A 57,671-nucleotide genomic window follows, 5' to 3' on the forward strand; every position below is an offset into this window, starting at 1 on the left:
AACGGCGACAGCGTCACGGGCGTGACCCTGGCCAGCAGTGGGGCCGGCACGGCGGCGTCGGTGGGCAGTTACCTCGTTGTGGCCAATGGCGCCACGGGCACGGGGCTGAGCAACTACTCGGTGAGCTACGCCACCGGCACGCTGACGGTCAACCCGGCGGCGCTGACCATCACGGCCAGTGGGGTGAGCAAGACCTATGGCACCAGCGCCAACCTGACGGGCTACAGCAGCAGCGGGCTGGTCAACGGCGACAGCGTCACGGGCGTGACCCTGGCCAGCAGTGGGGCCGGCACGGCGGCGTCGGTGGGCAGTTACCTCGTTGTGGCCAATGGCGCCACGGGCACGGGGCTGAGCAACTACTCTGTGAGCTACGCCACGGGCACGCTGACGGTCAACCCGGCGGCGCTGACCATCACGGCCAGTGGGGTGAGCAAGACCTACGGCACCAGCGCCAACCTGACGGGCTACAGCAGCAGCGGGCTGGTCAACGGCGACAGCGTCACGGGCGTGACCCTGGCCAGCAGCGGGGCCGGCACGGCGGCGTCGGTGGGCAGTTACCTCGTTGTGGCCAATGGCGCCACGGGCACGGGGCTGAGCAACTACTCGGTGAGCTACGCCACCGGTACGCTGACGGTCAACCCGGCGGCGCTGACCATTACCGCCAACGACGCGACCAAGACGGCGGGCCTGGAGTTGATCCTGGCCGGCTATGGCATCAGCGGACTGCTGAACAGCGATAGCGTGACGCAGGTGGCGTTGAGCAGCCCGGGTGCCACGGCATCGGCGGCCCCTGGCAATTACACCATCACGCCCAGCGCGGCCGTTGGCACGGGGCTCAGCAACTATGACATCCGCTACCAGACCGGAGTGCTGAGCGTCACGGCCCCCGCCGTGCTGACCACCAGCACGTTGCAGCGTCAGGTGGTTGCCGCCGTGGTGCCGACCGCCAGCCTCGCGGCCGTTACCTCGGTTGTGGCCACCACCTCAAGCCTGGGAAGTACCGGGTCGCTGACCAGCGCCGCCACCAGTGTCGGGGCCACGACGACCAGCGTCAGCGCGTCCACCGGCACCACCACCGCCAGCACCACCACCGCAACGCAAAGCGCGTCGGGGCAAAGCGCGTCGGGCCAGAGCACGTCGGGCCAGAGCACGTCGGGAACGTCTTCAAGCGGATCGGGGTCGAGCGGAACGTCGTCCAGTGACAGCGGCTCCTCCTCGTCATCCGGCACCACCGTTTCCTCCAGCACCTCGTCGCGCAGCGGGGACGGGGGGAGCAACGGTGGCGGTCAGGCGCCGGCGCAGACCTTTGCGGTTTCTTCCTCCGGAGGCGAGGGTGGTGTCTATAATCAGCTGCAAATGACATCGGCACCCATTCAAGGCACGAAGCAGGATGAGCGGAAGCAATAACGGCGATTTTTCCATTCCCGTGGTGGAACGCAGCGGCGACGTGCTGATGGAGATCGGGCGCCGCGTTCCCGCCTTCGCCCAGGGCTTGCAATTGCAGTCGTCCGGGCGGACGGCGGAGGCGCGGCAGGTGTTCCTGCAACTGACGGAGCGCCCGGAACTCACCGCCCCCAGCCTGCACCAGCTGGGTGTCATGGCGGCTTACGAGGGCGACAACCTGCGGGCTGCCGGGCTGTTCGAGCATGCCCTGAAGATAGAACCGGGGGAGACGCTGTATTATTGCTCCCTGGGAACGGTGTTCGAGCGTATGGGTGATCTGCCCCGCGCGGCCGGCATCATGGTGAATCTGGCGGTGATGTTGCAGACGCGGGGACAGCATGCCGATGCCATTCCGCTTTACCGCCGTATCCTTGCCCTTTCCCCGCTGAACTATTCCGCCTGGGTCAACATGGGTACGGGCCTGGCCTGGATGGGGCAATCCCGCGAGGCCGTCGTGCCCCTGATCGTGGGCGTCATCCTGTTCGGTCGCGTCTTGCCGGAGGCACGGGACCTCGGGAAGCTCTTGATCGAGGAAATTGGCGACCGCTTGCCGGAGCTGACGGCCGCGCTGGCCACCCTGCCGGAGGGGATGCCCGATGGCCGGCTGGAGCGTCTTGAGGAAGTCCTGCAGACCCTGGACAAGGCCCTTCGTACCGCTGGTTTCATCGACGCCACGGTGATGGCGCTGGATGTCGCGTTGAAGCTGGCGCCTGGCAACGCGCTGGCCCGCTGGAACCATTCCCTGGCCTGCCTGGCCCGCGGCGACTTCGCCACCGGCTGGGCGGATTATGAGTGGCGCTGGGTGTGGGACCAGTTCCCCGAACCCCGGCGCATCCTGGCCGCCTCGCAGTGGCGCGGGGAAGAACTGGCGGGCAAGCGCATCTACGTCTGGGGAGAGCAGGGGTTCGGCGACATCCTGCAATTCGCCCCCCTCGCGCGCATCCTCATGGATCGCCATGCCCCGGCGGAGGTGGTGCTGGAGGTGTCATCCCCCCTGGTGGGCATCCTGGGTATCGCCCTGGCGCGGCTGGGCATCAGGGTCGTGTCGCGGCCCGACAACCCGCATCGGTTCGGGGTGGAAGAGGCGTTCGATTACCACATTCCGCTCCTGAGCCTACCCCACATGCTGTCGCTGCGTGTACCGGACCTGCCTTTGATGCCCGGCTGGCTGGTCCTGCCGGAGGAGCAGGTGGCGCGCGGCCGCGACCTGCTGCCGCCTCCCAGCGGCAAGCGTCGCATCGGTGTGGTGTGGGCCGGCCGGCCGCAGCATTCGGAGGATGCGCGCCGGTCCCTGCCTCTGGCCCACCTGGGCGCCGTGCTTGACGCCATCCCCGACGCCGAGTGGTTTTCCCTGCAAGTGGGCCCGCGCGCCGGGGATGCCCTGGCGTTCAAGGGCCGCCTGCACGACCTCAGCCCGCAGTTGAAGGACTTCATCGACACGGCCGCCATCATCGCCAACCTTGACCATGTGGTCGCGGTCGATACGGGCGTGGGCCACTTGGCGGGCTGCATGGGCAAGCCGGTGTCGCTGCTGCTGGCCCACTCCGTCGATTGGCGGTGGGGCATTGGCGACACCACATCCCCTTGGTATCCCAACCACCGCATTCATCGTCAGCCCGCCCTGGGCGACTGGCCCGGGGTCATCGCTTCCCTGCGGGCGGAACATGCACAGCCCGCGGCCGCGCCACAGGGCGCCGCCGCCGATGTCATCCCACCGGCGGAGCCCAAGCGCCGGGGCGCGTCCAGCCGCCGGGCGGCCGCGAAGGAAGTGGCCGAAAGCTGATCCCCGGCGTTTACGAAGTTACGACCTATCCGCCCGTTTTCGCTTGGCTTTAAGCTGCGTCCGGTCCCGATCACGGGGCTGGATTTGGCCAAGTGGACTCCAGGATGCGGACCGGGGCGATAGGCCGGCGGCTGGCCGGCGCGCTGTTTTTCTTGATGGGCACGGCGGGGTGGGCCGCCGCCTCCCCCTGGGGCGAGGTGGGCGACGCCCAACTGCGCGGCGATATCGAGGTGCTGGCGGCGGCCGGCCTGCTCGATGGCGTCACCACACCGTGGCCGTTGCCATGGACGGCCGTGGTCCCCGCCTTGCGGACGGCCGACCTGGACGCCCAGCCGGATGCGGTGCAGGCGGCGGCCCTGCGCGTCCTGGGCCGGGCCACGCGTGAGAACAGGCCGGGCTTCAGCACCAGCGCCAGCCTGGACCTGACCAACGCGCCGTCCCTGGTGCGCGGTTTCGACAGCTTGGGCCGGGGGCAGGGGCAAACGCAGGTGGCGCTGTCCTACAGTTCCGACACCGTGGCCGCCCGCCTGGCGGTGGGTAGCCTCACTCAAGACTTTCACAGCGGCGCCACCAAGCTGGTGCTGGACGACAGCTACATGGCGGTGAAGGCCGGTGACGCTCTGGTTTATGGCGGCTGGCTGACCCACTGGTGGGGTCCCGGCTGGATCTCCGCGCTGACCCTGTCCAACAACGCCCGCCCCATGCCGCAGCTGGGGATTCAACGCCTGGACACCTCACCCTCCACCTGGCCGGTGCTGGAATGGCTGGGGCCGTGGCAGGCGGAGTTCTTCCTGGGCCTGCTGGACGGCCCGCGCCTGCAGAAGAACACGGTGTTCGATGCCCTGCGCGTCACGGTCAATCCCGCGCCCGGGTTGGAGATTGGATTGGCCCGCACCGGGGAGATATGCGGCCAGGGCCATCCTTGCGATCCGGCCGAATATTTTCAGCTTAACAACTCGCCCACCGACGTCAACAAGACCAACGATGAAGGCGTGGTGGACATCAAGTACGGCCATGACCTGTGGGGTGTGCCAGCCCAGGTTTATGTTCAGCTGATGAACGAGGACACGTCGCCCATCACCCATTCCGGCACCAGCCATTTGTTCGGCGCCACCGCTTTCGTGCCGGTGGCTGGCCGTCCTTTCCGGATCACGGCGGAATACGCCGACAGCATTTCCACCACCAACATTTTCAGCTTCGCCAGCCGCATCTACGGTTTTTCCTACACCAATGGCGGCTATCCCGACGGCATGCGCTACCGGGGGCGCACCATCGGCTTCAGCCTGGACGACGACTCCCGCCTGCTGTCGCTGCAGGGCAGTTGGAGTGACGCCGACGGCCGGACCTATGAGATGACGCTGCACCACGCCGTCATCGGCACGGCGCAGTCGGCCGGCGCCAATATCGTCAGCCCGGTGCCCGTCAAGGTGAACATCCTGGAAGGACGGCTCAGCCTGCCGTTCCATCGCTTCACACTGGATCTGCGCGCCAGTGTCCAGGACGACCAGACCCGGCCGGATCACGGCTTCCTGCCCGCCGTGGAGGCGGCGGTGCGCATCGCGCTGTGACCAGAAAAATGGACGGCCGCAGGGAATAATTCCGCCCCGCCCATCCGTCATGGGGATGAGGGGCTGGTGGTTCGCCATGCCGGTCCCGCGTCAGCCTGCCGGAGGTGCCCATGCCGCCCATCGTCGCCTGTGCCAAAACCACCCCCCCGCGCGATCGCGTGCGGGATGTCGCCGCCGGCCTGTTCGCCGATCGGGGCCTGGATGGGTTCAAGATGCGGGACTTGGCGGCGCGCCTGGGCGTCAGCGTCATGACGCCCTATCGCTATTTCGAGAACAAGGAGGCCATCCTGGCCTGCGTGCGCGCGCACGGCTTCGCCTGCCTGGCTGACACGCTGGATGGGGTGGCGGGCGAGGGGGCGCTGGAGCAGCGCGTCGCGGCCCTGGCCGCCGCCTACGGCGCCTTCGCCCTCGCGGAACCGGCGCGCTATGGCCTCATGTTCGGGCCGGCACCCGCCCAGTCGCCGGGCGCTGTTGAGGTGCGACGCCAGGAAGCCCGGGTGGAGGCGGCCTTCACCGTCCACGCCCATGGACTGTCGGAGGCGGGCCTGAGGTGCGCCGAGCCCGCGACCCTAGGCCGCCTGCTATGGTCCACGCTGCACGGCGTCGCCGTTCTGCATTTGGGCGGCCAACTGCCGCAGGTGGACCTTGGGGGGGCGCTGCGTCATGCCGCCCGCGCGTTGACCATTGCCTGTGCCGGAGTTGCCGCGTGACCATGACGGCACCGCAGCCGTTGCGGATGGCCGAGCGCCCGCGGCGGGGCGCGGTCGAGGACGCGCCGCCGCCCCGCATCCGGCCCCGCCTGACGGTCAAGCGCATCCTGGACCTTGCGCTCAGCCTGGCGCTGCTGCTCGTCTGTCTGCCGCTGTTGGCCGTGATCGCGCTGTTGATCCGCCTGGACAGCCGGGGCCCCATCCTGTTTCGGCAACAGCGGATCGGCTTGGCGGGCCAGCCTTTCCACATCATCAAGTTCCGCACCATGCATGTGCTGGAAGACGGCGCCGATGTGGTGCAGGCGCGGGAGCGTGATCCGCGCGTGACCCGCGTGGGCGGATTGCTGCGGGTCAGCAGCCTGGATGAACTGCCCCAGTTGCTGAACGTCCTGTCAGGCGAAATGTCGTTGGTGGGCCCGCGGCCCCACGCCGCCGCCCATGACGACTATTATCGCGCCCGCATCCCCAATTACCTGTATCGCCACAACGTGCGTCCGGGCATTACCGGCTGGGCCCAGGTGAACGGGGCGCGGGGGGCCACACCACAAGTTGCCGACATGCAGGCGCGTGTCGACCTGGACGCCTGGTATGTCGACCACGCCAGCCTGGCCCTGGACCTGAAGATCCTGGCGCTCACCCCCCTGGTGGTGCTGAGCCGCCGCAAGGCCTGCTGAAGGGCCTCTCCATCCCCGAAAAAATCCTATTCTTAAGGATAATATGTGGGCAGGGGAATAAACCCTTAAGACCATTCGTCTTAGGGAAGAGAGGACAGCGCATCCACCAGGGAATTGGCCCTTGGGATGCCAGCTTGGACGGACGTAAGCTGATGCGGCACAGGCACGGGCCCCCCCTATGGTTCATCGATTCCGTGTCGGAGAACCCTAGGCCGTGACCCGACCCCAACAGTTCGCGAATGCCCTGGTCATGCAACTTCCGGCTTTAAGGCGATATGCCTTGGCGCTGGTGGGCAATGCCGCGCTTGCGGATGATCTGGTCCAGGATTGTGTTGAACGGGCGCTGCGCCAATCGGCGCAGCTGCGGGAGTTACCCCGCATTTCCGGTTGGCTGCGGCGCATCTTGCGGAACCTTTATACCGACGAGCTTCGCCGTGGAAACAGCCGGGGGGAGGAACAGGACATAACCGAACTGGCCGACCATGTGGAACTGAGCGCCCCGCCGACCGATGTCGGCGCCGCGAGGGACTTCGTGAAGGCGGTCAGCCGGCTGACGCCGGAGCATCGGGAAATCCTGCTGCTGTCCAGTGTTGAGGAACTGAACTATCGCGAGATCGCGGAGGAGCTCGACATTCCGGTGGGGACCGTGATGTCGCGCCTCGCGCGGGCCCGAGAGCGGTTACGGAGTGTAATGCAAGGCGAGGGCGCGGAAATCATCCCGCTGACCCCGAGCCCGCTGCCCCCAGGATCGAAAGACCGAAAGTGAGCGACCATACCCCCAACCATCCTCCCATCGCGGAGGTCGACCTGCACGCCTTTTTGGATGGCGAGCTGCCGGAAGACCGCGCCCGCGTTGTGGAGGCCGCGATCCTCGCGGACCCCGCCCTGGCGGACCGACTGGCCGCCTATGAGGCCGACAAGGCCATGATGAAGCGCCTGTACAGCCCGTTGATCGAGCGCCCGGTCCCCCAACACTTGATCGACCTGGCCCAATCCGCGGCCGAGGCACCAATGTACCGCCCCTGGGCCGACTGGCGCCGTCTGGGTGCCGTGGCGGCCGTTGTGCTGCTGCTGGTCGGCGGTGGCGCCTATCTGGCGGGGCGGCCGGCGGGCGACGTGGTGCAGATGGCGTTGGCGGCGCGGGACGTTCCGGCGTCGGTGCCCAGCGACCTCAGTCCTTACAACGCGGCCCTCAGCCGCATCGTCGCCCTCAACATCAAGGTGCCGGACCTGAGCCGGGCCGGTTACCGCCTGGCCGGCGTGAAGGTCGCGGACGGTGCTGCCACCGTGGCCTACCGGGATGCAGCCGACCGGCTGTTCACCATTTACCTGCGCCATTCCGACGGCACGGTCCGCTTTGACCAGTTCAAACGCGACAACCTGCGTGTCTGTGTCTGGCAGGATGACCAGTTGAGCATGGTCATGGCCGGCGAGATGTCGGCCGCGGTCATGCAAAAGCTGGCCAGCATGGCCTATGTCGGCCTGACGGCCTGACGGCTTGGTTTTAGCGGACGGAGCGGGCCGAGAGGCTTTCGGGGCTGAACAGGGTTGCGGGATGCGGGGCGGTCACGGTGTAGGGTGTCGCCTCGCCATTGAAGGCGAAGGTGTAGGCGTAGCCGCCCAGTTCGAAGTCATGGATGAATTGGCTGCCGATAACCACCGCCGGCACGTCGGGCATGAGGTACATGGTGGCTTGGCCGAATTTCCACAGCTTGCCCTGCTCGTCCCAGGAATCCCCGTAAACCGCCATCCAAGTGTCTTCGTCGAGGTAGAGCCGCCGATGCGGGACCACGTCATGCGCGCCAGCGGCCAGGGTGCCGTCGATTACCCAGACGCGGTGCAGCTCATAGCGCAGCGTGTCTGGGTTGGGGTGGCTGCGGCCCAGCACCTCCGCCACCGGCTTGGCGTACAGGCGGTTGTTGTTGTAGGGCACGAACATCTCGGCCTTGCCCACCAGCTTGAAGTCATAGTGGTCCAGGCCGCCGAAGAAGATGTAGTACTCGTCCTCGCTCATGTAGCCGGCGGCGTCGGTGTTCGGGACGTCGTAGGAAATGGCCGGTGCCTTGCGCACGCGATGTTCGCCCGGCAACAGCCGCCACGCGGCGAAGTCATGCCGCTTGATGTTGATGGGCTGCCAGTTGAGATAGCCTTCGCCCACCCGGGACGCGGGCGCGACCGCCATGTGCAGCGTCTTGAAGTAATAGCCGCCGTAACTGTCGGGCGTGGCATCGCGGTAGTAATAGGGGAAGTCGGCGATTTCCTTATACCCGCTGGCCTTTTCCGCCACCCCGTCCCCTGGCACCACATAAGTGCTGACCGTCACTTCCCGCGCCTGTCCCCAAAAGGCCAGAAGGTGGTTCCACATGGCCTGGAAGCCGTCCTTGGGCAGGGGGAAGGGAATGCCGCCCGCGGCACCCTCGACACCATAGGCGATCCCTTCCGGGGCCGGCCGCGCCCGCGTGGCATTGCGATAGATGTTGTCATAGACCCAGTCCGGCGCGGCCGCGGTGCGGTGGCTGGGATAGATGTCCATGCGATAATCGGGGTCACGCTCGAACAGGTGCTTGGCCCCCTCGGGCAGGCGGTCGGCATATTCCCTGAAATTCTTGGACGTGATGGAGAACAGCGGCTTTTCCCCGGCGAAGGGGTCAGGCCGCGGGCCCGTCAGCGGCGCGCCCGATCCCGCTGTCGCCAATCCGCCCGTCCAGGCGGGGATGCTGCCATCGGCATTGCCGGCGCGCTCCGCCCCCACCGGCGTCAGGCGCGATTTCAACTGCGCGGCCTCCTGTTCGGTCACCTGGGCATGCGGGCGGGTGGAAAAGCTGGTCAACGCCACGGTGGCCAACAACGCGGCGGACAGGACGGCGGTGGATCGCATGGGCTCGCGGACGGGGCGGGTTGGCTAGAGGGGCATCGCCCCGATGGGACGGACCGTCGGGATCATGGCTTGCCGCCCCCCTCGGACACAAGCGGCATGTGGCCACAGCCCATTTTATTGCAAGTATGCTAGCATCCTGCCCCCAAGCCCTTGATGGACCGGGAAAAAAGCCGATGGCATTCCGCCTTTCCGTCCCCCTTCGCAGATGCTGCCTTTCCGCATTCGGCCTGTGGGTGTCGGCTGCTTCGGGCGCCGAATTATATTCGGGCGGCGGAACGGACCTGCGTTGGGACAATACGGTGCGCTATACCCTGGCCAACCGCATCAGCCCCCGGCAGGATGCCCTGCTGACCAACCTGAACTGGGACGATGGCGACCGCAACTTCGCGCCCGGCCTCATCTCCAACCGGCTGGACCTGTTGTCGGCCCTGGACCTGGGCTGGGGCGAATGGGGGCTGCATGCCAGCGCCGCCGCCTGGTATGACACTGTCTATCAGGGCCGCACGGATGACGCGGATCCCCGCGCCATCAACGCCTCCTCCGCCACCCGGGGCCATTTCGCCCGCGCCGTCCGCGACCTTCAGGGCCAGCATCTGGAATTGCGCGAGGCATTCGCCCGTGGTGCCATCACCATCGCCGACATGCCCCTATCCCTGCGGGTCGGACGGCAAGCCCTGGCATGGGGGGAGAGCCTGTTTTATGACCCCAATTCCATCGCCGCCGCCATGGCGCCCGCCGACTACACCCGCCCCGTCGGCGGCCCCAGCGCCTACAGCAGTGACATCTATCGCCCCGTGGCCCAGGCGGTGGTGACACTCCAACCCCGGCCCGATATCTCCCTGTCGTTTTATGACCAGTTTGAATGGCGGCCGGCCCGTCAGGCGGGCAGCGGCAGCTATTTCAGCTATATGGATTATATGGGCGCCGGGGCCGACCGCCTTTACATCGACGGTCTGCGCTACGCCGCCCGCCAGGACGACCGCACGCCGACCGGCGGGCGGTTCGGTGTCGCCCTGCATGCCACCCTGGACGGGGTGGACTATGGCCTGTACGCCCTGCGGTACAGCGCAACGGAGCCGCAATACGAAGTGGCCCCGGACAGTGATAACCCTGTTCCGGGGGCGGACGGCTATTATCGCCTGATCTATCCCGGCGGCATTCAACTCTACGGCGCCAGTTTCGCGGCGATGGTCGGCGACAGCACGGTCACGGGCGAGGTTTCCGCCCGCCGCAACATGCCCCTGCTGCTGCCCTCGCTGACGGGAAGCGGGCCGGTGACGTCGCAATACACGGCCTTCGTCCGGGGGGATACCCTGCACGGCCAAGTGTCCCTCACCACGGCCCTGGGCCGCTCCACCCTTTGGGGTACCAGTTTATGGGACAGCGCCGAGGTGAACGCCGAGGCGGTGGTGGATGGCGTGCTGAACGTTCTGGGTGATTATGACGGCAGTCAGTGGCAGCACCCCGCGACCAAGGTGCGCGTTCTGTTCGAGCCGCATTATTTTCAGGTCCTTCCCAACCTGGACCTGACCCTGCCGCTGGGCGGCGGCTACAACGTCACCGGCCACAGCCTGAGCTATTACGCCCAGAACGCAGGGGCTGGTGACGTCACCGTCGGCATCGGCGCGACCTACCGCAGTGTATGGAAGGCCAGCCTGACCCTGACGCACTACATCGGTGCTGCCAGCCGGCAATTGCTGGCCGACCGCGATTTCGTGGCCTTGGGGTTGGAGCGCACGTTCTAAACCGGCCCGCGCCGCTCTTCTTATAATGAATTGGCCAGCAAGGACGTTTCACCGTCATGGATCAAGATCGCGCGGGTTGGGACCTGCTCCGTTCCTCCCGCGACTTCTTTGTGGATTTCCGCGCCCACGCCCGGGGCGATGGCCTGCGGGTCGCGGCCCTGATCGTCCTGGGCGCCGGGGTTGAGGGCGTCGGCCTGGTTCTGCTGGTGCCTTTACTGGGGCTGGTGATTGGGGATGCCCGTACCGGCTGGGCGGTGACGCTGGCCGCGCATCTGCCGTGGTCCTCCGCCGATGGCGGTCCGCTGGTCCGCCTGCTCTCCATGCTGGCCTGCTTCGCGGCCCTGGTCGTCTTGCGGGCGGTGGTGCTGTGGCACCGCGACGTGCTGCTGGCCAAGTTGCGCCTCGGTTTCGTCGAGGAGCTACGCGGCCGCCTGGTGGCCCGGCTGATCGCGGCCCCCTGGACCCGGCTGGCGACCTTGTCCCAGGCCAGGGTCAACCATTTGCTGGGCAGCGACATCATCCTGACCGGCGCCTGCGTCCATTTCATGCTGCAGGGGGCCGCATCGCTTTTTGTGCTGATGATGCAGTGGGGGCTGGCCTGCCTGTTTTCCCCGGCCTTGGCGGCGCTCACGGGGGTGTTGCTGGTGGGGGCGGGGGTGGCGCTGATGCCGCAATTGATCCGGTCGCGGCGGCTGGCGCGTGATGTCGCGGACGCCAACCTGCACCTGGCCACCAGCGGCGCCCAGTTCCTGGGTGGGCTCAAGCTGGCCCTCAGCCAGAATCTTCAGCACCGCTTCGCCACCGAATTCAATGACACCTTGCATCGCTTGCTGAATCAGCAGGTCGCCCTGGTCAAGGAACAGAGCAAGTCGCAGTTGGCCTTCACCACGCTCGCGTCCCTGGCGGGGGCCGCCGCCATCGTCATGGGTGTCTGGGCGTTGAGTGTGCCACCGGCCGTCCTGATCGTTTTCGTCCTGCTGCTGGCGCGGATGAGCGCGCCGGCAGCGCAGTTGCAACAGGGCGCGCAGCAGTTCGCCAACTTTCTTCCCTCCTATGAAAAGGTGCGGGCGCTGGGGGTGGAATTGGCGCAGGACGCGGTGGTGGCGGCCGATGGGGCGGATGCCCCCCATTTCTCGGCCCGTCCCCAGCCCATCCGTTTCCATCAGGTCGGCTATCGCCATCCCGGTAGCGGCCGGGGCGTATCCGGGCTGGACCTCACCCTGGAGGCCGGCAGCTTCGTGGGCATCGTGGGGGCCTCGGGCGCTGGCAAGACCACCTTCGCCGATCTGATCGTCGGGCTGACGGTTCCGGATACCGGCACCGTCATCGTGGGCGGCCAACGGTTGGAGGGGGCCCTACGGCGGCGCTGGGCGGCGGCCATCGCCTATGCCCCGCAGGAAACCTTCCTGTTCCATGACAGCATCCGGGCCAACCTGTCGTGGGCGCATCCCACGGCCACGGAGGCGGATATGCGATCAGCCCTGGCCTTGGCCGGTGCCACGGCCTTGGTCGACAGACTGCCGCAAGGGCTGGATACCGTTGTGGGGGCGGAAGGTGGCCTGCTGTCAGGCGGGGAGCGCCAGCGCCTGGCGCTGGCGCGCGCCCTGATGCGCCGGCCGCCGCTGCTGGTTCTGGACGAAAGCACCAGCGCCATCGACATCTCGGGGGAGCGGACCGTGCTGGCCAGCCTGGCGTCCTTGCCCTGGCGGCCCACCATCGTCCTGATCGCCCACCGGCGGGAGAGCTTGGCGTTGTGCGACCGCGTCCTGGAATTCGCCAATGGTCGCGTCGTCGCCGATGACCCTCACCCGTCGGCGCGTGCGATTGAGGCTGGACAAGCGCAGTCCTGATAGGAATATCCTGATGAAATAATTTCCGCATCAGAATGGTGTTTCATGGAGCTGCGCAACCTGCGCGTCTTCGTCGAGGTGGTCCGCCAAGGCGGATTCTCGAATGCCGCCAAAACCGTCTTCGCCACCCAGTCCACCGTCAGCAAGGCGGTGAAGCAGCTGGAGGAGGAGATAGGGGCGCCGCTTCTGGAGCGTTTGGGCCATCGCGTCCGGCTCACCGACCTGGGGGAGGCCGTCTACCCCCGCGCCGTCCGGCTGCTGGCCGACCGGGCCGATTTGCTGTCGGAACTTGATGAACTGCGCGGATTGAAGCGCGGCACCTTGCGGCTGGGGCTGCCGCCTGTCGCCAGCAGCAGCATCTTCGCGCCCTTGCTGGTGCGTTACCGGCGGCTTTATCCCGGCATCGATGTCCGCCTGATCGAGCATGGCGGGGACGAGCTTATGGAGCGCGTCCGGTCCGGCGACCTGGACCTGGCCGCCAGCCTGCGGCCGGAGACAGACGATTTGGAATGGCAGGACGTCAAACGGGAACCGCTGGTCGCGGTGCTGGCTGCGGACCACCCCCTGGCGCAGGCGAGTTCGACGGATATCGCCGCGCTCAGGGATGTGCCCTTCATCCTTTTCGCCGAAGGGTTCGCGATCAACCGGCTGATCGGGAACGCCTGCCGCCGGCGGGGCGTCGAGCCGGTTGTGGCCGCGCGCAGCAGTCAGGTGGATTTCCTCATGGAGTTGGCGGCGGCTGGGCTGGGCGTGGCCTTTCTACCCCGCGTGCTGGCCGAGCACAGGCCGCATACCCGCATCCGGGCCCTGCTGCTGACCGAGCCGGAGACGGAGTGGCGGCTGACCATGATTTGGCGACAGGGGGGATATTTGCCCCATGCGGCGCGGGCCTGGCTGGATATGGCGCGCCAACCCTCCGATTGACATTCCAAATCCGACTGGAAACCAGTCGAACGTTCCATTTCTATAATATCGGTTTCAGCCTTACCTCTATCGCTGTCCACCCCCGCCGCCTGGCGATCCCTGGAAGAGCGATATGATCATCTCCGCCCCGTCCGATTATCGTGAAGCCGCGCGCCGCCGTTTGCCGCGTTTCCTGTTCGATTACATTGATGGTGGCGCCGTCACCGAAAGCACCCTGAGGAACAATGCCGGGGCGCTGCAGACGATCGCGCTGCGCCAGCGCGTGCTTCAGGGTGTCGGCGCGCCGACCCTGGAAACCGACATATTGGGCAGCCCCTGGGCCATGCCGATCGCGTTGGCGCCCGTGGGCGCCACCGGCATGTACGCCAGGCGAGGCGAGGTGCAGGCCGCCCGCGCCGCCGCAGACGCTGGTATCCCTTACACGCTCTCCACTGTTTCCGTCTGCTCGATCGAAGAGGTCGCGCGGGGCGCCAAGGGCGAGTTGTGGTCCCAGCTCTATGTCCTGAAGGATCGGGGCTTCATGAACAACGCCCTGGAACGGGCCTGGGCGGCGGGTATGAAGACGCTGGTCTTCACGGTCGATATGCCGGTGCCCGGGTCACGCTACCGCGACCGGCACTCCGGCATGTCGGGCCCGGGCGCAACGGTAAGGCAATACCTGCAGGCCGTGACGCACCCTTCTTGGGCGCTTGATGTGGGGCTTGCCGGCCGGCCGCTGTCCTTCGGCAATATCGAAGCCTACACCGGCCGCAGGATGACGATGAACGACTACATGGGCTTCATCGGCAGCAACTTCGATCCGTCGATCGCCTGGCATGACCTGGAATGGATACGCGACAGCTGGAAGGGCAAGCTCATCATCAAGGGCTTGCTGGATCCCGAGGATGCGCGTGATGCCAAGCGGCTCGGCGCCGACGGGGTCATCGTATCCAACCATGGCGGACGTCAGCTTGACGGAGCCATCCCGACCGCCGCCGCCTTGCCCGGGGTGGTCGACGCAGTTGGCGACGACCTGACCGTGCTGGTCGATTCCGGCGTCCGGTCGGGGGTGGATGTCGTGCGCATGCTGGCGCTGGGCGCCAAGGGCGTGCTGCTGGGCCGCGCTTACGTCTACGCCCTGGCCGCCGGTGGGCAGCGGGCGGTCTCACACCTGCTCAACCTGTTCGCCGCCGACATGAAAGTCACCATGACGCTGATCGGGGCGAAAACACCGGCTGACATCACCCGGGACGCGCTTGATTGCGCGGCGAAGCACCTTTCCTCCCAGCAGCTGTAGCTAACGGCCGGACAGTTCATCCAGACGCGCCTGCCACGCGGCTTCGATGCGCAGGCGCATCTCATCCCACAGGCTGTGGGATTCACGGGTGGACCGCGTCCAGGCGCCCTTCAGCCGGTCGGTTTCGTTGAAGCGGTGGATCTTCCGCCGGGCTTCCAGCGCTTCCAACCCCCGGCCCAGGGGGCTGTCCAACAGCCATTCGCCCGCGCGCTTCAGCCCGTTGGCATAGGGGGGACAGTCCTGCCAGCCCGCCAGCGCGTCGACGGGGGGCGCGTCTACGGGCGGCGCGCCGACGGCGTTGGGCAGCCATTTAGCCGTCCACGCGTTGGCTTCGCGCACGGCATCATAGGTTTCGATGCCGTGCAGGGGGATCATCTGGCACAGTTCCTGGGCGTCGTAGAGGCTGCGGCGCGCCAGAGGCAGGGCAGCCATGGACAGGAAGGTGTTGGGACAGAACAGGCCCCGCGCCAGCTTGGCATCCAGCAACGCCAGCAGACGGCAGAGGGCGCGGGTGCGCCACATCGTGCCGGCATCGGTCACCAGCAGGAAATCAATGTCGCCATCGGGGGGGAAGTTGCCGGCGGCCAGCGATCCCGTCATCGCCACCATGCGCACGTTGGGCAGGCTGGCCAGGAAGCGGGCATAACGGCGCGCGGTGGGCCATTGGCGCCGGGACAGCTCCCGCCGGGCGCGCCGTATGGCGAACAGCTCCGGCCGGCCCCGCAGGGCGTGATAGGTGCCATCGCTTTCCAGGTGACGCCGCAAGGCGGGACCGTCCAGGGCCTGCTGCACATCGCCCGGTGTGCAGCGGATGCCGTGCAGGTAGCGATGGATTTCCGGCACGGTCACCGGAAAGTTGAAAATGTCGCGGTAAGCGATGGTGGAATAGATCGCCGTTTCCAGCGGGTTCATCGTACGCGCGATGGTCATGACTTTCGTTTTCCGCGCCCAGTGCGCCGGGCCCGCCGCGCCGCCTGGCGCCTGGTGGCCCTGAGGTTCTTCGTTCAGCATCGGGCCCCCTGCCTCCTATCCAGATGCCTGTTCCGCGTCGGCCCAGGCCATGCCAGCCGCCGCCGCTGTCGCCCGGGGGCGCAGGGTCATTTCCCAGGCGCGCTCGAACCCGGCGGGCGAGAGCGCGCGGGCGACGAAAGCCGCCCCCTTGAGCGCCGCGTCCGCCCACAGCTCGGCATAGGCCTCCGGTTGCGTCAGGTAAGGCCCCCATTGGTCCTCCGGCACCATCAGCGGATAGCCGGGGGGGCGTAATCCCTCCATGGCTGTACGGTTGCCCAGGACCGGGCAGCCCCAGGACCACGCCTCCGCCACCTTGGTCTTGATGCCGCCCGCCACCAGCGCCGGCACCAGGGCGATGCTGCCGGGCCGATAGACCTGGGCCAGATCGTCGGCATAGCCGTGCCAGTGCACCCCGGGCACATCGGCCAGCGGCCGCGTCTGCCGGCCGTGGATGTGCAGCGGCGTGGCCGGCGCCAGCCGCCGCCATTCCGCCAACAGGAAATCGATGGCGGTGCGGTTTTGCAGTTGCCGGTCGCTGCCGATAAAGACGAAGCGCAGGGCCTGGGCGGTTTCCCGGCCGCCCTGTGCGGGGATCTGGGCCCAGGGCCGGGCTTGGAGGGGCACACCGGGCGGGATGGCGCGCACCACCGGCGCCGACCGCGCTGTGCCAACGTCCACCGGCGCGCGCTGGCACAGCATCTGCCGCTCCACGGGCGACAGCAGCACCGTGACGCTGGACGCCCGCATCACCTCCCGCTCCGCCGCCGGCAGGGTGCCGGCCTCATAGGCGGTGACCATGCGGGCCAGCGGCCCCTCCGCCAAGCGGCGGGCCCAGCGGGGAAAATGCGGGCCGACGTGGCCGGTCAGCAAGGGCATGCGGTGATGGCGCAGATAGGTCATGCGCCGTGACATCAGGTCGTCGAAATCGGTGACGATGTGCAGGTCCGGCAGGGCCCGGCGCAGGGCACGCAGCAGGGTCTGGCACCGCACGGTGTCGAGATAGACGGCATCGAACGCCCCCCGCCGGATATGGGCCGCCATCCGTTCCACCTCCCGCGGGCCGGCATACAACAGGCATTGCAGGGGCCGGGGGCGGCCGGTCGCCAAGCCGGACAGCCATGCGCTGGCGGCACCCAGGCGGTCCACCGCCCCGCCTTGCAGCACCGACCGCAGGGTCAGCACCTCCACCGTGTGGCGGCGGCGCAGGGCGTCCAGAATATGGCCCATGATCGGGGTGCGGCCGTTGCGTTGCGCCAGGTCGCGGGTCGTCACGAAGGCGATGCGCAACGCGGGCGCGCTGGGAGGCGGCGGGCTGAAGAGGGTATCCATGGTCTACCTGGGTCGGGGGCGGAAGCGTGCCCCTGTACCCATGACGGATGGGGACCTGTCTCTATTCCCTGACCGGCGCCGAATGTTGCGGACCCAGGTGGTTCATGGCGCAGCAGATCGCCAGCGGGATCCACAACCCCGCGTCGACAAAGGTGTCCTGGTTCAGGAAGCTGAAGCCCAGCGCCGCGGCGCTGGCCAGGCGGAAATAACCATGGAAGGCGTCGTGCGGCGGACCGCGGAATAGTTGACGCCAAAAGAAGATGACGAACAGGACGAACCCCACCACCCCTGTTTCCGACAGCAGGCGCAGAAACAGGTTCTTGGCGTTGCCCTTTTCCGGGGAATTGGGGTCCAGCCAGCCGATACCCTCCTTGGCGCCCTGCGTGAACAGCTGGGTGCTGAAGGCCCAGTCAGGGGCGTATTCCCCGAAATAACGGTAGTTGTTGCCCAGGGAGACGCCCAAGACCGGATGGTCCAGCCAAGTCAGCGCGGACGCCTCCGCCGCCGCGAACCGGCCAGCCAGGGCCAGGGCGTCGGTGATCCCAGTGGCGAGATCGCCGCCCGCGATGCTGTTGAGGTCGGCGGACTGGGTCAGATAGGCGACGGGCCCCATGACATAGCTGGCGCCGGCCCCGGTGCCCAGCCCGCTCATCGCCGCCAGGGCGCCGCCGCCAGCCGCCAGCACGCCCAGGAAGGTCACCGCCGCCAGGATGCGCCCGCGCAGGGCGGCGAGAAAGACGCTGAGCCCCAGCATGGCGACGATGCAGGCCAGGCCGAAGCGGGAACCGGAGAACAGCAGGCCACCGATGGCGACGGCGAAGCCGGCACCCAGGCGCGGGGCATGGCCGGGCAGGGCGGGCAGTCCCACCCCTTCCTGGCGCGCCATGGCGCGGGCTATCAGGGCCGGGATCAGCAGCACGATGATCTGGGTGGCCAGCCACGATGGCTCGAACGTCATGCCCTGGGCCCGGCTGACCAGCCCGTCATAGCGCACCGCGATCAGGTCGGTGATGGCCTGGACAACGCGCAGCAACTCCCCATGCTCGGCCATGGCCACCACTTGCACCCCGGCGAAGGCGATGGACGCGGCCATGCCGATGAAGAGATAGCGCAGCGTCATTTGGATGTCGGCCGCCGTGCGGATGTGCAGGCGCGCGGTGACGTAGAAGGCCACGCCGACGCCCCAGGTCAGCAGCGCCCGGATGAAACTGTCCAGTGGTGTCTGGCCCTTGAAGGCATCGGGCGGCTGCACCATCACAACGCCCAGCCCGCTGACGATGATGTAGAGGGTGAACAGACCCAGGGCCGCGAAGCCATCGGCGGCCAGGCGGGGCCGCTGGCCCAGGACAAGCAGGCGGTAGGCGGCCAGGATCAGCAACAGGGCCGCCGGCACGATGGCCAGTGGCCGGGCCAGCGTGCCGTTGCCGAAGGGCAGCAGGGGCGTGGCCGAGACCGGCACGCACAGCAGCAGCGCCTGCCACAGCCGGCGCTCGATGGGGGCGATGGGATCGGGGGTCATGATGCCGCCAGGGCGGCCGGCGCCGCCGTCAAGGGCCGCAAGCGCAGCAGGTGGAAGAAGCCGACGGCGGCGCGCAGCGCGCCGGCCATCACCGAGGCGACGCAGGCGCCGGTCAGGCCGAACCGCCAGGTGAGCCAACTGCCCAGGGTCAGGCCGAACAGGGCCGGGTAGAGTTGCATGCGGAAAACGGCGCCGCTGGCGCGGTATCCCCGCAGCGTGGCGCCGCACAGCGTGGCCGCCAGATAACAGGCATAGGCCAGCGTCAGCAGGCGCAACTCGTCGGGATGGGCGGCATAGGCGCTGTCCCGTCCGTAGAAAATGCGGGCGGCCCAGTCGGGCGCCACGGCGATGGCCAGGAAAAGGGGACCGACCAGCCCGGCCGCCACCAGGCCCCGTCGTCCCACCAGGCGCAGCAGGTCCGGAAAACTCAGCCGGTCCCGGGCGCGGGCCACCTCCGGCACCAGCATGTTTTCCATGCCGAAGATCACGGGGCTGGCCACGGCCGCGACATTGGCCAGTGCCACCAGCGCGGCGGCGGCGGGCGCGTCGTCATGCCAGGCCAGCAGCCACAGGAACCATTGTGTGGACAGGGCGGCCAGCAGGTTGGCCCCCAGCACCGGCGCGCCCAGGCGCCAGTTACCCCGGGCCTCCTCTGGCAGGTCGCGGGCGGCGGCCACCCATCCGGTCCTTTGGCGCCCCGCCACCGGCAGGGTGGCCAGGGCCGACACGGCGGCGACCAGCAGGAAGACGCCACCGATGTCCAGGTGGGCGCGCAACGCCCACACCGCCGCCAGCGGCCCCAGATAGCGCAGGGCGTCCAGGGCGATCAGAACCCCATGCCGGCCATCGGCCAGCAAGCCGCGCCGCACCACCTCCTGCATCTGCCAGCAGACCAGCGCCGCCCCGGCGGCGGGCAGTAGGCCCGGATGGCCGATGCTGACCGTGGCCACCCCCAGCAGAGGCAGGAAGGCCAGGGCGCACAGCGGCGTCAGCATCAACGCCACAAGCAAGGGCCGCCCGCCCGGTGCTGGCTGTACCGACAGCGGGTAGGTCACCAGAGCCTGGTGCAGCGTGTTCAGCACCAGGATGAAGGACAGCGCCACGGAGTAGGCGCCATAGTCCGCCGCCGGTAACGCGCGGGCCAGCGTCACGTTCAGCGCGAAATTGCCAAAGCTGACGATGGCCTGATCGGCCAGCCCGCCGGCAAGTCCAAGCCCTGTCCTTCCCACTGTTGCACCCGATGCGCTGAAAACCTTCGAAGTGGGGGCAGAGTGGTCCGGGGATGCCCGTGCTGGAAAGCACTATATTTTTGCCCGTTTGGGGAATATCGGCCCGCCGCCATCCGTCGTTCTGCCAGTCTCAGACGATAGTGGGTGTGGATAGTGGGCGTGGATACTCCAGAGTTGGCGTGGGCCGGGCGCACCGTACCCCCATCCGAACCGGACATCGGTGCGGCCTGGGTGCCGTGCGGCCAGGGGGGCGATAACCTGGGCCTGTTCCTCGGCCGGTTGCGCCGCCATTGGATCTTGGCCGCCACCCTGTTCCTGCTCAGCGTGTCAACCGCCACGGCGCTGGCCTTCCTGTTGCCCTCCTACTGGCGGGTCGAGGTCATGGTGATGCCGGTGTCCAAGAGCGGCGCCGGCTTCGGCAACCTGGACCTGGGCAGTGCCTCGGGCATGCTGGGGGGACTGGGTGGCTTGGGCGGTGTCGCGGGCCTGTTGGGCAAGTCCTCCTCCAATGAGGATGAGGCCATGGCCGTCCTGGGCTCGCGTGAGCTGTTCGACACCTACGCCACCCAGCAGAACCTGTTGCCGGTGCTGTTCGCCAGCAAATGGGACGCGGACGCCAAGCGCTGGACCGTGCCGGCGGACGAGGTGCCGACCCTGCGGCGCGGCTTCAAGCTGTTCAACCGCAGCATCCGGGACATCGCGCTGGACCGGCGCAGCGGCATCGTAACCCTGGCCATCACCTGGAAGGACCGCGAACTGGCGGTGCGCTGGGCGCGTGACCTGGTCGCCCTGACCAATGCCCAGTTGCGGGACCGCGCGCTGGCCGACGCCAACCGCAACCTGGCCTATCTGCGCGGCGCCATGGCCAACGCCCAGAAGGAGGGCAACAGCAACGCCCTGAACGCCGCCCTGGTCAGCGCATATGAGCGCACGCTGCAGAACTATATGTACGCCAACGGGCAGACGGAATTCGCCTTCCGCATCATCGACCCCCCCACCGTGCCCGACGTGCGGGAGAGGGTCTGGCCCAACCGCCCCCTGTTCCTGGCGCTGGGCGTCATCCTCGGGGCCCTGCTGGCTGCCGCCGCCGTACACCTGCGCGGCCGGGCCTTGGATGCCTCCATGGCGGAGCGCCGCTGACAAATGCGCGCGTCCAAGATCGCCATCCTGGTGCCCAGCTACAACGGCGGCGCCCTGCTGGCCGAGACGGTGGCCTCCGTCGCGGCGGCCGGCCTGCCGCCGGACAGTTATGAGATCGTGGTGCGCGACAACGCCTCCACCGACGGCAGCGCCGACGCCCTGCCGCCCCGCGACGCGCAGGGCGCCGCCATCACGCTCTGCCGCAACGCCCATAACCTGGGCCGCGTCGCCAACTGGAACCGCGCCATCGAGGCGGCGGAGGAGATGGGCTTCGGCTTCGCCCTGTTCCTGATGGTGGGCGACCTGGTGCACGGCAGGGGCCTGATCGCGTTGCGCGATCGCATGGTGGCCGCCGGCGCCTGCCTGGGAATCGCCAGCTATGAGATTGTGGATGAGGCGCTGCGGCCCCAGCGCGTGGCCCGTCGCATCCTGTGGCGGGGGGCCGCTGGGCTGTCGGCGCGGGACTTCCTGACCCAATCCCTGGCCACCGGGGCCATGCTCTACGGCCCGCTGGGCGCCAACCTTTATTGGTTGGGCGGCGGGCGGGGGCATCTGCGCTTCGATCCCAATGATGAAAGCCACACCGACCAATTGGCCACCGCCGTCTTCACCCGCGTAGCCGGTGGCGGCGCGGGGGGAGTGGTCACCTATCTGGACCGGCCCATTTCTCGCTGGCGGGCGCGGCCCGGCCGTTTCCACAGCGGGATGGACCCGCGCGGGCGGCTGGCCAGCGATGTGCGGGTCATGGAGCGCGCCTGCCAGGCCGCCGGCGTGCCGGTCGATCATCCCCGCATCCGCGCCAGCCTGCTGCTGCGCGCGGTCTGGCTGACCCGGGGCGACCTGCGCGCCGCGTGGGCCTGGTCCGGCGCCCTGGTGCCGGCGGCGCCGTCCTGGACCTGGTTATTCCGCCTGTTGTTCCGGCAGGCGCTGCACAAGACACCCTGGCTGGTAAAGGCCTGACACGATGACGAAAAGAAATGGGGCGACGATGAGGTCTGGCCGCACATGGGCGCACCGCGCGCTGCTGCTGGCGGCGCTGGCGTCCGGCGTGACGCCGGGCCTGGCGCAGGCTCAGGGCCTGGCGCAATTGCTGGGCGGTGGCAATGGCAACGACCTGACGGGCGACCTGCTGCGCACGGTGCAGCAGCGCCTGACCGGCCAGTCCACCGTGCCGTCCCTGCAACCCGACGTGCAGATGCAGAATCCCCCTGGTTATGGTCCCCAGGGGCCGGGCGCCCAGATCTACGGCCCGCCGTCGGCCATCGAGCGGCTGATGAGCGCCCGGGCGGGACAGCCCATACGCCAATACGGCTATGAGGTCTTCGGCCGGGGCGGACCGGTGGTCGTCCGGCAGAGCGGCGCCCTGCAGGACAGCTACGTCCTGGGGGAGGGGGATGAGATCGTCCTGACCCTGCGCGGCCAGCAGAACGCCAGTTATCGCACGCGGGTGGATCGGGATGGCCGGGTGGTCTTCCCGGGCCTGCCGCCCATCGCCGGGGCGGGCCGCCCCTTCGGCGCCTTCCGTGAAGATTTGGAGGATGCCGCCAGCCGCGCCCTGACCGGAACCGAGGTGCTGGTTTCCGTGGGCGCGGTACGCCAGATCGCGGTGCGCGTGGCGGGCGAGGTCAACGCGCCGGGCCTGTTCACCCTGTCGGGCCTGGCAACCGCCATGGACGCGCTCAGCCTGGCGGGCGGTGTCAAGAACACCGGGTCCCTGCGGGACGTGCAGGTGGTGCGCGGCGGCCGCAGCTTCCGTCTGGACCTCTACACCCTGCTGATGGGCGACGCCTCCGGCCACGATATCCCGCTGGCGGAGGGGGACCGCATCGTCGTGCCCTTGCAGACCAGCGCTGTGGCCATCGTCGGCCAGGTGAAGCGGCCGGCCATTTATGAACTGCCGGCCGGTCAGCAGGCCACCCCGCTGACCACGCTGATGGCCATGGCCGGCGGGACCGAGGTACGGGGCAGCTATCGCTATTCCATCCTGCGCACGCGGGAGGATGGCAAGCGGGAGATGGTCCAGGTGGGGGCCGGCGGCACCGCCACCGTGCGGGACGGCGATGTTGTCTTCGTGGCCCCCACCGCCGACGTCTCCCTGGCCAAGGTGGAACTGCGCGGCGCCACCACGCTGAACGGCAGTTATCCTTTGGAAACCGTGCGCTCCCTGCGCGGCCTTCTCGGCTCCAGCGACATGTTCACGCCAACGGTGGGGCGGCCTCTGCCCTATCTGCTGGCCGACGCGGTCATCCGCCTGGATCCGGCGACCCTGCAGCGCACGGTCATCCCGTTCGCCGTCTCCGACGTTCTGGAAGGCAAGGCCGATGTGGCCCTGCAATCCAATGACGTCGTCTACATCACCAACGTGGCGGAAATGCGCTACATCGCCCGCAAGGCCGGTGAGCAGCAGCGCAACCCGACGCGCAAGGTGAACGACCACCCCGATCCGGTGGCCCCGCCGCCGGCGCCCGACGCCACGGCCATGGCCTTGCAGGCGCAGATGGCCGCCCTGCCACCCGGCGCCGCGGCGGATCCGCGCCTGGCGCAGCTGGCCGCCCTTCAAGGCATGCAGTTGCCGGCCGGGCAGGGCATGCCGTCCGGCGGCGTGCTGGGCCAGGGCGCGCCAGCCCTGGCGGGCACCAACCCCGCTTATGCCGCCTTCGCCGCCGCACAGATGGGCCAGCAGGCGCAATCCGCCCAGGACCAGGGCCCGCCCCGGCCGGAGGAGGAGCGGCTGAATCCCGGCATCGTGGCACCGCCCGAAGTCATCACCAGCCAGGACGGCACCACCACCCGTGCGGACGATGACGAGGAGCAGTCCGGTGCGCTGCCCGTCACCGGCACCGGCGCGCTGAGCCCCAGCCAACTGGGTGCCGCCCAGGCGCTGGCCCAACGGCCGAAGCGGCCGCCGCTGCGCCTGTTCGTGGGCCTGGACGATGACGCCCGCCGTCTGCTGGTCGGCACGCTGGCCAACTATCACGTCACGGTGGTGGGCGAGGTCAACAGCCCAGGCGACTTCCTGGTCATGCCCGGCGCCACGCTGGACAAGCTGGTGCAAGCGTCGGGCGGCCTGACGCCCAAGGTGGATCTGCATGCCTTCGAGGTGACGTCGGCGGAGATCGACAACGCCTCCGGCCTATCGCGTACCGTGCGGCACACCTATGGCCTGCCGGTGGCGCAGTTCGCGCAAGTGGCGCTGAAGCCGTTCGACCGCGTGCGCTTCAACCCGGTCTTCTCCGACCGCGACACCGGGGATGTGACCCTGGCGGGTGAGGTCAAGTTCCCTGGCGGGTATGAGATCCTGCGGGGTGAGCATCTGTCGTCCGTGCTGGCGCGGGCCGGGGGCTTCACCGACGCCGCCTACCCGGCGGGCGTCGTCTTCCTGCGCCAGTCGGTGGCGGAATCCCAGCGCGACACCTTGCAGAAGGAGGCGGACGCCCTGGAACGCCAGATCGTGTCCATCGTCGGCAACACCAGCAGCAAGGTGCAGGTCACGGATGGGGAGATCGCCTACGTCACCCAGATGATCAACCGGCTGCGCCAGGGCACCGGACCCGCCAGCGGCCGGGTGTCGGTGCATGTCGACCCGCGCGAGATCGCGGCCCATCCGGAACTGGACATCGTCATGGAACCGGGCGACCAACTGGTGGTGCCGCGCCAGCCCAGCGCCGTGGTGGTGTCGGGTGAGGTCATGGCGCCCGGCGGCATCCAGTTCCGCACCGACCGCAGCGTGGACGATTACATCGCCATGGCCGGCGGCATGACGGAAATCGCCGACGACGACCATGTCTTCGTGGTGCAGCCCGATGGTTCCGCCGTGCAGGTGAACGGCGGGGGCTGGCTGTCCGCCGCGCCCAAGCTGGCGCCCGGGTCCGTCATCGTCGTGCCGCGCAAGCTGCGCCACTTCACCTGGGACAGCATCCTGATGGACATCGTCCAGGTAACCAGCCAGTTGGCCATCACTGGCGCCTCGCTGGCCGTGATTTCCCGGTAAGCCGATAGGGAATAAAGGGCCCCCGGTTTCCGTCCTTGGTTAGAGGGACGGGCCGGGGGCCCGTTTCCATTCTTCCTCCGCGATGGGATGGCGGATGCTTCGCATATTCGTCGGCAGTGTCTATTTCCTGCGCCTGGACCCGGTACGCTGGGCGGAACATCAACCGTTCCCCCCCCTGGGTACCCTCTATGCCGCCGGCACGCTTCAGGCGGCCGGGCATGAGGTGCACTTCTTCGATGCCATGATCGCCGACAGCGTGGCGGAATGGTCGGCGCGGGTGGCCGAGGTGCGGCCGGACATCGCCGTCCTTTACGACGACAATTTCAATTACCTGTCCAAGATGTGCCTGTCGGCCATGCGGCTGGCGGCACTGGACATGATCGCGGCGGCCAAATCCGCTGGCGCCAAGGTCGCCATTTGCAGCGCCGACGCCGCCGACCACCCCGACCTTTACCTCGACGCCGGCGCCAGCGCCGTCATCGTGGGCGAAGGGGAGGCGACGCTGGCCGAACTGACGGCCGCCTGGCGCGCCGGCGTCGATGACTTGTCCGCCATCAAAGGTCTGGCGTGGCGTCGTGCCGGGGATACGATGCGCAATCCCAAGAGGGAGGTACTGCGTGATCTGGACGCCCTGCCCACGCCCGCTTGGGAATTGGTGGACATGGCGGCGTACCGCCAGATCTGGCACCGGCACCATGGCTTTTTCGCGTTGAACCTGGTCACGTCGCGCGGCTGCCCGTATGCGTGCAATTGGTGCGCGAAGCCCATCTGGGGTCAGGGCTACGCCGTGCGTGGCGCCCGCCCGGTGGCGGAGGAACTGGCTCGCCTGGTCCGTCTGGCGGCCCCCGACTACATCTGGTTCATGGATGACATCATGGGGTTGAAGCCCCGCTGGTGGGGGGAGTTCGCGGACGCCATCGAGGAACTGGGCGTCAAGGTGCCCTTCAAGTGCCTCAGCCGCGCCGACCTGGTGCTGCGCGATGGGGCGGTCGACGATCTGAGGCGCGCGGGCTGCGACGTCGTCTGGCTGGGGGCGGAGTCCGGCAGCCAGAAGATCCTGGACGCCATGGACAAGGACCTGTCGACCGGGGAAATCGCGGCGGCGACCGCCCGCCTCAAGGCGGCCGGCATACGTGTCGGCCATTTCCTCCAGTTCGGCTATCCTGGCGAAGGCATGGCGGAGATCGGGCAGACCCTGGCCATGCTGCGGACCACCCGGCCGGATGAGATCGGCATTTCCGTGTCCTACCCCCTGCCGGGGACGGTGTTTCACGACCGGGTGCGGAACCAACTGCGGGAAAAGCGGCATTGGGACGTGTCGTCCGACATGGCCATGCTGTACCGCGGCCCCTACACCACGGCGTTTTACCGGCACCTGCACACCTATGTGCATCGGGATTTCCGGCTGCGCCGCACGCTGGCGCACCTGCGGGACGTTTTGGCGGGTAGGACAGCGAAGGGCGGCCACCTGCGCGCGCTGGCCTTTGTCGCCTATTGCGGCATCGCCATCCCGTTGTCCTGGGCGCGCCTGCACCTGTTGCGCCTCATGCCCCATCCCGTCACGGCACGCAGGGCGGCGCCGTGACCGACATCCTGCTGACCCACGGCTATTTCCTGATGGAGGATCCGGCGGAACGGGCGGTGATGAAGCCCTATCCGCCGCTGGGACTGCTTTACATCTCCTCCCACCTCAAGGCCCAGGGCTTCGCGGTGGAGGTGATGGACAGCACCTTCATGGACATGGCCACGGCCATGGCCACCCTCGCGGCGAAGCGGCCCCCGGTGGTGGGCATCTATGTCAACCTCATGACGCGGGGCAACGCCCTGCGCCTGGCGACGGCGGCCAAGGCGGCGGGCGCCACGGTCATCTTCGGCGGGCCGGAGCCGGCGAACTACGCCGAGGAATATCTGGCGCGCGGCGGCGACATCGTCGTGTCGGGGGAGGGCGAGCTGACCCTGGCGGAGCTGATCCCCCATCTGGCCCGCCACGGCCTGACGGGCCTGGACCAAATCCACGGCATCGCCTATCGCGGGAAGGATGGCGGGGTGCGTCGCACGCCGGCGCGCAAGCAGATCGCCGACCTCGATGCCCAGCCCTTCCCCGACCGGGGCGCCATCGACCTGGAACGCTATCTGCAGACTTGGAAGACGCATCACGGCGTCCGTTCCGTCTCCCTCATCGTGGCGCGGGGTTGCCCCTATACCTGCAACTGGTGCAGCCATTCCGTCTTCGGCCACAGCCACCGCCGCCGGTCACCGCAGAACGTGGCCGATGAGATCGAATTCATCCGCGACACCTACGCGCCCGACCAGCTGTGGTTTGCCGACGACGTGTTCACCATCAATCAGAAATGGCTGGAACAATTCGCCGCCGAAATGAAGCGCCGGGGCCTGCGCTACCCGTTCGAGACGATCACGCGGGAGGACAGGCTGAACGGGCGGGTGGCCGACCTGCTGGCCGAATTGGGCTGCTACCGCATCTGGATCGGCGCCGAAAGCGGGTCGCAGCGCATCCTGGACGCCATGCAGCGCCGCACCAACGCCGTGCGTATGCGCGAGATGATCGCCCTGGTGCAAAGCCGGGGCATCCGCGCCGGCACCTTCATCATGCTGGGCTATGATGGCGAGACGTGGCAGGACATTGATGAGACGGCCCGCCATCTGCGCCTGTCCGCCCCCGACGACGTGCTGACCACCATCAGCTATCCCATCAAGGGGACGCCCTATTACGACAAGGTTGCCGACCGCATCGCGGGCGGCGGCGCCTGGCATGAAAGCAGCGACCGGGCCCTGACGGTGGTCGGCCGCAGGTCACGCCGCTTCTACCGCCACGCCCAGCATTGGCTGGCGGCGGAAAGCCGGCTGGGCCGGCTGGAGGCGGCGCCGCGCCCCGACCTGCTGCGCCAGGCGCGGGCGCGCGCCTCCTCCCTGGTCAGCCGGCTCGCCATGTACGCGACCCGGCATGAGGTGGAACATGGCTGATGCGCTTGCCCAAGCGGCGGCCTTCGACCGCTTCGCCGACGATTACGACACCGGCTTCGCCCACAGCATTCCCGGCCGCTGGCTGCGCCACGCGGTGTGGCGGCGGGTGGCCCCCCATGTGCGGCGGGGGATGCGCGCCCTGGACCTGGGCTGCGGCACGGGGGAGGACGCGCTGTGGCTGGCCCATGCCGGCGCGCGGGTGACAGCCGCCGACGGCTCCCCCGCCATGCTGCGGGTCACCGCCGACAAGGCCGCGCGCTTCGGCATGGGCGACCGGGTCGACACCCGCATCGTCGACCTGAATGCGCCAGGCGATCTGGGCGGCCCGCACGACGTGGTGCTGTCCAACTTCGGCGCCCTGAACTGCGCCATGGATTTGGCGCCCCTGGTCCGGGCCCTGGATCGCGCCGTGGCGCCGGGGGGCGTGGTGGCCCTGGTGGTCATGGGGCGTCTTTGCGCCTGGGAAACGCTGTGGTACGGCCCGCGGCTGCGGCGCACAGCGGTGCGGCGCTGGTCCGGCCGGTCCACCGCCGACATCGGCGGCACGACCATCCCCATCCGCTACTGGACGCCGGGGGGCATCGCCCGCGCCTTCGCCCCGTCCTTCCAGGTCCTGTCCGTGCATCCAGTGGGCCTGTTCCTGCCGCCGTCCGACCTGTTCGCGCGACTGGAACGCCATCCGCGCCGCCTGACCCGTCTGATGCGGTGGGAAAGGCGGGCGGCCGATTGGTCCGGCCTGGCCGGTCTGGCCGATCATCATCTGACCCTCCTGCGGCACATCTAAGGGAAGCGCCCGCGCCATGATCCTGTTCTACAATCCGGTCAGTTCCCCCTCGCGGAAGCCGGTCATGCCCTTGGCGCTGCTGGCCGTGGGCGCGATGCTGGAGGGGTGGGAGGACTACCGCATCATCGACGGCAACTTGGTGCCGCAGGGGCTGGCCGCCCTGCGCCAGGCCATCGTGGAGACCGGGGCCGATATCCTGTGCCTGACGGTGATGCCGGGACCGCAGTTGACCGACGCCGTACCCATCTGCAAGGCGCTGAAGGTCGAATTCCCCCGTCTCATTATCGTTTGGGGCGGCTATTTCCCCACCCTGCACGGCCAGATCCTGATGCGGGAGCCGTATGTCGACTATCTGTTCCGCGGCCATTGCGAGTTGGCCTTCGGCGACTTCGTGCGCAAGATCCGGGCGGGGGAGGATGTCACCGGACTGCCCGGCCTGGGCTGGCGCGACACGGAAGGTGCGGTTCACCTGAACCCGAAGCCGCCGGTGCCCGATATCAACGCCCTGCCGGATTTTCCCTATCACCGCGTGGACATGGACGTTTACGCCCGGCCATCCTTCCTCGGCTCGCGCACCATGGCCCACCACGCCAGCTATGGCTGCCCCTTCCAGTGCAATTTCTGCGCGGTGGTGCACAAGGTGAACGGCCGCTATTCCGCCCAGACGGCGGAACGCGCCGCCGCGGTGGTGGAGCGGCTGGTGCGCGACCACGGCGCCACGGCGGTGGAGTTCTACGACAACAATTTCTTCGTCAACGAGGCCCGCTGCGCCGAGTTCGCGGAGCGCATCACGCCGCTGGGTATCGGCTGGTGGGGTTTCGGCCGTGCCGACACCATGCTGAAGTTCAGTGACGACACCTGGACCAAGTTGAGCCGCAGCGGCCTGAAGATGGTGTTCATGGGGGCGGAGTCCGGCGACGCCGCGATGCTGGAGCGCATGAACAAGGGCGGCAAGCAGGATGGCAACACCATCCTGGCGGTGGCGGAGAAGATGCGCCGCTTTGGCGTGGTGCCGGAGATGTCCTTCATCATCGGCAATCCGCCCGATCCGGAAAAGGATGCGGAAAATACCATCCAATTCATACGGATGCTGAAGAACGTTAATCCAGCGACTGAGATCGTCATCTACATCTACAGCCCAGTGCCGGTGGAAGGCGCCATGTCGCAGGAGGCGGAGGCCGCTGGCTTCGAATACCCCAAGGACGTCACGACCTGGACGGAGGCGAAGTGGGAGAGGTTCGCCCAGCATCTGTCGTCCGACCTGCCGTGGATGAACGACCGGATCCGCCGCAAGATCGCCAATTTCCAGCGGGTGCTTCACGCCCGATACCCCACCATCACCGACACCCGCCTGGGCGGCATCGGCCGCGTCGCCCTGCGCGTCCTGGCGTCCTGGCGCTATAGGGCGCAATTCTATGATTTCCCGGTGGAACTGCGCCTGCTGAACAAGCTGTTCCCCCACCGGCGCCCCGAAATCCAGGGGTTCTGAGCCATGGGCGATTTCGCCATAGCGCGCGCCTGGCGGGGCCGGCGCCTGTCGCGGGTGCCCGTGGTCACCCTGATGCCGCACAGCCGCTGCAACTGCCGCTGCGTCATGTGCGATATCTGGAAGGCCAATCGCAATGGCAGCAGCCTGGACCCGGCGACGGTGGACCGGCTGGTCGCGGACCTCCAGTCCCTGGGCGTGCGCTGGGTGGTGCTGTCGGGTGGGGAGGCCTTGCTGCACCCCAATCTTTGGGCCCTGTGCGCCGCGCTCAAGACGCTGCCGCTCAAGATCACCCTGCTCAGCAGCGGCCTGCTGCTGGAACGGCATGCCGCCGCCATCGTGACCTGGTGCGATGAGGTCATCGTCTCCCTGGACGGGCCCGAGGCGACGCACAACCGCATCCGTGGCATCAAGGATGCGTATGCGTCGCTGGCCGCCGGCGTCGACGCCCTGCGCCAGCAGCGGGCGAGTTATCCGGTGGCGGGGCGCTGTGTGGTCCAGCGGGGCAATTTCCTGGACCTGCCGGCCACGGTCGATGCCGCCAAGGCGCTGGGCCTGGACAGCATCTCTTTCCTGGGGGCCGATCTCAGTTCCACCGCCTTCAACCGTCCGCAGGGCTGGGAAGGCCCCCGGGTGGAGGATGTGGGGCTGGACGCGGACCAGTGCGACGCCCTCGACGCCATCCTGGGCGCGCTGGCCGCCAACCATGCCGGCGACTTCGCCAGCCGCTTCATCCAGGAAAGCCCCGCCCGGCTCAGCCGCATCGTCGCGCACTACCGCGCCGCGCTGGGCCTGGCGCCTCCCCCGCCGGTGCGCTGCAACGCGCCCTGGATCTCCACGGTGGTGGAGGCCAACGGAACCGTGCGCCCCTGCTTTTTCCACGAGCCCATCGGCACGCTTGGCAGCGATGGGACCCTGCCGGAAATCCTGAATGGCCCGGCCGCTCGGGCCTTTCGCGCCGGCCTCGACATGCACAGCGACCCGACCTGCCGGCGTTGCGTCTGCAGCCTCAAGCTATGAGCCCCGTCATGTCCCATCCCCGGCCGGCCCCGCCGCCCCCGCCCGTCGCCCCCGCCACCCGTCTGTTGTGGGCGCCCTGGATGGCGGCCAAGCGCGCCGTGCTGCGCCGGCGCCTGCGCCGCCCGGTGTTCGAGACCATCCGGGGGCGGTCCTTCGCCGTCTGGCCCGGCGTGTTCAACCCCGTGGTCTTCCGCACCGGACGCTTCCTGGCGGAGTTCATCGCCACCAGCCCGCTGCTGGAACCGCTGGGCGCCGGGGCGACGGCGCTGGACGTGGGCACCGGCTGCGGCGTGCTGGGCATCTTCGCCGCCACGCGCGGCTATCAGGTGACGGCGGTGGACGTGGTGCCGGAGGCGGTGGCCTGCGCCCGCGCCAACGCCCTGCTGAACACTCTGGCGGTCGATGTCCAGCAGGGGGACCTGTTCGCGCCAGTGGCCGGCCGCACCTTCGACCTGGTGCTGTTCTCCCTGCCGAAGTTCCGGGGCACGCCCGCCACCACCTTCGAGCGCTCCTGGCGCAGCCCGGACGTCATCGACCGGCTGGCCGCCGGCCTGCCCGGCATGCTGAAGCCCGGCGGCAAGGCCTATTTCGTGCTGACAAGCCATGGTGACTGTGCCGGCATGCTGGACGGCCTGGCCCAGGCGGGCCTGGCGGTTGAGCGGGTGCTGTGGCGGCATTTCGGCGTCGAAACGCTGGCGATCTATTCCGCCACCGCGCCGAACCGGTCCAGCAGCGCGGCCGTGTCCAGCTGAGGCCTAAGTGCCGCCAGCATCTCCGCCACCGCCAGATCCACATGCTTGATACGGCCGCCCACGGTCAGGCGGCCGTAGCCGGATGGGGCGCCTAAGTCCCCGTCCACCAGCACCGGCCGGCCGGCCCGGACCACCAGCAGGATGTCCGCCGGCGTCAGGGCGAAAAAGGCGTCCCAGCGATCGACCGCGCGCCGCCGGGCGATAACCAAGTCGTTCGGGGCGGCGTGCCGCCAGAAGCGCGCCGCCGCGCCCGTCAGGCCGTCGAACAGCGCCGCGTCGGGTATCCGGCCCCGGGCCTGGCGCAGATGGTCCCACAGTGTGCCGGGCGCGGAGATGGTGGCGTCGGTGCCGAACAGCACCGGGGTATGGCGCAGGGCCGCCGTCACATCGGCCGTCCGGCCGAACAGGAACAGGTTGCTGGCGGGGCACCAGATCAATGAGGCCAGCCGCCGGAAATCCTCTCCCGCCAGGCTGACCCCATGCACGCCGGCGACCCGCCGCCGGAACAGGTTTTCCCTCAGGAAGTCCAGCGCCCGGCGGCGGCTGTCCGCCGTCACCCCCTCCGCCAGATGCAGCACCGCCGGCCCCAGGCCCCCCAGCCAGCGCCAGGGGCTGGCCAGCTCCGGCGAGTGCAGGTCCTGATAGGGGGCCAGCACGCCGATAGGCCCGTCGCCTGGGGCACCGCCATGGTCCACCACCGCCGTTACCCCCCACAGCAGATTTTTCAACAGGCCGACCTGCCGGCGCAAGGCGGCGGGGATGGCCTCGATGCGACGGACCAGGGCGCGATCCGCCTGCACATCCCGGCTCCACCCCAGGAAGTCGTCGTAGGGCGGTGCGCCGGTGGGGGGATAGCAGTTGAAGACCAGATGGTCGTGGGAGTTGATCAGCCCGGGAAAGGCGATGCACTCTCCCCAAAGCGCCCAATGGGAGGCCGTCAGTTCGGTCAGCAGCGGTGGGGCGGGGGCGGGCCCGATCCAGAGGGGGGCTGTCACGCCGGCCCCTGGGTGGTATGGGTGGGTGTGCCATGGGCCAGTCTGTACGCCAGCAGCCCCAGGGCCTCATGCGCCGCCAGGTCAAGGTGGGCCAGATTGGCGGCTAGCGACAGGTGATGCTGCCGCCCCTGGGCCGCCGTCTGGTAGTTCGATGGCCAGGGCGTCACCTGCCAGCCGGCGCGCGCGGCCGACAGCATGGCGCGGGGCATATGGTAGGCCGACGCCACCAGCACCCAGCGCTGCCCGGCCTGAGGCTGCGCAACATCCTTGGCGAACAATAGATTCTCCAGGGTGGTGCGCGACCGTCCCTCATAACTGACCCGGGCGTCGTCCAGACCCAGGTCGGCGAAGACGTGCCGGGCCACCACCGCGTCCGCCACGCCGATGCCGCCGATGTCGCCGGCCCCGCCGCTGAAGATGACGCGCGCCTCCGGATGGCGGCGCGCCAACGCCGCCGCCGCCAGCAGGGTGCCCCCGTCGGGCCCCACGCCAGGCACGCCCCGGCTACGCAACGCTTCGCCATTCAGGCCTTCGCCCAGGACCAGGATGCCGTCTATGGCCTCGGGTTCCGTCGTGGGCCGGGAATACTGGTTCTCGATGGGCCGCAACGCCCAGTCGCCCACCGGCAGGATGAGCAGGATCAGCAGCGACAGGGCGCCGGCCACGGCCGGCAACAGGGCCGCCGCATGGCGCCGGGCTGCCAGCCAGACGGTGGCGACCGCCGTCCAGACCAGTAGATGGCTGGGCGCCACCAGATACCAGCCCACCTTGGAAACAATGAAGAACTCCAACGGCGTCACCATGGCGCCGCCCGAAGCAAGGCATTAAAAAACATATTGGACCAGCAGACCGATGGTCTGGACGGTATAGTTCTCCGGAATGACGCCCAGATAGGTGTTGTTGTTGATCGCGCCGGCCGCCAGCCCGGTGTAATGGAAGTCCACCAACCGCTCATAATTGAAGCGATAGTAGAGGCGATAGGACAGCGCCTCCGACATCTGCCACCGCACGTCCGTCTGGACGGCGTGGCTGTCATAGGTGATGGCGGGGAAGCGGCTGCCGGCCTGCGCCGGTGACAGCACGCCGAAAAAGGCGCCTGTTCCGGCGTAGGCGTAATCCAGGGCCGTGCTGGCGCGGGTGAAGGTGTAATCCGCGTTCACCGAGACGACACCCCAGCTGTGGTGCGCGTTCAGGCCAGCCGTGTAATTGTCGGACCCCACTGTCTCCGTCCAGGCGTTGGCCAGGGGATAGCCCGCCGCACCGGCGCTGCCGCTGGTGCCGGCACCGGTGGCGGCGATGTTGGCCACACCGCGGTCCTGGTTCTGATAGGTGAAGTAGCCCGTCAGGGTGGTCGCCGCCGACATCTGGTAGGTATAGGCGGTGGTGATGTCGAAGGCGTGGGTGGACCGCAGGCCATAGGCGGCGTCGTAATCGTCCACCTTCAGGCCGCCGGTCAGTTGCAGGTCGCTGCGCGGGGACAGGATATAGTTGGCCTGGCCGCGCAGCACATGCTCCGTCCGGTTGGCGATGTCGAACTTGCGCAAGTCGGCCAGCGCGAAGGCCGGATCGCCCGACGGTGTGGCCGGGATATAGCCGGGCAGGGCCGCGGAATAATACGGCGTATAGGGATTGGACTGGTAATCGCTGCCGATGCGCCGCGCGAACTCGTACGACAGGCGGGCGGTGCCCCACTCATACCCGGTGGTGCTCAACTGGGCCCGGGCGATGTTGTCGTGGGCGTCCGTGATCTCACGCACGGTATGGTCGATGGTGTCGTTCTCGTAACTGAGATCCAGCTTCCAATGCGTGTCCAGGCGATAGGCCGCCTTGGCCGTCACCTGCAGATTGTTGTTGGCGAACGGCATGTTGCGGATCTGGACCAGGCTGCCGGGGGTCTTCACCTGGTAGACGCCGCTCAAGGTCGGCACGAAGGGTGCCAGGCCGCCATCGATGGCGATGTAGCCGTACTGCCCCGTCTGGGGGTTGAAGGCGACGTAATTGGTGCGGTTGGACTCATCCCGGTCGCGCACCTCCAGCGTCAGGCCCAGGTCGGGGTTGACGGTGTAGTGGTACTGCGCCACCGCGTTCAGGATGTTGATGGCGGCGTTGGCCGTCGGCTGGCTGAGGGCCGAGGCGCTGTTCCATTGGCTCAAATTGATGGTGTCGGCGCCGCTGGTGATCACGGCGCTGCCGGTGGTCGGCGCCTGCAGGGCGTCGTCCTGGCGCATCAGGCTGTAGGACAGGCTGGCGGTGAAGCGCGACGAGGGCGACAACTGCATCGCCAGGTCGCCCTTCACGGTATGATAGTCGTTGTTGGGCGCCAGGCTCAGGCGCCCCATCTGGGGGATGTAGGCGCCGGGGGCGGTGTTGGAGGTCAGGCCCGGATTCTGCCAGGTCAGGTCCAGGATGTCGTTGCGGAAGAACGAGCCGGCATAGGCCAGGTTCGCCTGGAACCTCTCCTCCCGGTATCGCACCCCTCCCGTGACGTCGACCGTCTGATAGTGGATGGGCTGGATCAGCTGGGTGGCGCCGTTCTGGAACGGGATGCCGAACGTGGCGCTGATGGGCTGGGTGCCGTTGCGCCGCTCGTCCGAGATTTTCAGGAACAGCTCGGTATGCTCATCCGCCGTGTAGGTCAGCGAGCTGCCGGCCTTTTCGCGCAGGATGCGCAGGGTGCTGGGGCCCACCGCCGCCGCCACGGCGTTGACCTGCGCCGGGGTGGACGCGCCCGGCGTCAGGCCGCCGCGCAGGGTCAGGTTGCCGGTGCCCGCCCCATCCCACAGCGACTTGGCCACCGTGGAGAAGGTGTGCGGAATGCTGTCGAAATAGGCCTGCAGGTCATAGACGCCGTAGCGGCCGACATCCACCTGGAAATACTGGTCGGTGCGGCCGACGTTCTGGCCGAAGGCGGAGACATGCAGGGCCGTCTTGCGGTCCTCCGCCTCGAACCCCAGGCTGGTGACGGTGAAGCCGTTCTTCCAGTCGCCATACCGATTCAGCGAGGCCGACCGGCTGTCCTGGCCGAAGGTGCCCATGATGCCGGCCTCGAACCAGCCCAGAGTCCACCAATCGGGGTTGCTCTGGCTCTGCGTCATTTCCGGCGTGTGGTAGGGCACGGGGTACATCAGGCCCGTGGGCGTGCGAGTCACGTCGTCGATGACCGACAGGCCGTCATCGTCCCGGGCCCGGTTCATGATCTGGCCGGTGGGATTCAGGACGTTGCCCGGCCCGCCATAGCCGGTGGTGCCGCTGTCGGCCCGGGCCACCGTCGCCGCGATGGGGGCGCTGGCCATTTCCAGGAGGGCGGCCGTGACCAGATAGCGCGTCGGCAGCCGCGGGGTGGACTTTTTCTGACGCTGTCTCATCGTTCGAACCGTGCGCCGGAGGGACTGTTGGACCCGTGGATGTTCACGTGGCAGGTTTGGCAGCTGGTGGCGATCAGGCGGGGGTCGGGCCCCGGCCCGCGCGCCATGTTGCCCGCCGTCAGCAGGCCGGAAGGGTGGCCGAACTGCGAGTGGCACTGCTGGCACAGCACCGGACGCGGCGCGGTCAGCAGGCTTTCGAAGTTGGAGCCGTGCGGCGAATGGCAGTTGAGGCAGCTTTCACGCACCGGCGCGTGTTCGAACAGGAAGGGCCCGCGCTTGTCGGCATGGCAGGTGAAGCAAACCTCGTTCACGCTGTCGGCCTTCAGCAGGGGGGCGGTGGTCGACCCATGCGGGTTGTGGCAGTCGGTGCAACTCAGCTTGCCTTCCAGCAGGGGCATGTGCGACCGGCGCGCGAACTCCGCATGCTGGGCCTTGTGGCACTGGAAGCAGGTCTCGTTGATGCTTTCCCGGGCCGTCAGACCGCGCGCGCCGAAGGTGGTCATGGGGTTGTGGCAGTCGGCGCAGCCCAGCTGATTGCTGTCGTGGACGCTGTCATGCCAGAAAATGCGCTGACCGCCGGCGTGGCAGCCCAGGCATTGGCCGTTCTGCTCCGCGATGGGCGTTTTGCTTTTCTTGGAAAAGCTGATGATGGTGGTGAGGTCGGACGGGTCCTCCACATGCGCCGAACCCGGGCCGTGGCAGGCCTCGCAGTTCTGCGCCTGAAGCTCCGTGCGCGGGTTCTGCTGGAAGACCTTGGCGTGGACGGTATGCGCCCAGTTGGTCGCCTCCTGCTGGTGGCAGCTCTCGCAGGTCTCGCGCCCGACATAGGTGCGCTGGGGCTTGTCGGCGACCTTTGCTGCGACGGGGGCGGCGGCTGGTTCGGCCTTCGCCGCTTCAGGCTTGGGCGTTTCCGCCGCGTAGCTGGCCAGGCGGGTCCATTTGGCGGCGGTGGGCGCAGACGTGTCCGTGACGCTGACGGTTGAGGCAGCCGGGGCGGGGGTGGTGAATTGCGCCGCCTTCAGGCTGGGGTAATGGCCTTGCGGCAGGTCGCCGCCGGCAATGCCGCTGGTCGAGGTCGCATCCATGGCGGCGACGCCGGTGTGCAGGGTGGCGATGTCGCTGTCGATGCGTTGCAGGGCATCGGCGTCGACATGGCCGGCGTGGATGCGGGCCATCTCCGCCCGGAGGGCGGCCTGGTCCGGCGCCAGGGCGGGCGTTTCCGCGCGGGCGGGCGCGGCGCCGGACCCGGCCACGGCCAGCAGAAGGCTGAGGAAAAGGGCGCGCATCATTGCGGCGCCAGGGATTTGAGGTAGGCGACCACGTCCTGGCGCTGCTGCTCATCGGCCAGGCTGAAGGGCATCTTGTTGGAAATCGAGGGATCGCCGACGAAGTCGCCCAGGTATTTGTGCGGGTTGACCAGATAGGCGACGATGGCGTCTTCCGTCCACACCAGCCCCTTGGCCGCCGCCTGCTTCACGGCGGGGGAATAGCTGTAGCCGGCGATGCTGCCGGCGGGGCGGCCGACGACGCCATACAGGCTGGGCCCCACCTTGTTCACGCCCTGCTCCGCCGCGTGGCAGGCCGCGCATTTCTTGAACACCGCGGCGCCGGCCGTGGGATCACCCGCGGCATGCGCGGCCGCAGGTAATCCCGCCAGCATCAGCACGGCGGCAAACAGGTTTCGTTTCGGCGTCATAGGTCGGCTCCCCTCAATCCCTGTCCCCTCAGACGGGTGGGAGCGGCGGGATATTCCCCGGACCAGGGGAAAAAAACGCCGGGAGCCGACTTTTTTTAGCGATCCCTGAAGGACGGGACCGCGGGAATGCCGATAAGGCCGGTCAGGGTGTCTTCTTCACCGCGCCGGTCACCGGCGTCCAGGAGGGGGGATCGCTGGCGGGGAAGGAGTCCGCGCTGGCGTCCTCCACCACGTCCCGGTCCGGCTGGTAGGGCAGCGGCGTGTTCGCCTTGTCGATCAGCGCCGCTTGCCCCGCCGCCATGGCGGACGGAACCACCGGGCCCGGCGTCGTCACCACCGTCTGGTGCCCGCGGATGCGGGGATCCTCTTGCCGGGCGGGTGCCATAGTGGGCCCGCTCAGCACCTGGCGCATCTGGTGGGTCTGGGGGCGGGGCAGGGGGCGGGCCCTGGGTTCCGGCTCGCTGATGTCATAGGGAAGGTTGTGGCGCTCGGCATAGGCCACGGCCTCCTCCAGCGTGTCGAAGGCCAGCAGGACGTCCTGCTGCGGGTCGCCGCCGCCCGCCCAGCCGGTGACGCTGTCGATCTCGTGGGTGGGCTTGGCCTCATAGGTCAACAGCCAGGCCGCCTTGCGGCCGGGGGCGTTCTGCATCGTCGCGGGCGAGGGCTTGCGGATATAGGCGCGTAGGGGAACGGGAATGCCGACGGGATCGCCGGGGGTCAACAGGGGCTTGGTCATGGGATCGGGTCTCCAACAGGGGAACCCTGCCACAAGCGGCAAAATCCCCGCTCGTTCCGGCCTGGCGCGGTGGAACCTATTCCGCGCCGGCGGATTAAACACCACTTGGCAGCTTGGCGGAGGGGGCATGGGAAACCGATATGATGCCGATGTCAGCCGGCGCGGGGTGTTGCTCGGCGCGGTGGCATCCGTTGCCTTGACGACGGGCGCGCATGGCGGCCAGGCTCTATCCACCGGCGGCGATGGCGCCGCCGCTACCAGCAGCGGTCCGGTGCCCGTGATGACTCCTGTGACGTCGCCCGTAAAAGGCAAAGTCTCCTTCACCGTGAACGGCAAGGCCGAGACGCTGGAGGTCGATACCCGCACGACCCTGCTGGACGCCCTGCGCGAGCATCTGCGCCTGACAGGCACCAAGAAGGGATGCGATCATGGCCAGTGCGGCGCCTGCACCGTTATCGTCGACGGGCGGCGCATCAATTCCTGTCTCACCCTGGCGGTCATGCACGAGGGTGGCAGCGTCACGACGGTGGAGGGGCTGGGCACGCCGGCCCGGCTGCACCCCATGCAGGCCGCTTTCGTGAAACATGATGGGTATCAGTGCGGCTACTGCACCCCCGGTCAAATCTGTTCAGCCGTCGCCGTGCTTGAGGAGATCAAGGCCGGCATCCCCAGCCATGTCACCGGCGACCTGACGGCGGCGCCACAGATGAGCGCCACCGAAATGCGGGAGCGGATGAGCGGCAACCTCTGCCGTTGTGGTGCCTATTCCAACATCCTGGACGCCATGGCCGAGGTGGCGGGCCTACAGACCGCGGGAGGCCCGGCATGAGGCCCTTCACCTATGAGCGGGCCGCGTCCCCGGCCGATGCCGCGGCCAAGGCGGCCAGCATCCCCGGCGCCCACTTCATCGCCGGCGGCACCAACCTGCTGGACCTGATGAAGCTGCAGATCGAGACGCCAGCACATCTGATCGATGTGAACGGTCTAGGCCTGGACACGATCGAAGAGACGCCGGACGGCGGCCTGCGTATCGGCGCCCTGGTGCGCAACACCGACTTGGCCGCCGATGCACGGGTGCGCCGCCATTACGGGGTGCTCAGCCGCGCCCTGGTGGCCGGCGCGTCTGGGCAATTGCGCAATGTCGCCACCACGGCCGGCAACCTGCTGCAGCGGACCCGCTGCCCCTATTTCTATGACCCCAACCAGCCGTGCAACAAGCGCCAGCCCGGCAGCGGCTGCTCCGCCATCGGCGGCGTCACGCGAAGCCTGGGCGTCATCGGCACCAGCAACGCCTGTATCGCCACCCATCCCAGCGACATGGCGGTGGCCATGCGCGTGCTGGACGCGACGGTCGAAACCGTCCGCCCGGACGGCGGCAGCCGCGCCATCCCCATCGCCGACCTTCACCGGCTGCCCGGCGACGCCCCGCATGTGGAAACCGTGCTGGAGCGGGGGGAACTGATCACCGCCGTGACGCTGCCCCGGCCGGTGGGCGGGGCGCAGCTGTACCACAAGGTGCGGGACCGGGCCTCCTACGCCTTCGCCCTGGTGTCCGTCGCCGCCATCGTGCAACCCGATGGCGGCGACGGGGGCGGAAATGGGATCGCCTGGGGTCGGGTGGCGCTGGGCGGGGTGGCGCCCAAGCCCTGGCGGGTGGAGGCGGCGGAAGCGCACCTGAAGCAGGGGGCCAAGCAGACGACCGCCCTGCTGTTGGCCGGTGCGCGGCCGACACCGGACAACGCATTCAAGATCAAGTTGGCGGAGCGCACGCTGGCCGCCGTGCTGAGAGAGGCGAGGGCCTGAGCCATGAAGTTCGACACCCCCGCCGGCACCAATCCCATCGACCAACTGACCGTGGTGGGCAAACCCACCGACCGCATCGACGGCCCGCTGAAGACCACGGGCACCGCCCCCTACGCTTACGAACGACATGACGTCGTGGCGGGCCAGGCCTATGGCCACGTCCTGGGGGCCGCCATCGCCAAGGGCCGCATCACCCGCATGGACATGGCCGACGCCCAGGCCGCCCCCGGCGTCATCACCATCGTGACGGCGGAAACCGCCGGCCCGCTGGGCAAGGGCAAATGGAACACCGCCAAGCTGCTGGGCGGTCCGGACATCCAGCATTACCATCAGGCCGTGGCCCTGGTCGTGGCCGAAACGTTCGAGCAGGCGCGCGACGCCGCCAGCCTGATCAAGGTGGACTACCAGGCGGAACCGGGCGCCTATGACCTGGCCGCCGCCCGGGAGGGGGCCACCGAGGCGAAGGGGGAACCGGACACCGGCGCCGGCGACTTCCACAGCGCCTTCGCCGCCGCCCCGGTGCAACTGGACGCGACCTACACCACGCCCGATCAAAGTCACGCGATGATGGAGCCGCACGCCAGCATCGCCGCCTGGAACGGCGACAAGCTGACGCTGTGGACCGCCAACCAGATGATCCGATGGGGCGTCAAGGACGTCGCGCAAACCCTTAACATTCCAGAGGAAAATATCCGCCTGATCTCGCCCTACATCGGCGGCGGTTTCGGGGGAAAGCTGTTCGTGCGCAGTGACGCGCTGCTGGCCGCGTTGGGGGCCAAGGCGGCGGGGCGGCCGGTGAAGGTGGCCTTGCACCGTCCCTTGATCGTCAACAACACCACGCATCGTCCGGCCACCATCCAGCGCATCCGCATCGGCGCCACCAAGGACGGCAAGATCACCGCCATCGGCCACGAAAGCTGGTCCGGCGACCTGCCCGATGGTAAGCCGGAGACGGCGGTGCAGCAGACCCGCCTGTTGTATGCTGGCGCCAACCGCCTGACCGCCATGCGCCTGGCCGTGCTGGACCTGCCGGAGGGCAACGCCATGCGGGCGCCGGGGGAGGCGCCGGGCCTGATGGCGCTGGAGATCGCCATGGATGAGATGGCGGAAAAGCTGGGCATGGACCCCATCCAGTTCCGCATCCTGAACGACACGCAGGTGGACCCGGAAAAGCCGGGGCGTCCGTTCTCGCAACGCCAGTTGATCGCCTGCCTGCAGCAGGGGGCGGAGCGGTTCGGCTGGGCCCGCCGCAAGCCGACGCCAGCCAGCGTGCGCGAGGGCCGTTGGCTGGTGGGCATGGGGGTGGCAGCCGGCTTTCGCAACAACCTGGTCACCAAGTCAGCCGCCCGCGTGCGCCTGGATGGCCAGGGTGTGGTGACGGTTGAAACCGACATGACCGACATCGGCACCGGCACCTACACCATCATCGCCCAGACGGCGGCGGAAACCATGGGCGTGCCACTGGACAAGGTCGTCGTGCGCCTGGGCGACAGCAGATTCCCCGTGTCCTGTGGGTCGGGTGGGCAATGGGGCGCCAACAACGCCACGGCCGGCGTCTATGCCGCCTGTATGACGCTGCGGCAGGCCGTGGCGCAAAAGCTGGGCTTCAACGCGACGGAGCCGCGCTTCGCCGATGGCCAGGTGTCCTCCGGGGGCCATGCGGTGCCCCTGGCCCTGGCGGCCAAGGATGGCGAGATGGCGGCGGAGGACGGCATCGAATACGCCGATCTGCACAAGCGCTACCAACAATCCACCTTCGCCGGCCATTTCGTGGAAGTGGGTGTGGACGCCGCCACGGGTGAGGTCCGCCTGCGCCGCATGCTGGCAGTGTGCGCCGCCGGCCGCATTCTGAACCCGAAGTCGGCGCGCAGCCAGGTCATCGGCGCCATGACGATGGGGGCGGGGGCGGCCCTGATGGAGGAGTTGGCGGTGGACAAGCGCCGCGGCTTTTTCGTCAACCACGACCTGGCGGGATATGAGGTGCCGGCGCATGCCGACATCCCGCATCAGGAGGTGATCTTCCTGGATGAGGTGGACCCGATTTCCTCCCCCATGAAGGCCAAGGGGGTGGGGGAGTTGGGCATCTGTGGGGTGGGGGCGGCCGTGGCCAACGCCATCTACAACGCCACCGGCGTTCGCGTGCGCGACTACCCCATCACCCTGGACAAGCTGCTGGATCACCTGCCGGAAATCGCCTAGCGACACAGCCCGCCATTGCCTTCCCCCCGTGCCGCCCCGTACAAGGCCCTGGTAACGCGACCGCAAAGATGGGTGAGGACGATGCGGCCAGGTCTGCTTTTCTCGGCGTTGACGGTGATGATGATGGCCGGCGCGGCCGTGGCACAGGACGCGCCCAGCCCCATCGTCCTGAACCAGACGGGCCTGGAAAGCGCCGGTCCCAAACTGGCCATCCTGGCCGACCCCGCGACCACGCCCTTGGACTGGCGCCTGACCGATGCCCAGGGACGCACTGTGGCGACGGGCAAGACCCAGCCGTTCGGCGATGACGCCGCGTCGGGCCAGCATGTGCACCAGATCGACTTTTCCAACGTCCGCCAAGCCGGCCAGGGATACCGGCTGACGGTGGGCGACAAGGCCAGCCGGCCCTTCTCCCTGACGGCGACGCCTGATGGCCGCTTGCTGCGGGCCAGCCTATCCTTCTTTTACCAGCAGCGCAGTGGCGTGCCCATTGAGGCGGCGCTGGTGGAGCGGCCGGATCTGGCGCGGCCAGCAGGGCATCGGCCGGACAAGGCCACCTGCTTCAACCTAGCCGATCCCAAGGGCCAGGTCTGGCCCGGCTGTGACTATACCCTGGACGCCAGTGGCGGCTGGTACGACGCCGGCGACCAGGGCAAGTACGTGGTGAACGGCGGCATCTCCGTCTGGACGCTGGTGAACGCCTATGAGCGCGCCCAGGTGTTGAAGCGCCCCCGCGCCCTGGCGGAGGTGGCGGACGGCACCCTGGCGGTGCCGGAGCGGGGCAACGGCGTGCCCGATCTTCTGGACGAGGCCCGGTTCGAACTGGAATTCCTGCTGGCCATGCAGGTGCCGGAGGGCAAGAGCCTGGAGGTGCCGCTGGGTGACCAGAAGGACAACGCCGGGCATTACGTCCTGAGCCGCATCGACGCGGGCGGTCTGGTCCACCAGAAAATCGCGGATGCCCATTGGACGGGCCTGCCCACCGCGCCGGCGGACGACCACGTCACCCGCTATCTCTACTATCCCACCACGGCGGCCAGCCTGAACCTGGCCGCCGTCGCGGCCCAGGCGGCGCGGGTGTGGAAGGACGTTGATGCGGCGTTCGCCCAGCGCTGCCTGGACGCCGCCCGCCGTGCCTTCGCCGCCGCGCAGCGCCATCCCGACATCCTGGCCCAGGTGGCATTCGACGGCAGCGGCGGCTATGGCGATACCCACCTGGCGGATGAGGTCTATTGGGCGGCGGCGGAGTTGTACGCCACGACGGGTGAGCCCGCCTATCTGGCGGTACTGCGCGCGTCGCCGTACTTCACGGGGGCGGAGGGCACTGGCGATCTTAGCTGGGGCTCCGTGGCCACGGCGGGCGCCTTGACCTTGGCCCTGGCGCCCAGCCACCTGGACGACGTGGATCGGCGGCGGGTGCGGGCGCAGGTGACGGCCCTGGCCGATGGCTATGTGGCGGATGAGGGCAAGACGGGCTACCGGCTGCCCTTCGCCTCGGCGGCCTATCCCTGGGGGTCCAACGGCGCCATTCTCAGCCGCGCCATGGTCTTGGGCGCGGCCTATGACCTGACGGGCAAGGCCGCCTACCGGACGGCGGTGGTGGATGCCGCCGACTATGTGCTAGGCCGAAATCCCCTGGACCGTTCCTACGTCACGGGTTTTGGCGCCCGGCCCATGCAAAACCCCCATCACCGTTTCTGGGCGCATCAGGCGGACGCGCGCTATCCGTCGCCGCCGTCGGGCGTCCTTTCGGGTGGACCGAATTCGTCGGCCATGGACGACCCGGTGGCCAAGACCATGAAGGGCAATTGCGCGCCCCAGACATGCTGGGCCGACGACTATCGCGCCTATACCATGAACGAGGTCACCATCAACTGGAACGCGCCGCTGGCCTGGGTGGCGCTGTGGCTGGACGACACGGCGCCGTAAGCGGGGGGCCGCGCGTCATGGCGCAGGCCCCCACATTTCTTAAACAGCGGGCTCGTTACCGAAGGCCGCGACTTCGGCCACCAGGCCGGTCACGGCCAACGCCACCAGCTCCCCACCTTTTTCCGGGGTGGCCAGGGCAGGGTCGGAGCCCATGCGGCCGTCGGGATGGCGGGCGCGGAAATCCAGCGCCTCGCGGATGGGGCCGGAGCCGGCGATCTTGGGCGCGTAATCGGCGGTCTTGATGGCGTCGGGATAGGCCCACTGTGTCACCGCGATTTCCGACGGGGTGGCATGGCTGCCGTGGCCCGTGGGGAACTGCTTCTGGGCCAGGGCGTTCACGCCGGGCAGGTCCCACCAGTTGCGCAGCTTGCAGGCGAAGCCGGCGCGCCGCTTGGCGAAGCTGGCCTCGGCATAGAGTTCGGAGAACGCCGCCTCGATGGTGGCGACATTGCCGCCATGGCCGTTCAGGAAGTAGATCTTCTCAAAGCCGTGCACGGCCAATGAGCGCACCCAATCGCCAATCGCCGCCATGAAGGTGGAGGGGCGCAGGCTGATGGTGCCGGGGAAACCCAGGTGATGCTGGGCCATGCCGATGTTGAAGGTCGGGCCGACCAGGATGTCGGCGCCGCCCTTGTGCGCCTCATGCGCGATGATTTCCGGACAGAGCCAATCCGTTCCCAACAGGCCGGTCGGGCCATGCTGCTCATTCGAGCCGATGGGGATGACGATGGTCTTGGAGCGTTGCAGGAAGCGCTCGACCTCGGACCAGGTGGATAGATGCAGCAGCATGGACTCGTTCCTCAGGCAGGCTGTTTGGCCGCCACCATAGGAGCGCGCGCCGCCAAAGGCATCCCAAAAGCGAGGGGCGGAACCGTGACGGCATCTGGACGGTTGGCTGAGAACGGGAGGAGGGGCGCCATCGCCCCACGGGTGTTCGCTTGACGGATCGTGACCATGCGACGGGCGGCCAAAATAGCGGGTTGGACCCTGGGCGTTCTGGCGGTGCCGCTGGTGCTGACCGCGACCGGCGTTTATCTCTTCGTCACCTCCGATTACGTCCGCGCTCAGTTGGAGAACCGGGCCACGGCCTTCTCGGGGCGGGAAACCCGGATCGGGAAGGTGTCGGTCCGCTGGGGCTGGGTGACCCATGTGCTGCTGGACGATGTCCAGGTGTCCAACACCGACTGGGGGCAGGCGCCACACCTGTTCACGGCGAAACAGATCGAGCTGGATATCGCGCTGCGCCCCCTGCTGCTGCACGGCAATCTGGTGTTCCCCACGCTGATCCTGCGCCAGCCCGTGGTGGCGCTGGAAAAGAACGAGCAGGAGCAATGGAATTGGAGCACCGGTGAAAGCCCCGTGGCCACCGGCGCCCTGAACCAGCTGAAACCGGAGCACCGGGGTGAGGTGCCGCTGATCGGCCGGTTGGAGATCGATGACGGTCGCGTCAGCTACCGCGACGCCAAGCGCAAGCTGGCGCTGGACGGGAAGGTGCAGACGGCGACCGGCCAGGCGCCGGCGGAACCGACGGCGGACCTGGATCTCAAGGGCAGTATCGGGAACCAACCGCTGACCGTCCATTTCGTGGGCGGATCGGTATTGATGCTGCGTGACACGAACGAGCCCTATCCAGTTGATTTAAAGGTGAATTACGGCGCAACCGCGGTGGCGGTGACGGGCACGTTGCAGGACCCCTTCCAGTTCACCGGCTCCAACGTGCGGGTGGCCCTGTCCGGCCCGGACCTGGCGGATATCTTCCCCCTGCTGGGCATTCCCGGGCCGCCCACGCCCCCCTATCGCCTGGCCGGCAAGCTGACGCACGAACCGGGCGTGTGGCGGGTGGTGGATTTGGCCTGGCACGCGGGGGACAGCGATCTGGCGGGCGACATCGCCATCGACCATCACGCCAAACCGTCGGTACTGACGGCGCATCTCACTTCCGACCACCTGGCCTTCGCCGACTTGGCGCCCCTGGTCGGCGCCACCCCGGGATCGAAGGGCAACGTCTCCGCCGACCAGAAAAAGACCCAGGCCGCGCTGGAGGCCAAGGGGGATCTGTTTCCCGACGTGCCGCTCAGAATGGAAAAGCTGCGGGCCATGACCATGGACGTCACCCTGGACGCCAAAAGGGTAGTGGCGCCCGACTATCTGCCGGTGCAGACCCTGTCCTTCCGCGTCCGCGTCCAGGATGGCCAGGCAACGGTGAACCCGCTGCGCATGGGGGTGGCCGGCGGCACGCTGGCCGGTGAGATGGCGCTGGACGTCCGGGGGGACAATCCCCAGGCCCGCGCCGCCCTGACGTATCAGGATGTGGACCTGAAGGCGTTCTTCCGCGGCTCGGATTATTTTGACACGACCAAGGGCAAGCTCCGGGGCCGGGTGCGCCTGGTGGGCAACGGGCATTCCCTGGCGGAGGTCATGGGCACGGCCACCGGGGACGTGGTGGTCACCATGTCCGGCGGCACCATCAGTTCCCTGATGGTCAGCCTGGCGGGCCTGCAGATCGCCGACGCCCTGGTGCTGTACATCACCGGCGATGATCAGATTCCCATCCGCTGCGCCCTGGGGCGGCTTAATTTCAACCATGGCCTGGTGGTCTTCGACCGCACGCTGATGGACACCCGCAAGTCGGTGGTCCATGTCAACGGCGAGGTGCGCCTCAAGACCCAGGAGGTCGACACCGAGGTCACGGCCGACACCAAGAAGTTCGACCTGCTGGACCTGCGCGCCCCCGTGGTGGTCAGGGGCAAGATCCGATCACCCCGCATCAGCATCGGCCGGCTCATCCCCATTCCGCTGCCCGACTTCGGCGGCGCCGACGATATCGATTGCGACGGCATGACCCGGCAACTGCTGGCCTCCGACTATCCTTGAGCATCGCCCAGCGTGACGCGCATGGCGCAGCCCGGCTGACCATCTTCCACCGCCAGGCGGAAGCCGTGCAGTTGCACCACCGCCGCCACTAGGCTGAGGCCCAGGCCATTGCCGGGGGTATGGCGGGCGTGGTCGCCCCGGGTGAAGCGGCGGAACATCATGTCCCGCTGCGCCGGCGTGATACCGGGGCCGGTGTCGCGGACGATCATTTCCGGCGCCTGTCCCGCCTCTTGGCGCAAGGCCAGGGTGACAGTGCCGCCGCTGGGCGTGAACTTGATGGCGTTGTCCAGCAGGTTGCCCAGCGCCTCGAACAGCAGATCGGCATCACCGATGATGGGGGCGGTGGGGCGGATGTCGGTGGTGAAGGTCAGATCCTTGGCCGCCGCCAGCGGCTCATACAGGTCGGCGGCGGCCAGGGCCAGGGGGCCCGGGTCCACGGGGGCGAAGGCGGCGCGGCGGCGCCCGTCCTCCACCTCCGCGATGCGCAGCAGGGCGCGGAAAGTCGCCAGGATCTGGTCAGCGTCGCCGATGGCGTCCTCCATGGCCGCGCGGTGGGCCTCGATGTCGCCGCCGCGGCGCAGCGCCCCCTCCAACCGCGTGCGCAGCCGGGTGAGGGGGGTGCGCAGGTCGTGGGCGATGTTGTCGCCCGCCACCTTCATGTCGCCGATCAACCCTTCAATCTTGGCCAGCATGGCGTTGACGATGGCCGCCAGCTTATCGAAGTCGTCCCCCGATCCGCGCACGGGCAGGCGTTGCGACAGGTCACCCGCCATGATGGTCGCGCTGGCGCGGTGTATGGCCTCGATCCGCCGCAAGGTGCCGACGCTGAGCGCCACGCCGCCCGCCAGGGCCAGGATGACGCCGCCCACCAGGCCGGCCGCCATGGCGCGCAGGATCAGCTCCCGCACCTCATGCACCTCGTTGGTCCGCACCGTCAGCACCAGGATGCGGCCATCCGCCAGGCGTCGCGCCAGGCCACGGGCCGCGTGGTGGCGTTCGGGCGTGGGGGCCGGCCCCTGGGGCAGGGCGTGAATGCCGCCGTCCAGGGCCTGAAGTTCCTTTGGTACGCTTGCCAGGTCGCCCGCCAGGTGTCGGCCGTCGGGTGCCAGCAGCGCCGCCCGCCAATGCCCGCGGCGGTCGCTGTCCACCAGGCTGTCGATATGCGTGGCCTGCTCAGGTACGGAGGCGCGCAGGAACTCCGCCGCCTCGCGTACCAGGGTTTCATCCAGCCGTCGGGTCAGGAACACACCCGCGCGCCAGTAGACGACGCCCAGCGCCAACAGCACGACCGTGACCGTCAGCGCCCCGAACAGCACGGTCATGCGGAAGGCCGTGGTGCGGGGCAGGTCGGCGAGGCGAAAGCGGTCAGTCCGGGGCATGCAGCCGCCAGCCCCCGCCGCGCACGGTACGGATCATCGCTTCCTCATTGTCCGCGTCCACCTTGCGGCGCAGGCGGCCGACATGGACGTCGATGACGTTGGTGCCCGGGGCGAAGCCATACTCCCAGACCGCCTGGAACAGCATGGAGCGCGTCAGGGTCTGTTCCGCGTTGCGCACGAAATACTCCAGCAACTGGAATTCCCGCGGCGTCAGGTCCAGCTCACGCGCCCCCCGGGTGGCCCGGCGCCCCACCAGGTCCATCACCAAGGGGCCGACCTGCAGCAGGGTGCCCGCCGGCTTGTCCGCCCGGCGGCGGGCCAGGGCCATGACCCGGGCGACCAGCTCCGCCAGGGCGAAGGGCTTGGTCAGGTAATCGTCGCCGCCCGCGCGCAGGCCGCGCACCTTGTCATCCACCCCATCCAGGGCGCTGACCACCAGGACCGGGGTCGTCACCCCTTCGCGGCGTAGTTCCGCGAGCAGCGCCAGGCCGTCCAGGCCCGGCAGCAGCCTGTCCAGGGTGATGGCGTCGTAAAGCCCGGCCCGCGCCTCCGCCAGGCCGGCGGGGCCGTCGGCGCACAGGGTGACGGCATAGCCCTCCGCCGTCAGCGCGTCGACAATCTCGCGCGCCGTCCGCGCTTCGTCCTCGATCACCAATATCCTGGCCATGGCGGGCAGATCTCCGGGATTCCGCCGCGCACCATACCGGGGCCGCCGGCGCAAGGCACCTGGCCTGAAAGAACCCACCTCAAAAAATCGCTTCACCGCCGCTGTGCCGGGACTGCGGGGACGGTGGGCCCTGTGGTATTGTGCATGCGCCACTCCGCCATCGTGTCCCCCATGGGCATCATCAGGGGCAGCACTTGAGCCACCTCAAGGCGTGCCAGGCCCGCGGTCGGTTACGATTATTCGTTCGTCTCGCCCGCCGCACCGGGGCCGGAACCTCCGCTTCCCCCGTGCCCGGGATCGCAACAGAGGGGAGGACGCCATGCCTGACGCCGCCAAAACACCGTTTCCGCCCATGGATTGGGCCACGAACGCCCCGCTCGGCACCTTGCTGTCGGAAAACGCCGCCTGGATGGACGATATCCACCATGTCTATGGCCGCGTGACCCACGGCAGCCTGGCCTTTTTCCAGGAACTCGCCCGCTTCTGGGAACAGCGGATGCATGAGGATCGCGAGGCCTGCGCCGAGTTTCTGACCTGCCGGACGCCGCAGGACCTGCAGACTGTCGGCCAGCGCTTCGCCCTGAAGGCCAGCCAGGACTATGCCGAGGGTATCAGCCGCCTGCTGCAGGTCAGCATCGGCGCCCTGGGGGATGTCCCGGCCAGCAAGGGCACGGCTGACGGTGGGGCCGTCGCCAGCGCCGGCCGCCCGCGGCGCGTTGCTTGAGGGTCATGCAATAGTCCCGTGCGTCGACGCCGCGTTCAAACCGGGCGCCAAGCCCGCTATGGTCGGGCGATGAACCACTGGGCGGTCCGGCAGGACCGCCCCTCATCGCCGGGACGTGCCGCATGCGCCAGTATGACGACCTTCATTCCTACGAGCCGTCGAAGGGCCATGGGCTGCCACACGACCCGTTGAACGCCATCGTGGGGCCGCGCCCCATCGGCTGGATCTCCAGCAAGGGGCGGGACGGCAGCGTCAACCTGGCGCCCTACAGCTTTTTCAACCTTTTCAACTATCGCCCGCCCATCATCGGCTTTTGCAGCACCAGCGCGAAGGACAGCCTGCGCAACGCGCAGGAAACCGGCGTCTTCGTCTGGAACCTGGCGACCCACGACCTGGCCACCCAGATGAACGCCACCAGCGCGCCCCTGCCGTATGGCGTGAACGAGTTCCAGGCCGCTGGCCTGACGCAGGTGCCGGGAACGCTGATCGACGTGCCGCGCGTCGGGGAAAGCCCGGTGCATTTCGAATGCCGGGTGACGGATATCCACCGGCTGCGCCGCCACGACGGCACGGCGGTCGATTCCTGGCTGGTGATGGGGGAAGCGGTGGTGATCCACATCGCCCGGTCGCTGCTGGTGGACGGCGTTTTCGATACCTTTGGCGCCGGCATCATCCTGCGCGGCGGCGGCCCCTCCGCCTATGCCGCCATCACCCCCGACAGCCGTTTCGATATGGACCGGCCGGGTGCCGGCGGCGGCCGCTGACCCTTTGGGCGCCACCAAGCGGATGTTGAGAACTATTCAATTACGGCGGTATAGCCCGGCATGCTACCGCGGAAGGGCATCAACCCGCCTTGTCATGACGGGCGAAGCGGTGTCCTATGCCCCCTGTTGGTGGTTCGCCGAAACATTGGGCTGGCAACATCGTCGCCGATGGCTAAGGTGACCCGTCCGCCCGCGCTCGTGATTTGAGGCCCCATGTCCAGTTCCACCGCCCTGCCGCCCACCGATGACGACACCACGCTGGTGGATGGCCTGCGCCATGCCATGCGCCGACTGGCGGCATCGGTTTCCGTGGTTACACTGCGGGATGCGCAAGGAGCGGCGGGGGCCACGGTCAGCGCCCTGTGCTCCCTGAGCTTCGACCCGCCCTCGGTCCTGATCGCGCTGAACCAGTCGGGCAGCATGCACGACCGCATTCTGGCGGTGGACACCTACGCCATCAACATCCTCTATGCCGACCAGGAGGATGTCTCCAGGACCTTCGGTGCCCCCAACCGCACAGCCGATTGCTTCAAGCCGGGCGCATGGGAGGACATCATGGGCGCCCCCTGCCTGATCGGCGCGCAATCCACCCTGGTCTGCCGCCGGGCCGCGGAACTGCCCCATGGCAGTCATCGCGTCATCGTGGGGGAGGTGCTGTGGACCCGCAGCCGGGCGGAGGTCAATCCGCTGCTCTACGCCGACGGCGGCTACCGCGAGCTAAGCGCCCTGTAATTCCTTATTTTCAAAGAAATCCCCGGGCGGCATCGACCACCCGGGGATTTTTTACTGCCAAAACTCAAGTTGGGACGGGTGCGCCAGGGGCGGGCTACCCCTCGAAAACCCGTCCAGGGGAAGGATGCCGGCCGCCGATCAGAACTTGGCGCGGGCGCCGAAGATCACCTGCGCACCGGGGTAGTAGATGCTGTAGGGCGAGTTGGAGTGGCCGAACTGGGTCACCAGCGGTTCGTTGGTGATGTTCAGGGCGTCCACCGTCAGGCGGATGCTGTCGTTCAGCCAGGGCAACTGATAGCCCAGTGACAGGTCCAGCTGACCGCGTGCCTCGGCGATCAGGGCCTCATTGATGTTGTTCTGCGGGGCGTTCGCGGCGGTGGACTGGTCGTTCCAGACATAGTTCACGCTGACCGACACGCCATGGCCTTCATAATAGGCTTGCAGGTTGTAGCTGTAGGGCGCGATGCCGGTGGCGAACAGCCCGCTGTCGGAGCTTTGCTCGATATGCGTGCCGTTGGCCGAGAAGCCCAGGCCCTCGACGATGAAGTCCAGGGGCTGCACCCAGGTCAGCTCGATGCCCTGCAGCAGCAGCTTGCTGAGGTTCACCGGCTGGGTCAGGGTGACGGTGGCCACGTTCGGGCCGCCGCGCAGCATCAGCGCCTGCTGCTGGCTGGTCTGCAGGTCGCTGAAGTTGATGCCCAAGGCGGTGAAGGGCACGGTCTTCTGCGTGGTGACGGTGAAACCGTCGATGTCCTTGCGGAACAGGGCGGCGCCGATATAGCCCAGGCCGCCGGTGTACCACTCGCCGCCGATATCGATGTTGTTGGAGGTATAGGGCTTCAGGTTCGGGTTGCCGGCGCTGGCCACCTGCGCCGAGATGTCGGAGAAGGTGGTGCCGGGCAGCAACTGGCTGGCGTCGGCGCGGGTCATGCTGCGTGAGGCGGACGCGCGCAGCTTGATATCGTCCGTCAGGCTGTAGACCACGTTGGCCGAGGGCAGCACGTCGCTATACCCGGTGCTCAGCGTCTGGTCGACCAGCGCGCCGGACGCGGTCACCAGCGGGCTGGTCACCGTCTGGTCGGTGTGGAAGTAGCGCAGGCCCATGTTGATGGCCACCTCGTGGCCCAGCAGGGTATCCCTGGCATTGCCCTCGGCATAGCCGCCGAAGGTCTTTTCCGAGATGTTGCCGACCGATCCGCCGGTCACGGCGCTACGGGTCTGCGGCGCCGTGTCCTTGTAATACTCATAGTTGGTGGCCTTCTCCAGCGCCGACAGGTTGGTCATGATCCACTGGGTGTAGCCGACGTTGCCACCCGCCAGCTTGCCGAAATCGCTGATGTTCATGGGCAGCAGGTACTGGCCGATCTGGGAATTGGGCACCAGGCCGGAATTGCCGTCGCAGGTGGCGCCGCAGACGGCGGTCTGGAAGGCCGTGCTGTTGTCATAGGCGCGGATGATGCGGCTGGCCATGTCATAGGCACCGCCCACCTTGATGTTAGCGGTGTCGTCGCCGTACTGGGTGTCGATGTGGGCGCCCCGGGTCGTGGTCTCGCGGTACACGTTCTGCACGTTCACGCGGTACCACTTCCAGCCCAGGTTGGGGTCGTTCAGGTCGCGGTTGGGCACGATGATGGGCTGGCCGTTGGCGCCATTGGCCTGGTAGCTGACCGTCAGGCCCGACTGGGCCGGCGTCTGCACGTCGAACTGCGGCTGTTCACGGAAGAAGGTGCTGTGGCCGTAGTTGACCTGGGCGTCGACCTTGAAGTCCTTGGACGGCTTCCAGGTCAGGGTGGGGTTGATGTTGTAGAACTCGGTATGCTGGTTGAAGATGTCGTTTTCCAGGAAGAAGCTGGAATTGGCGAAGGTGCCTTGGGTCACGACATTGTTGCTGTCGACGGTCAGGCTGAAGGGAACCATGCCGCCGGTGGAGGTGGGGCTGGTTCCGGGGCCGGAGTTGCGGACGTACCAATTCATGTTCAGGCGCTGGTAGTCGCGGTCGGACTGGGCCCACAGGCCGTCGATGGCGAAGTGCCATTCGTCGCTGGGCCGGTATTCCAGGGACAGCAGGCTGGAAACGCGCGAGCGGTCGCCGAAGGTGTAGCTGTTGCGGCCCAAGCGCGGGATCTGCGCGCTGCCCAGCTGCGGCAGGGTCAGGCCGGAGGTCTGGGCCAGGTTCACCGGCTGGCCGGCGGTCAGGCCCGCCACGTTGCGGGGGGCCGTGCTGGCGTAGACGAAGCCGTTGCCGCTGCCGACGTCGCCGCTGCCGGCCGGAAGGTTGCCGTCAGTCCAGCCGATGGTCTCGAAGCCATCGATGCGGGTGGTGGTCTTCACCCCCGACACGCCGACCAGGATGCCGAAGGGCCCCCAGGTGTGGCTGGCCACCAGGGCCCCACGCGGGCTCACCTGGTCATCGGCGTTGGTGTATTGGCCTTGGCCGATCAGGGTGACGTGGGTGCCTTCATTGTCGAAGGGGCGGGCGCTGTGCAGGTTCACCGTGCCGGCGATGCCGCCTTCCAGGGTGGAGGAGACCGGCGTCTTCTCAACGTCCAGACGGGTGAACAGCTCCGACGGGAAGAGGTCCAGGTCGACCTCACGGTTGGCATTGCCGCCGTTGGTGCCGCCGTCCGATGCCACCGCGACCTGGGTGTTGTTCAACAGCACCTTGGAGAAACTGGGCCCCAGGCCGCGGATGGAGACCTGCACGCCTTCGCCGTTGATGTCGCGGTTCAGCTTCACGCCGGGGATGCGGTTCAGGGTTTCGGCCAGGTTGGTGGCCGGCAGCTTGCCGATATCCTCGGCGAAGATGCTGTCGCCGAAGGCGACGGAGTTGCGTTTCTGTTCCGTGGCGTCCAACAGGCTGCGCCGGATGCCGGTGACGGTGATCTCGTCCAGCGTGGCATCGTCGCCGGGCGACGTGGCCCCGGTGGATGCTGCCGCGGGGGATGCTGTCTGGGCGATGGCCTGCGGCGAGAGCATGCCCAGCAGGGCGGAGCCGGCCAGGGCGGTGGTGGTCAGTAATGCCGTCCAGTTCTTCGAATATGCCATGTTTTTCCTCCCTGGCCGCCCACGGCCCCTTTCCGGGTTCAGGCGGGTTGTTTGTTAAGGCTCTGGTTTCGCGCGGATGCGGATCAGCGGTAGCGGTAGAACGTCACCCTCTGGATCTGGAATTGGTCCGGGGGCAGGCGGATGTGCCGCCCCTGATGGGTTTGGTCGCCGTTCAGCACGCGGCCCGGAATCCAGCGGCCCTGGGCGTCGAAGGTGCCCTCGACCGCCTTGTCGATGCCGGCCAGCGCGGCGCCGTCCCCCTTGGCGCCGGGCTCCCCGGCCACGGTGACGATCAAGCCGCGGCCGGCGATCAGGTATTCCTCGGGGGCCGTCTGGATGATCAGGCCGCCGTGGCTGGCGATGTCCTGCTCCGCCTTGGGCGTCCAACTGTCGATGAAACTGACGGTGAAGCGATAGTCGCCCAGCGACCGGGTGACGGGGGCGTCCAGCACCGTGCCGTCCTCCAGCACCCGGGGCTTGAAGCCCGCCACACGGCCCAGCCCCTGGGCCTTTAGGATGGCAGGGGTCAACTGGCGCAGCAGGCCATAGGCCTCCGTGACGGCGGCTTGGCTCTTAAGATCCGCGTTCTCGATGGAGAAAGGGCTGAAGCCGAAGGCGTCCAGGTTGCCGATGGCATAGAAGGCATTGGCCGGCACCTCGGGCGCCGTCACGTTGTTGGCCTCGGGAATGAACAGCGGGTTGTCCGCGCGGCTGTAGCGACCGGCCAGGTCGTTGAAATTGGGGAAATAGATGTCCGGCGCTATCAGGTCCAGGCTGGGGGCGCCAATCTTCCACACGTCGATCAGATGGGGCACGGGGCCCCCGCTGGGATACTCGCCCGGCGCCTTGCCAGCGCGGTTAAGCGCCACATTGACATACATGGGCACGGGGTAGGCGGCCTTGCCGGCCCGGGTGATGGCGTCGGCGTACCGGGCATAATGCCAGGCGGTGAACACCTCCTGACCCGCGTCGGCGGCGCCGAAAACCTCGGCCCAGGTGCCGGCGGCCCTGGCACCGTGGGCCTGCCACAGGGCGCGCAACTCCGGCTCCACCGCCGTGCCCTCGCGCAGGGGGCGCAGCAAGGCGTCCGGCACGGGCTGGACCCAGGCGGCCTGGGCGGCATCACCCCATTCCCGCGCCACAGGCAGCATCCCGATCTCGTTTTCCACCTGCACCATCAGCACGGTGCCCTTGGCATCCACCGCCTTGAGATGGCTCATCAGCGCGGCGAACGCCTTGGCGTCAGCCTCCCGCACGGCGAGGGAAAAGGCGGAGAGGATTTCCACGCTGGTGCCATTGGCAGCGCGCACGCGCGGGAACCGCGCCTGGTCCCGCTTCACCCAGCCCGGCACATAGGTGGACATGCTGTTCTTCCAGGCGCCGAACCACAGCAGGACCAGGTGCATGTCCTGGGCGCGGGCATCGGCCAGCAGGCCGTCGACGCCGGCGAAATCGAAGGAACCTTCCTTGTCCTCGATCAGCTCCCAATAAACCGGGGCCAGCACCGTGTTCAGGTTCATGGCCTTCAGCTTGGGCCAATACTTGGCCATGTAGGGTCGGCTGGACGCGCTGGAATTGCCCAACTCACCGCCCAGCACCAGGAAAGGCTTGCCGTCCACCGACAAGTGAGCGGCCGTGCCTTGGCGTTCCAGCGTCGCGGGGGCCGCCCCCGCAGCCAGGGGAGAGGCGGCCAAGACCGCCAGAGCGGCCAGGCCGGCGGCCAATTTCATCCGCCGGGGGCAAGTGTGCCAGCCGGTGGCCGAATGCAGGCGTCCCATTTGCTCCCCTCCCTTGCAGCGGCGCGTTCGTGGCGCCTTGATGGTAGCGTTACCATTTTCCCAAAAGCGCAATATTGTCAAGATTTTTATTTCAATAAACAACGCATAATTCAAGATTATATTTTAAAAATAAACGGTTTATCGCCAAAGTATCGAAGCAATGGCGCTTAAACCGTCATATTTTAAAGTATTCGTCCTGTCTCCTTCAGGATGGGGCGCCTCCGCCAGTGGCGTCCGGCATGGCCGGACGCAGGTTGGGGCTCAGGGCCTGGATCGCCAGCAAAGCCAATGGATAGGCCAGCGCCGCCGTCAAGAACACGGGGCCGTAACTGCCGGTCCCCTGCAGTATCCAGCCCGTGAACTTGGCCATCAGCATGCCGCCTACCGCGCCCGCCGTTCCACCCAGTCCCACCACCGTGGCTACGGCCGAGGGCGGGAAAAGATCGGAGGGCAGGGTCATGAGGTTGGCGGAGAATCCCTGGTGGCCCGCCGTCGCCAGGCCGATGATCAGGACGGCGGCGGTCAATCCGCCAACCCAGGGCGCGGTCAGCACGGGAATGACGCAGGCGGCGCACATCAGCATCGCCACCTTGCGCGCGCGGTTCGCCCCCAGGCCCCGGCGCATCAGGCGTGAAGACAGCCAGCCGCCGGCGACGCTGCCGATATCTGACATCAGGTAGATGGCGACCAGCGGTGGGCCGAAGCCGCGAAGGTCCAGACCGAAGCGCCGGCCCAGGAAATCCGGCAGCCAGAACAGGAACACCCACCAGATGGGGTCGGTCAGGAACTTGGCCAGAACATAGGCCCATGTCTGGCGTTGGCGTAGAATCCAGGCCAGACGCGGGCCGCTCGCGGATACGGTCGGGGTGATGGCGTCCGACAGGATGTGCG

General features: G+C 68.1%; 45 protein-coding genes (1 of these 45 running past the window's edge). 28 read left to right on the forward strand and 17 right to left on the reverse strand.

Features of this window, described 5'->3' with window-relative positions; translation table 11 throughout:
• The 7 genes from FBZ90_RS27890 to FBZ90_RS17000 form a co-directional block, all read left to right on the forward strand.
• A partial coding sequence (locus FBZ90_RS27890; RefSeq protein ID WP_186455863.1) for an MBG-2 domain-containing protein occupies nucleotides 1-1,407 on the forward strand: 1,407 nt, incomplete at its 5' end.
• The gene (locus FBZ90_RS16975; protein WP_145733886.1) at nucleotides 1,391-3,226 is read left to right on the forward strand and encodes a tetratricopeptide repeat protein; all 1,836 of its coding nucleotides are present in this window, start codon (nucleotides 1,391-1,393) and stop codon (nucleotides 3,224-3,226) included. The genes FBZ90_RS27890 and FBZ90_RS16975, both read left to right, overlap by 17 nt.
• Before the next feature lie 104 nt (nucleotides 3,227-3,330).
• Entirely contained in the window at nucleotides 3,331-4,794 is a 1,464-nt protein-coding gene (locus FBZ90_RS16980) for a capsule assembly Wzi family protein (protein ID WP_145733888.1), read from the forward strand.
• A gap of 110 nt (nucleotides 4,795-4,904) precedes the next feature.
• Nucleotides 4,905-5,504: a TetR/AcrR family transcriptional regulator gene (locus FBZ90_RS16985; RefSeq protein WP_145733890.1), complete on the forward strand. Its 600-nt coding sequence runs from the start codon at nucleotides 4,905-4,907 to the stop codon at nucleotides 5,502-5,504.
• A gap of 2 nt (nucleotides 5,505-5,506) precedes the next feature.
• Nucleotides 5,507-6,178, forward strand: a complete 672-nt coding sequence (locus FBZ90_RS16990; RefSeq protein WP_246130477.1) for an exopolysaccharide biosynthesis polyprenyl glycosylphosphotransferase — start codon at nucleotides 5,507-5,509, stop codon at nucleotides 6,176-6,178.
• Between the two features lie 250 nt (nucleotides 6,179-6,428).
• The gene (locus FBZ90_RS16995; RefSeq protein WP_145734295.1) at nucleotides 6,429-6,944 is read left to right on the forward strand and encodes an RNA polymerase sigma factor; all 516 of its coding nucleotides are present in this window, start codon (nucleotides 6,429-6,431) and stop codon (nucleotides 6,942-6,944) included.
• Nucleotides 6,941-7,672, forward strand: coding sequence for an anti-sigma factor family protein (locus FBZ90_RS17000; protein ID WP_145733892.1), 732 nt, complete (start codon nucleotides 6,941-6,943; stop codon nucleotides 7,670-7,672). Before FBZ90_RS16995 ends, FBZ90_RS17000 begins: the two co-directional genes overlap by 4 nt.
• A 10-nt stretch (nucleotides 7,673-7,682) precedes the next feature.
• On the opposite strand, the gene FBZ90_RS17005 is transcribed toward FBZ90_RS17000, so the two are convergent.
• Nucleotides 7,683-9,056, reverse strand: a complete 1,374-nt coding sequence (locus FBZ90_RS17005) for a DUF1329 domain-containing protein (RefSeq protein WP_145733895.1) — start codon at nucleotides 9,054-9,056, stop codon at nucleotides 7,683-7,685.
• A gap of 173 nt (nucleotides 9,057-9,229) precedes the next feature.
• Here FBZ90_RS17005 and FBZ90_RS17010 point away from each other — a divergent pair, with 173 nt between their 5' ends.
• The 4 genes from FBZ90_RS17010 (at nucleotide 9,230) to lldD (ending at nucleotide 14,851) form a co-directional block, all read left to right on the forward strand.
• The gene (locus FBZ90_RS17010; RefSeq protein ID WP_276509102.1) at nucleotides 9,230-10,801 is read left to right on the forward strand and encodes a DUF1302 domain-containing protein; all 1,572 of its coding nucleotides are present in this window, start codon (nucleotides 9,230-9,232) and stop codon (nucleotides 10,799-10,801) included.
• Between the two features lie 56 nt (nucleotides 10,802-10,857).
• Entirely contained in the window at nucleotides 10,858-12,651 is a 1,794-nt protein-coding gene (locus tag FBZ90_RS17015; RefSeq protein ID WP_145733899.1) for an ATP-binding cassette domain-containing protein, read from the forward strand.
• Between the two features lie 45 nt (nucleotides 12,652-12,696).
• On the forward strand, nucleotides 12,697-13,575 hold the full coding sequence (locus tag FBZ90_RS17020; protein WP_145733902.1) for a LysR family transcriptional regulator: 879 nt from the start codon (nucleotides 12,697-12,699) through the stop codon (nucleotides 13,573-13,575).
• A 112-nt stretch (nucleotides 13,576-13,687) separates the two neighbouring features.
• Nucleotides 13,688-14,851 (forward strand): FMN-dependent L-lactate dehydrogenase LldD, encoded by a 1,164-nt coding sequence (gene lldD, locus FBZ90_RS17025; protein WP_145733904.1) that lies wholly within the window; start codon nucleotides 13,688-13,690, stop codon nucleotides 14,849-14,851.
• On the opposite strand, the gene FBZ90_RS17030 is transcribed toward lldD, so the two are convergent.
• The 4 genes from FBZ90_RS17030 to FBZ90_RS17045 form a co-directional block, all read right to left on the reverse strand.
• Nucleotides 14,852-15,781: a nucleotidyltransferase domain-containing protein gene (locus FBZ90_RS17030; protein WP_145733906.1), complete on the reverse strand. Its 930-nt coding sequence runs from the start codon at nucleotides 15,779-15,781 to the stop codon at nucleotides 14,852-14,854. It abuts the gene before it with no gap.
• Between the two features lie 96 nt (nucleotides 15,782-15,877).
• A complete protein-coding gene (locus tag FBZ90_RS17035; protein WP_145733908.1) occupies nucleotides 15,878-17,191 on the reverse strand; it encodes a glycosyltransferase in 1,314 nt (437 codons plus the stop codon).
• A gap of 61 nt (nucleotides 17,192-17,252) precedes the next feature.
• Complete coding sequence (locus FBZ90_RS17040; RefSeq protein WP_145733910.1) at nucleotides 17,253-18,710, reverse strand: O-antigen ligase family protein; 1,458 nt, start codon at nucleotides 18,708-18,710, stop codon at nucleotides 17,253-17,255.
• A complete protein-coding gene (locus FBZ90_RS17045) occupies nucleotides 18,707-19,939 on the reverse strand; it encodes an MATE family efflux transporter (RefSeq protein WP_145733913.1) in 1,233 nt (410 codons plus the stop codon). The genes FBZ90_RS17040 and FBZ90_RS17045 overlap by 4 nt, the downstream gene beginning before the upstream one ends.
• A gap of 159 nt (nucleotides 19,940-20,098) precedes the next feature.
• Between FBZ90_RS17045 and FBZ90_RS17050 the strand changes: the two genes are divergently transcribed.
• The 9 genes from FBZ90_RS17050 (at nucleotide 20,099) to FBZ90_RS17090 (ending at nucleotide 32,094) form a co-directional block, all read left to right on the forward strand.
• Complete coding sequence (locus tag FBZ90_RS17050) at nucleotides 20,099-21,079, forward strand: GumC domain-containing protein (protein WP_186455865.1); 981 nt, start codon at nucleotides 20,099-20,101, stop codon at nucleotides 21,077-21,079.
• Between the two features lie 3 nt (nucleotides 21,080-21,082).
• On the forward strand, nucleotides 21,083-22,039 hold the full coding sequence (locus FBZ90_RS17055; RefSeq protein WP_145733917.1) for a glycosyltransferase family 2 protein: 957 nt from the start codon (nucleotides 21,083-21,085) through the stop codon (nucleotides 22,037-22,039).
• A gap of 28 nt (nucleotides 22,040-22,067) precedes the next feature.
• Nucleotides 22,068-25,070 (forward strand): SLBB domain-containing protein, encoded by a 3,003-nt coding sequence (locus tag FBZ90_RS17060; RefSeq protein ID WP_186455866.1) that lies wholly within the window; start codon nucleotides 22,068-22,070, stop codon nucleotides 25,068-25,070.
• 94 nt (nucleotides 25,071-25,164) lie between these two features.
• Entirely contained in the window at nucleotides 25,165-26,655 is a 1,491-nt protein-coding gene (locus FBZ90_RS17065; RefSeq protein WP_145733921.1) for a B12-binding domain-containing radical SAM protein, read from the forward strand.
• A complete protein-coding gene (locus FBZ90_RS17070; RefSeq protein WP_211102124.1) occupies nucleotides 26,652-28,052 on the forward strand; it encodes a B12-binding domain-containing radical SAM protein in 1,401 nt (466 codons plus the stop codon). Before FBZ90_RS17065 ends, FBZ90_RS17070 begins: the two co-directional genes overlap by 4 nt.
• Nucleotides 28,045-28,836 (forward strand): class I SAM-dependent methyltransferase, encoded by a 792-nt coding sequence (locus FBZ90_RS17075; RefSeq protein ID WP_186455867.1) that lies wholly within the window; start codon nucleotides 28,045-28,047, stop codon nucleotides 28,834-28,836. Before FBZ90_RS17070 ends, FBZ90_RS17075 begins: the two co-directional genes overlap by 8 nt.
• A gap of 16 nt (nucleotides 28,837-28,852) precedes the next feature.
• Nucleotides 28,853-30,325, forward strand: a complete 1,473-nt coding sequence (locus FBZ90_RS17080) for a B12-binding domain-containing radical SAM protein (RefSeq protein WP_145733925.1) — start codon at nucleotides 28,853-28,855, stop codon at nucleotides 30,323-30,325.
• 3 nt (nucleotides 30,326-30,328) lie between these two features.
• Nucleotides 30,329-31,342, forward strand: a complete 1,014-nt coding sequence (locus FBZ90_RS17085) for a radical SAM protein (RefSeq protein WP_145733927.1) — start codon at nucleotides 30,329-30,331, stop codon at nucleotides 31,340-31,342.
• 8 nt (nucleotides 31,343-31,350) lie between these two features.
• Nucleotides 31,351-32,094 (forward strand): methyltransferase, encoded by a 744-nt coding sequence (locus FBZ90_RS17090; protein ID WP_186455868.1) that lies wholly within the window; start codon nucleotides 31,351-31,353, stop codon nucleotides 32,092-32,094.
• Here FBZ90_RS17090 and FBZ90_RS27895 read toward each other — a convergent pair.
• The 6 genes from FBZ90_RS27895 to FBZ90_RS17120 all read right to left on the reverse strand — a co-directional run bounded on the left by FBZ90_RS27895 (nucleotide 32,043) and on the right by FBZ90_RS17120 (nucleotide 38,886).
• Complete coding sequence (locus tag FBZ90_RS27895) at nucleotides 32,043-33,089, reverse strand: amidohydrolase family protein (RefSeq protein WP_186455869.1); 1,047 nt, start codon at nucleotides 33,087-33,089, stop codon at nucleotides 32,043-32,045. The genes FBZ90_RS17090 and FBZ90_RS27895 overlap by 52 nt on opposite strands.
• Complete coding sequence (locus tag FBZ90_RS17100; protein WP_145733930.1) at nucleotides 33,086-33,892, reverse strand: YdcF family protein; 807 nt, start codon at nucleotides 33,890-33,892, stop codon at nucleotides 33,086-33,088. The genes FBZ90_RS27895 and FBZ90_RS17100 overlap by 4 nt, the downstream gene beginning before the upstream one ends.
• Before the next feature lie 21 nt (nucleotides 33,893-33,913).
• On the reverse strand, nucleotides 33,914-36,454 hold the full coding sequence (locus FBZ90_RS17105) for an MtrB/PioB family outer membrane beta-barrel protein (RefSeq protein WP_145733932.1): 2,541 nt from the start codon (nucleotides 36,452-36,454) through the stop codon (nucleotides 33,914-33,916).
• Nucleotides 36,451-37,743 (reverse strand): DmsE family decaheme c-type cytochrome, encoded by a 1,293-nt coding sequence (locus FBZ90_RS17110; RefSeq protein WP_211102125.1) that lies wholly within the window; start codon nucleotides 37,741-37,743, stop codon nucleotides 36,451-36,453. Before FBZ90_RS17110 ends, FBZ90_RS17105 begins: the two co-directional genes overlap by 4 nt.
• Nucleotides 37,740-38,150, reverse strand: a complete 411-nt coding sequence (locus tag FBZ90_RS17115) for a c-type cytochrome (RefSeq protein WP_145733934.1) — start codon at nucleotides 38,148-38,150, stop codon at nucleotides 37,740-37,742. Before FBZ90_RS17115 ends, FBZ90_RS17110 begins: the two co-directional genes overlap by 4 nt.
• Nucleotides 38,151-38,292: 142 nt before the next feature.
• Nucleotides 38,293-38,886 (reverse strand): NADH dehydrogenase ubiquinone Fe-S protein 4, encoded by a 594-nt coding sequence (locus FBZ90_RS17120; protein WP_186455870.1) that lies wholly within the window; start codon nucleotides 38,884-38,886, stop codon nucleotides 38,293-38,295.
• Nucleotides 38,887-39,013: 127 nt separating this feature from the next.
• On the opposite strand from FBZ90_RS17120, the gene paoA reads away from it, so the two are divergent.
• The 4 genes from paoA (at nucleotide 39,014) to FBZ90_RS17140 (ending at nucleotide 44,817) form a co-directional block, all read left to right on the forward strand.
• Nucleotides 39,014-39,715 (forward strand): aldehyde dehydrogenase iron-sulfur subunit PaoA, encoded by a 702-nt coding sequence (gene paoA, locus FBZ90_RS17125; protein WP_145733938.1) that lies wholly within the window; start codon nucleotides 39,014-39,016, stop codon nucleotides 39,713-39,715.
• Nucleotides 39,712-40,689 (forward strand): FAD binding domain-containing protein, encoded by a 978-nt coding sequence (locus FBZ90_RS17130; RefSeq protein ID WP_145733940.1) that lies wholly within the window; start codon nucleotides 39,712-39,714, stop codon nucleotides 40,687-40,689. Before paoA ends, FBZ90_RS17130 begins: the two co-directional genes overlap by 4 nt.
• Before the next feature lie 3 nt (nucleotides 40,690-40,692).
• The gene (gene paoC, locus FBZ90_RS17135; protein ID WP_145733942.1) at nucleotides 40,693-42,888 is read left to right on the forward strand and encodes an aldehyde oxidoreductase molybdenum-binding subunit PaoC; all 2,196 of its coding nucleotides are present in this window, start codon (nucleotides 40,693-40,695) and stop codon (nucleotides 42,886-42,888) included.
• 81 nt (nucleotides 42,889-42,969) lie between these two features.
• On the forward strand, nucleotides 42,970-44,817 hold the full coding sequence (locus tag FBZ90_RS17140) for a glycoside hydrolase family 9 protein (protein WP_211102126.1): 1,848 nt from the start codon (nucleotides 42,970-42,972) through the stop codon (nucleotides 44,815-44,817).
• Nucleotides 44,818-44,856: 39 nt separating this feature from the next.
• Here FBZ90_RS17140 and FBZ90_RS17145 read toward each other — a convergent pair whose 3' ends face one another.
• Nucleotides 44,857-45,606 (reverse strand): creatininase family protein, encoded by a 750-nt coding sequence (locus FBZ90_RS17145; RefSeq protein ID WP_145733944.1) that lies wholly within the window; start codon nucleotides 45,604-45,606, stop codon nucleotides 44,857-44,859.
• A 165-nt stretch (nucleotides 45,607-45,771) separates the two neighbouring features.
• On the opposite strand from FBZ90_RS17145, the gene FBZ90_RS17150 reads away from it, so the two are divergent.
• Nucleotides 45,772-47,691, forward strand: coding sequence for an AsmA family protein (locus FBZ90_RS17150; protein ID WP_145733946.1), 1,920 nt, complete (start codon nucleotides 45,772-45,774; stop codon nucleotides 47,689-47,691).
• Here FBZ90_RS17150 and FBZ90_RS17155 read toward each other — a convergent pair.
• Both FBZ90_RS17155 and FBZ90_RS17160 read right to left on the reverse strand, forming a co-directional pair.
• Complete coding sequence (locus tag FBZ90_RS17155) at nucleotides 47,682-49,070, reverse strand: sensor histidine kinase (RefSeq protein WP_145733948.1); 1,389 nt, start codon at nucleotides 49,068-49,070, stop codon at nucleotides 47,682-47,684. The genes FBZ90_RS17150 and FBZ90_RS17155 overlap by 10 nt on opposite strands.
• The gene (locus FBZ90_RS17160) at nucleotides 49,057-49,737 is read right to left on the reverse strand and encodes a response regulator transcription factor (protein ID WP_145733951.1); all 681 of its coding nucleotides are present in this window, start codon (nucleotides 49,735-49,737) and stop codon (nucleotides 49,057-49,059) included. The genes FBZ90_RS17155 and FBZ90_RS17160 overlap by 14 nt, the downstream gene beginning before the upstream one ends.
• Nucleotides 49,738-50,056: 319 nt before the next feature.
• Here FBZ90_RS17160 and FBZ90_RS17165 point away from each other — a divergent pair, with 319 nt between their 5' ends.
• From FBZ90_RS17165 to FBZ90_RS17175, 3 genes are all read left to right on the forward strand, one after another.
• Complete coding sequence (locus tag FBZ90_RS17165; protein WP_145733953.1) at nucleotides 50,057-50,461, forward strand: hypothetical protein; 405 nt, start codon at nucleotides 50,057-50,059, stop codon at nucleotides 50,459-50,461.
• Nucleotides 50,462-50,583: 122 nt separating this feature from the next.
• On the forward strand, nucleotides 50,584-51,225 hold the full coding sequence (locus FBZ90_RS17170) for a flavin reductase family protein (RefSeq protein ID WP_145733955.1): 642 nt from the start codon (nucleotides 50,584-50,586) through the stop codon (nucleotides 51,223-51,225).
• Nucleotides 51,226-51,438: 213 nt separating this feature from the next.
• A complete protein-coding gene (locus FBZ90_RS17175) occupies nucleotides 51,439-51,957 on the forward strand; it encodes a flavin reductase family protein (protein ID WP_145733957.1) in 519 nt (172 codons plus the stop codon).
• Between the two features lie 138 nt (nucleotides 51,958-52,095).
• On the opposite strand, the gene FBZ90_RS17180 is transcribed toward FBZ90_RS17175, so the two are convergent.
• From FBZ90_RS17180 to FBZ90_RS17190, 3 genes are all read right to left on the reverse strand, one after another.
• Complete coding sequence (locus FBZ90_RS17180) at nucleotides 52,096-55,002, reverse strand: TonB-dependent receptor (RefSeq protein WP_145733959.1); 2,907 nt, start codon at nucleotides 55,000-55,002, stop codon at nucleotides 52,096-52,098.
• An 83-nt stretch (nucleotides 55,003-55,085) separates the two neighbouring features.
• Complete coding sequence (locus FBZ90_RS17185) at nucleotides 55,086-56,780, reverse strand: GH35 family beta-galactosidase (RefSeq protein WP_145733961.1); 1,695 nt, start codon at nucleotides 56,778-56,780, stop codon at nucleotides 55,086-55,088.
• 205 nt (nucleotides 56,781-56,985) lie between these two features.
• A protein-coding gene (locus FBZ90_RS17190; protein ID WP_145733963.1) for an MFS transporter crosses the window boundary here: on the reverse strand, nucleotides 56,986-57,671 show its 3' portion. It continues 640 nt past the right edge of the window; 686 of the gene's 1,326 nt are visible here — the last part of the coding sequence; the start codon falls outside the window, past its right edge — the gene reads right to left on this strand; the stop codon is at nucleotides 56,986-56,988.

It is taken from the genome of Nitrospirillum pindoramense, from assembly GCF_007827955.1.
In the GTDB taxonomy this organism is placed as follows: domain Bacteria; phylum Pseudomonadota; class Alphaproteobacteria; order Azospirillales; family Azospirillaceae; genus Nitrospirillum; species Nitrospirillum amazonense_B.

What these genes read in the sequence shown, in the direction of transcription:
- lldD (WP_145733904.1), top strand. Translation starts at nt 13,688, where the DNA reads ATGATCATCTCCGCCCCGTCCGATTATCGTGAAGCCGCGCGCCGCCGT.
- FBZ90_RS17120 (WP_186455870.1), bottom strand. Translation starts at nt 38,886, where the DNA reads ATGACCAAGCCCCTGTTGACCCCCGGCGATCCCGTCGGCATTCCCGTT.
- FBZ90_RS17015 (WP_145733899.1), top strand. Translation starts at nt 10,858, where the DNA reads ATGGATCAAGATCGCGCGGGTTGGGACCTGCTCCGTTCCTCCCGCGAC.
- FBZ90_RS17130 (WP_145733940.1), top strand. Translation starts at nt 39,712, where the DNA reads ATGAGGCCCTTCACCTATGAGCGGGCCGCGTCCCCGGCCGATGCCGCG.
- FBZ90_RS16995 (WP_145734295.1), top strand. Translation starts at nt 6,429, where the DNA reads ATGCAACTTCCGGCTTTAAGGCGATATGCCTTGGCGCTGGTGGGCAAT.
- FBZ90_RS17165 (WP_145733953.1), top strand. Translation starts at nt 50,057, where the DNA reads ATGCCTGACGCCGCCAAAACACCGTTTCCGCCCATGGATTGGGCCACG.
- FBZ90_RS17150 (WP_145733946.1), top strand. Translation starts at nt 45,772, where the DNA reads ATGCGACGGGCGGCCAAAATAGCGGGTTGGACCCTGGGCGTTCTGGCG.
- paoC (WP_145733942.1), top strand. Translation starts at nt 40,693, where the DNA reads ATGAAGTTCGACACCCCCGCCGGCACCAATCCCATCGACCAACTGACC.
- FBZ90_RS17105 (WP_145733932.1), bottom strand. Translation starts at nt 36,454, where the DNA reads ATGAGACAGCGTCAGAAAAAGTCCACCCCGCGGCTGCCGACGCGCTAT.
- FBZ90_RS17155 (WP_145733948.1), bottom strand. Translation starts at nt 49,070, where the DNA reads ATGCCCCGGACTGACCGCTTTCGCCTCGCCGACCTGCCCCGCACCACG.
- FBZ90_RS17035 (WP_145733908.1), bottom strand. Translation starts at nt 17,191, where the DNA reads ATGGATACCCTCTTCAGCCCGCCGCCTCCCAGCGCGCCCGCGTTGCGC.
- paoA (WP_145733938.1), top strand. Translation starts at nt 39,014, where the DNA reads ATGGGAAACCGATATGATGCCGATGTCAGCCGGCGCGGGGTGTTGCTC.
- FBZ90_RS17115 (WP_145733934.1), bottom strand. Translation starts at nt 38,150, where the DNA reads ATGACGCCGAAACGAAACCTGTTTGCCGCCGTGCTGATGCTGGCGGGA.
- FBZ90_RS17005 (WP_145733895.1), bottom strand. Translation starts at nt 9,056, where the DNA reads ATGCGATCCACCGCCGTCCTGTCCGCCGCGTTGTTGGCCACCGTGGCG.
- FBZ90_RS16985 (WP_145733890.1), top strand. Translation starts at nt 4,905, where the DNA reads ATGCCGCCCATCGTCGCCTGTGCCAAAACCACCCCCCCGCGCGATCGC.
- FBZ90_RS17145 (WP_145733944.1), bottom strand. Translation starts at nt 45,606, where the DNA reads ATGCTGCTGCATCTATCCACCTGGTCCGAGGTCGAGCGCTTCCTGCAA.
- FBZ90_RS17110 (WP_211102125.1), bottom strand. Translation starts at nt 37,743, where the DNA reads ATGATGCGCGCCCTTTTCCTCAGCCTTCTGCTGGCCGTGGCCGGGTCC.
- FBZ90_RS17010 (WP_276509102.1), top strand. Translation starts at nt 9,230, where the DNA reads ATGGCATTCCGCCTTTCCGTCCCCCTTCGCAGATGCTGCCTTTCCGCA.
- FBZ90_RS17020 (WP_145733902.1), top strand. Translation starts at nt 12,697, where the DNA reads ATGGAGCTGCGCAACCTGCGCGTCTTCGTCGAGGTGGTCCGCCAAGGC.
- FBZ90_RS17060 (WP_186455866.1), top strand. Translation starts at nt 22,068, where the DNA reads ATGAGGTCTGGCCGCACATGGGCGCACCGCGCGCTGCTGCTGGCGGCG.
- FBZ90_RS17140 (WP_211102126.1), top strand. Translation starts at nt 42,970, where the DNA reads ATGCGGCCAGGTCTGCTTTTCTCGGCGTTGACGGTGATGATGATGGCC.
- FBZ90_RS16980 (WP_145733888.1), top strand. Translation starts at nt 3,331, where the DNA reads ATGCGGACCGGGGCGATAGGCCGGCGGCTGGCCGGCGCGCTGTTTTTC.
- FBZ90_RS17040 (WP_145733910.1), bottom strand. Translation starts at nt 18,710, where the DNA reads ATGACCCCCGATCCCATCGCCCCCATCGAGCGCCGGCTGTGGCAGGCG.
- FBZ90_RS17055 (WP_145733917.1), top strand. Translation starts at nt 21,083, where the DNA reads ATGCGCGCGTCCAAGATCGCCATCCTGGTGCCCAGCTACAACGGCGGC.
- FBZ90_RS17175 (WP_145733957.1), top strand. Translation starts at nt 51,439, where the DNA reads ATGTCCAGTTCCACCGCCCTGCCGCCCACCGATGACGACACCACGCTG.
- FBZ90_RS17170 (WP_145733955.1), top strand. Translation starts at nt 50,584, where the DNA reads ATGCGCCAGTATGACGACCTTCATTCCTACGAGCCGTCGAAGGGCCAT.
- FBZ90_RS17030 (WP_145733906.1), bottom strand. Translation starts at nt 15,781, where the DNA reads ATGACCATCGCGCGTACGATGAACCCGCTGGAAACGGCGATCTATTCC.
- FBZ90_RS17180 (WP_145733959.1), bottom strand. Translation starts at nt 55,002, where the DNA reads ATGGCATATTCGAAGAACTGGACGGCATTACTGACCACCACCGCCCTG.
- FBZ90_RS16990 (WP_246130477.1), top strand. Translation starts at nt 5,507, where the DNA reads ATGACGGCACCGCAGCCGTTGCGGATGGCCGAGCGCCCGCGGCGGGGC.
- FBZ90_RS17090 (WP_186455868.1), top strand. Translation starts at nt 31,351, where the DNA reads ATGTCCCATCCCCGGCCGGCCCCGCCGCCCCCGCCCGTCGCCCCCGCC.
- FBZ90_RS17185 (WP_145733961.1), bottom strand. Translation starts at nt 56,780, where the DNA reads ATGGGACGCCTGCATTCGGCCACCGGCTGGCACACTTGCCCCCGGCGG.
- FBZ90_RS17080 (WP_145733925.1), top strand. Translation starts at nt 28,853, where the DNA reads ATGATCCTGTTCTACAATCCGGTCAGTTCCCCCTCGCGGAAGCCGGTC.
- FBZ90_RS17160 (WP_145733951.1), bottom strand. Translation starts at nt 49,737, where the DNA reads ATGGCCAGGATATTGGTGATCGAGGACGAAGCGCGGACGGCGCGCGAG.
- FBZ90_RS17075 (WP_186455867.1), top strand. Translation starts at nt 28,045, where the DNA reads ATGGCTGATGCGCTTGCCCAAGCGGCGGCCTTCGACCGCTTCGCCGAC.
- FBZ90_RS16975 (WP_145733886.1), top strand. Translation starts at nt 1,391, where the DNA reads ATGAGCGGAAGCAATAACGGCGATTTTTCCATTCCCGTGGTGGAACGC.
- FBZ90_RS17085 (WP_145733927.1), top strand. Translation starts at nt 30,329, where the DNA reads ATGGGCGATTTCGCCATAGCGCGCGCCTGGCGGGGCCGGCGCCTGTCG.
- FBZ90_RS17100 (WP_145733930.1), bottom strand. Translation starts at nt 33,892, where the DNA reads ATGGTGACGCCGTTGGAGTTCTTCATTGTTTCCAAGGTGGGCTGGTAT.
- FBZ90_RS17065 (WP_145733921.1), top strand. Translation starts at nt 25,165, where the DNA reads ATGCTTCGCATATTCGTCGGCAGTGTCTATTTCCTGCGCCTGGACCCG.